We start from the raw sequence: 56,048 nt of genomic DNA on the forward strand, positions 1-56,048 counted from the left end.
TCGCCGTCCAGGGTGTGCACGCGGTGACGCAGGTCGTCCAGGCGGTGAAGGAGCTGGACGCCTTGGACGAGGTCGACGTGATCATCGTCGCGCGGGGCGGTGGCAGCGTGGAGGATCTGCTGCCGTTCTCCGACGAGCAGCTGGTCCGGGCGGTCGCGGCCTGCCGTACGCCGGTCGTGTCGGCGATCGGGCACGAGCCGGACAATCCGCTGCTCGACCATGTGGCCGACCTGCGCGCCTCCACGCCGACCGACGCCGCGAAGAAGGTCGTACCGGACGTCGGCGAGGAACTGGAACGGGTGCGGATGCTGCGCGGGCGGGCGCGGCGTTGCGCCCAGGCGTTCCTGGAGCGGGAGGAGCGCGGGCTCGCCCACGCCCTCGCTCGGCCCGCGATACAGGATCCGCATCGGATGATCGACGAGCGGGCGGAGCACGTCTCCTCGCTCGTCGACCGCTCACGGCGCACACTCGGGCACCTCCTGGACCGTGCCGACTCGGAACTGACGCACACGCACGCGCGCGTGGTGGCGCTCTCGCCGGCCGCGACGCTGAAGCGGGGGTACGCGGTGCTCCAGAAGGCCGACGGGCATGTGATCCGGGACCCGGCCGAGGTGACGGCGGACGAGATGTTGCGCGCACGGGTCGCCGAGGGTGAGTTCACCGTTCGGGCGGGCGGCGCCGGCGGACAGGACGGCGCCGACGCGTAGCACGCGTCGGCAACCAGACAACGACGGGACGAGACCACCGGGAATGGACGCATGACGAGCAAGACGGACGAGACCCTCGGGTACGAGCAGGCCCGCGACGAGCTGATCGAGGTCGTACGGCGCCTGGAGGCGGGGGGCACGACGCTGGAGGAGTCCCTCGCCCTCTGGGAGCGCGGCGAGGAGCTGGCCAAGGTGTGCCGGCGCTGGCTGGAGGGAGCACGGGCGCGGCTGGACGCGGCGCTGGCCGAGGAGGAGGAAGCGGACGGCGAGGAGTGACCCCGGCCGGGGTCGCGGTGGAGGGCGTCGCCCGGCCGGGGTCGCGGTGGAGGGCGTCGCCCGGCCGGGGCGGCGGTGAAGGTGGCCGGTCGGCTCCGCCGGTGTGAAGCGGATCACCCACCCCGGATTATTGTTGAACTTTGAACCTTCCATCGCGTACCGTCGGCGTCGTCAGCCGATCCGGACCGCGGTCCGGTACCGGAACCGGACGCCACCCCGAGGAAGATCACGCATGTCTCTCGCTCTTGACCCCACCGCCCAGGACCTGCTGTTCCGCGAGGCCCACACCGCGAACACCTTCACCGACGAGCCGGTGACCGACGAGCAGGTCCAGGCGATCTACGACCTGGTCAAGTACGGGCCGACGGCGTTCAACCAGACCCCGCTGCGCATCACCCTGGTCCGTTCCGCCGAGGCCCGCGAGCGCCTGGTGCAGCACATGGCCGAGGGCAACCAGGCCAAGACCGCCACTGCCCCGCTCGTCGCGATCCTCTCCGCGGACAACGAGTTCCACGAGGAGCTGCCGACCCTGTTCCCGGCCTTCCCGCAGGCCAAGGACCTCTTCTTCGGCGAGCGCCCGGCCCGCGAGGGCGCCGCCGCGCTGAACGCCGCCCTCCAGGCCGCCTACTTCATCATCGGCGTCCGCGCCGCCGGTCTGGCCGCCGGACCGATGACGGGTGTGGACCTCGAGGGTGTCCGCAAGGAGTTCCTGGACGACGACCACACCCCCCTCATGATCGTCAACATCGGCAGGCCGGGCGAGGGCGCCTCCTACCCGCGCTCCCCGCGCCTGGCGTACGACGAGGTCGTCACCACCGTCTGAGGATGCTGAACGCGAAGGGGCCCCGGCACATGTGCCGGGGCCCCTTCGCACGATCAGAGGGGGTCGCCCTCCGCAGGGCTCTGGGCGCCCCCTCCAGAGGGCTCAGGTCGCCCTCAGCGGGCGCTCACGCCAGCTCAAGCGCCCCGGCCATCATCGACAACTGGGCGAAGCCGCCCGTGCCCGCCACCACGGTGGTGGAACCCGCCGCGCCCTTGAGGACGAGCGCGTCGTAGCGGCCGCCCGTGTAGCGGACCCAGGTACGGCCGGCGATCTGCTCGGTGACCTTGGTCGCCGTCGAGCCCTGACTGGCCTCCTCGACGAACTTCGAGGGCTGCTGAGTGGACTGCTCGATGGTCACGTACTCCCCGTCGGGAGCGTGGAACCCGAGGTGCCAGGCGTCGAAGTCGTCGCCCTTGAAGCGCACCGAGGTCGCCTTCCAGGTGTCGGGCAGGCCCTCGGGCGCGGCCACCGGGTACGTGGCGGCGCGCCGCGCCGTGAGGAGCTCCACGCGGTAGTCGACCTGCCGGACGTCCGGCGGGCGGTCGTCGTGCGGGACGAAGAGGTATATGACCCACGCCGCGATCATGATCACCCCGAGCGAGAGGATCATGTCCCGGGCCGTCTTCTGCTTGCCGTTCGAACCTGCCACGCCCCCTATCGTCGCAGGTGCCCGAGGCGCTCATCCGTGGGGTCCCCTGCTCATTTTGTCGGACTGACGATAGAGTCGGGTTCGAACCCTCATCCGGCCGTCGTCGTATCAGTCAGAAAGGTGCGCTCCGATGACCGAGCATCATCACTTGCCGTCCGAACTCGATGTGCCCTCCGAGGCCCCCGACCGCAACCTCGCCCTGGAACTCGTCCGGGTGACCGAAGCCGCCGCCATGGCCGCGGGCCGCTGGGTGGGTCGCGGCGACAAGAACGGCGCCGACGGCGCCGCGGTGCGCGCCATGCGGACCCTCGTCTCCACCGTGTCGATGAACGGTGTGGTCGTCATCGGCGAGGGCGAGAAGGACGAGGCCCCGATGCTCTTCAACGGCGAGCGCGTCGGTGACGGGACCGGGCCCGAGGTCGACATCGCCGTCGACCCCATCGACGGCACCACGCTGACGGCCAAGGGCATGCCGAACGCGATCGCCGTCCTCGCGGCCACCGAGCGGGGCGCGATGTTCGACCCGTCCGCCGTGTTCTACATGGACAAACTGGTCACCGGCCCCGAGGCCGCCGACTTCGTCGACATCGACGCGCCCGTGGCCGTGAACATCCGGCGGGTCGCCAAGGCCAAGCGGGCCACGCCCGAGGACGTCACGGTCGTCATCCTGGACCGCCCGCGGCACGAGGGCATCATCGAGGAGATCCGGGAGACCGGGGCGCGCATCAAGCTGATCTCCGACGGCGATGTGGCCGGCTCGATCCTGGCCCTGCGCGAGGGCACCGGCGTCGACCTGCTGCTCGGCATCGGCGGCACCCCGGAGGGCATCATCTCGGCCTGCGCCGTGAAGTGCCTGGGCGGGGTCATCCAGGGCAAGCTGTGGCCGAAGGACGCCGAGGAGCGGCAGCGCGCCCTGGACGCGGGGCACGACCTCGACCGCGTGCTGACCACCGAGGACCTGGTGACCGGCGAGAACGTCTTCTTCGTCGCGACCGGCATCACCGACGGCGAGCTGCTGCGGGGCGTCCGGTACCGGTCGGAGACCGCGACCACCGACTCGATCGTCATGCGGTCCAAGTCCGGGACGGTCCGGCGGATCGACTCCGAGCACCGCCTGAGCAAGCTGCGGGCCTACAGCGCGGTCGACTTCGACCGGGCCAAGTAGGGCGCGGGACGCACGGCGTGAGAGGGGCACCCCCGGTGCGGTGGGGGTGCCCCTTTCACGTGCCCGGGGGCTTTCGGGTGCCCCGAGGGTCTTCCGTACGTGCTCAGCCGGCCGCCGCTATGCGTCCTGTCGTCTGCGCCTTCTTCAGTTCCACGTCACGGCGACGGCGCCGGGCCAGGGCCACTCGGCGCTCGGCGGCCGTGAGACCGCCCCAGACGCCGTAGGGCTCGGGTTGCAGGAGCGCGTGCTCGCGGCACTCCACCATGACGGGACAGCGCGCACAGACCCGTTTCGCGGCTTCCTCGCGGGAGAGCCGGGCGGCCGTGGGCTCCTTGGAAGGGGCGAAGAACAGGCCCGCCTCGTCGCGCCGGCACACCGCCTCGGTATGCCAGGGGGCGTCTTGGTCCCTGTCGCGCGCTGGTACCCGCTGGGCCGGAACAGCGGCGACCTGCAGGGACGAATGCGGCGGTTGCAGCACGGGTCTACTCCTGACGACGGCTTCGCGAGCGAGAGACGATGCAGCAGGCCTACCCGCTGTGCGCGCGCCTATGCACTGAGTCCCCGACCCGCCGCGCCCCCGCGCGGCCTCCCGGCCGGTTCGGCACCCCCGGCGGCGAACCCGCGGCCGTCAGCGGTCCAGGTGTTTGCGCAGACTCCTGTCGACCTTGTGCTGCACCCGGTCGAGAATGTCCGCGACGAGCTTGCCCCGCTTCGGCCGGCCCTCGATGTTGCCCAGCACCGCCCAGCCGTCGACGTAGACCACCGGGGCGTCGGGCTGCGGGGAGTCCAGCGAGTCCACCTCGAAGTTGCCGAGGACCGCGCCGCCGGTGCCGCGCAGCGAGACGTTCTCCGGGACGCGGACCTCGACGTTGCCGAAGACCGAGATCGCCTTGATCACCACCTGCTGGTACTCGAAGAGGGCCTCGGTGAGGTCGATCTCGACGGTGCCGAAGACCGCGTAGGCGTGGATACGGCGGCCCGCGCGCCAGCGCCCCCGGCGGACCGCGCTGCTGAAGACCGCCACCACGTTGTCGTCGGGGTCGGCGGGAATCGCACCGGCGGTGGGCCGGCTGGGGGCGGAGGCCGGGGCCGCGCGGCGCTCGTGCGCGGCGGGCAGGTCCCGGACGAACGTCTCCAGCTCGCCGACCGTCTTGGCGGCCAGGACGCCCTCGACGCGCTCGGCGTGCTCGTCGGCGGTCAGCCGGCCCTCCGCGAGGGCCTCGCGGAGCATGTCGGCGATACGGTCACGATCGGCGTCCGAGGCGCGCAACTCGGCGGCCGGCGCGGGTGCGGCGCTCTGCTTGTGAAGGTCCACAGGAGCAGCGTACCCACACACGATAGATCGCGATACCCCCGGCCGGGCGAGGACGGCCGCGGTCGGGCCGGGCGAGGCCGCCGCGCTCCGGGCGGCGAACTGAGCCTTACCTCACAAGCTCGCCGTCGGCGGCAGGTTCTACGCTGGTGGGCGCCCGCCAACGGAGGCGGTCGCCGTCTGTCGAGTGAGGAATGGGCACCGATGCCTGAGTTCGCGTACACCGATCTGCTCCCCATGGGAGAGGACACCACCCCCTACCGGCTGGTGACCGCCGAGGGTGTCTCCACCTTCGAGGCCGACGGGCGGACGTTCCTCAAGGTGGAGCCGGAGGCGCTGCGCACGCTCGCCGCCGAGGCGATCCACGACATCCAGCACTACCTGCGTCCCGCCCATCTCGCGCAGCTGCGACGCATCATCGACGACCCCGAGGCGTCGGCCAACGACAAGTTCGTCGCGCTGGACCTGCTGAAGAACGCCAACATCGCGGCAGCCGGCGTCCTCCCCATGTGCCAGGACACCGGCACGGCGATCGTCATGGGCAAGCGCGGACAGAACGTGCTCACCGAGGGCGGCGACGAGGCGGCCCTGAGCCGCGGCATCTACGACGCGTACCTCAACCTCAACCTGCGCTACTCGCAGATGGCCCCGCTGACCATGTGGGACGAGAAGAACACCGGCTCCAACCTCCCGGCCCAGATCGAGCTGTACGCGGCCGACGGCGGCGCCTACAAGTTCCTGTTCATGGCCAAGGGCGGCGGCTCGGCCAACAAGAGCTTCCTCTACCAGGAGACGAAGGCCGTCCTGAACGAGGCCTCCATGATGAAGTTCCTGGAGGAGAAGATCCGCTCGCTCGGCACGGCCGCCTGCCCGCCGTACCACCTGGCGATCGTCGTCGGCGGCACGTCTGCCGAGTACGCGCTGAAGACCGCGAAGTACGCCTCCGCGCACTACCTCGACGAGATCCCGGCCGAGGGATCCGAACTGGGCCACGGCTTCCGGGACAAGGAGCTGGAGGAGAAGGTCTTCGAGCTGACGCAGAAGATCGGCATCGGCGCGCAGTTCGGCGGCAAGTACTTCTGCCACGACGTGCGCGTGGTGCGTCTCCCGCGGCACGGCGCGTCCTGCCCCGTCGCCATCGCCGTCTCCTGCTCCGCCGACCGGCAGGCCGTCGCGAAGATCACCGCCGAGGGCGTGTTCCTGGAGCAGCTCGAGACCGACCCGGCGCGCTTCCTGCCGGAGACCACGGACGAGCACCTCGACGAGTCGTCCGACGTCGTCCGGATCGACCTGAACCAGCCGATGGACGAGATCCTCGCCGAGCTGACGAAGTACCCGGTCAAGACCCGGCTGTCGCTCACCGGCCCGCTGGTCGTGGCCCGTGACATCGCCCACGCCAAGATCAAGGAACGCCTCGACGCGGGCGAGGAGATGCCGCAGTACCTGAAGGACCACCCGGTGTACTACGCGGGCCCGGCCAAGACGCCCGAGGGCTACGCGTCCGGCTCCTTCGGCCCGACGACGGCCGGTCGCATGGACTCCTACGTCGAGCAGTTCCAGGCCGCCGGCGGCTCCAGGGTCATGCTCGCCAAGGGCAACCGCAGCAAGCAGGTCACGGACGCGTGCGGCACGCACGGCGGTTTCTACCTCGGCTCGATCGGCGGTCCGGCCGCGCGGCTCGCGCAGGACTGCATCAAGAAGGTCGAGGTCGTCGAGTACGAGGAGCTCGGCATGGAGGCCGTCTGGAAGATCGAGGTCGAGGACTTCCCGGCGTTCGTCGTCGTCGACGACAAGGGCAACGACTTCTTCCAGGATCCGGCGCCCGCACCGACGTTCACGTCGATCCCGGTACGGGGACCCGGGCTGGTCTAGGGCCTGCGGGCGGCGGGGGTGCGGTTCTCGCCCCCGCCGCCCCGCCCGTCCCCTCCCGCCGGGGCTCCGCCCCTGCGAGCCCGCCACCGCCCCTCCGCCGGACGGGTCGGCGCGCGGAACATCCGGGCCGTCCCGATCGCTGTACGGGACATGAGCGAATACCGGATCGAGCACGACTCCATGGGCGAGGTACGCGTCCCGGCGGATGCCAAGTGGCGGGCGCAGACGCAGCGGGCCGTCGAGAACTTCCCCGTCTCGGGGCAGCGCATCGAGCGTGCGCACATCGAGGCGCTGGCGCGGATCAAGGGCGCCGCCGCGAAGGTGAACGCGCGGCTCGGGGTGGTCGACAAGGACATCGCCGACGCCATCCAGGAAGCGGCCGCAGAGGTCGCCGAGGGCCGGTGGGACGAGCACTTCCCCGTCGACGTGTTCCAGACCGGGTCCGGGACCTCGTCGAACATGAACACCAACGAAGTGGTCGCCACCCTCGCCTCCGAGCGCCTGGGCCGGGCCGTGCACCCCAACGACCACGTCAACGCCTCCCAGTCCTCCAACGACGTCTTCCCCTCGTCCCTGCACATCGCGGCCACCGCCGCCGTCACCCGCGATCTGATCCCGGCCCTGGAGCATCTGGCGGCGGCGCTGGAGCGCAAGTCCGAGGAGTTCGCCGACGTGGTGAAGGCGGGGCGGACGCATCTGATGGACGCCACGCCCGTGACGCTCGGCCAGGAGTTCGGCGGGTACGCCGCCCAGGTGCGGTACGGCGTGGAGCGGCTCAACTCCTCGCTCCCCCGGCTCGCCGAGCTGCCGCTGGGCGGCACCGCGGTCGGTACCGGCATCAACACTCCCCCCGGCTTCTCCGCCGCCGTCATCGAGGAGGTCGCCCGGGCCACCGGGCTGCCGCTGACCGAGGCGCGCGACCACTTCGAGGCGCAGGGCGCGCGGGACGGGGTCGTCGAGACCAGCGGTCAGCTGCGGACCATCGCCGTGGGGCTCACGAAGATCGCCAACGATCTGCGGTGGATGGCCTCGGGGCCGCGTACGGGCCTCGCCGAGATCAGCCTCCCCGACCTCCAGCCCGGGTCGTCGATCATGCCGGGCAAGGTCAACCCGGTGATCCCGGAGGCCGTGCTGATGGTCGCGGCGCAGGTCGTGGGGAACGACGCGACCGTCGCCACGGCGGGCGCCGCGGGCAACTTCGAGCTCAACGTCATGCTGCCGGTGATCGCCAAGAACGTGCTGGAGTCGGTGCGGCTGCTCGCCAACGTGTCCCGGCTGCTCGCCGACCGGACCGTCGACGGGATCGTCGCGCACCGGGAGCGCGCCCGTGAGTACGCCGAGTCCTCCCCGTCCGTGGTCACGCCGCTGAACAAGTACATCGGGTACGAGGAGGCCGCGAAGGTCGCCAAGAAGGCGCTGGCGCAGCGGAGCACGATCCGTCAGGTGGTGCTGGACGGCGGGTACGTGGAGCGGGGCGATCTGACGGTCGAACAGCTCGACGAGGCCCTGGATGTCCTGAGGATGACGCACCCGTAAACCCTTGCCCCGATTCACGCCCCCGGCGCGAGAACCGTGACGCGCGCCGCAGCGTCGTATGGCCATGGCACCTAATATCTGTGCATGGCAGACGGTGAAGTGGTGAGACGCGTGGGAACCGGTGGTGCGGCGGCCTTCTGGGAGCCGGGGAGCCGGATCCTGTGGCGCTACCGGGAGAACGGCGGGGCGCGTTTCCACATCGCCCGGCCGGTCACCGTCGTGCGGGACGACGAGGAACTGCTCGCCGTGTGGCTGGCCCCGGGCACGGAGTGCGTCAAGCCGGTGCTCGCGGACGGCACCCCGTTGCACCAGGAGCCGCTGCGCACCCGGTACACCAAGCCGCGTACCGTTCAGCTCGGCCGCTGGCTCGGCGCCGGTGTGCTGAAGGTGGTCCGGCCCGGCGAGCCGTGGTCGGTGTGGCTGTTCTGGGACCAGGGCTGGCAGTTCAAGAACTGGTACGTCAACCTGGAGCAGCCGCTGGCCCGTTGGGACGGCGGGGTGGACTCCGAGGACCACTTTCTTGACCTCTGCGTCTACCCGGACCGCAGTTGGGACGTGCGCGACGAGGACGAGTTCGCGCAGGCCCAGCAGGACGGGCTGATGGACGCGGCGGTCGCCGAGCAGGTGCGGGAGGCGGGTCGCAGGGCGGTGGAGGTGATCCGGGCGTGGGGGCCTCCGTTCAACGAGGGCTGGCAGCACTGGCGCCCGGATCCGTCCTGGGCCGTACCGTTGCTGCCGGAGGACTGGGACCGTACGCCCGCGCACATGTCCACATGAGACCCTTGATGCGCCCCCGGGCAACAAACGTAGGATCGTCCTCCGCAAGGCACGCTGGCAGTAACTCCCGGAGCGGATGCCGGGTCTGACCGAACGTCACCGAGGGGCGGCAGGACGTGAGCGAGGGGTACGACGGCACGACCAGCGGGGCGCTCGACGTCGGCCCCCAGGGCCGCTTGCGGTCCACCGGTGACACAGGAACAACCTCTGACCACGCGGGAATTCCGTTCCGGGGGCATGTATTCCGGGTATCGGGTTTCCTGCGGGACCAACTGCGCGCGCGGCGTGCAGCCCCGGACGGACGGATTCGACACGCGTGACGGAGCAGCCCACCTCCTACGAACGCCCCCAGGGCGTCGACCCCACGGACCCCCGTGGGGCACTGCTGCATACCCAGGCGCCGGCGCCGGGCCCGTCCGCCCCACCGCCCGATGCCTCGGGTACGACGACGTGCGGCAAGGGCGGAAAGGGTGGCATGGGCGGCCAGGGAGCCACGGGAATGGACGCGGCCGGTTCGGAGGCGGGTTCGGACACCGAGCACTCCCAGCCGTCGGCGTCCGACGAGGCGCTGGGGACACCTCCGGCGCGGGCGAAGCCGGACGACGCGGATCACCGGCCGCGCCCCGCACCCGAGTCCATCCCGGCCCAGCCGGGCACCGACACGCGTGCGGAGCGGGGGCCCGACGGGCAGGACCGGCGCGGTGCGGGGGTGGTGACGCCCGGCAGGCCCACGCCTATGCGGCGCGACGGCGACCGGTTGCGCTTCGTCGGGGCCGCGACCCGGCGGATCGCCCGCGGGCTGGACCTCGACGAGATCGTGATGGGGCTGTGCCGGGCCACCGTGCCGACCTTCTCCGACGCGATCCTCGTCTATCTGCGCGATCCGCTGCCCGTGGGCGACGAGAGGCCGGCGGCGGACCGCATCATGCTGCGGCTGCGGCGCACCGACCGCATCCCGGAGGAACGGGACACCGAGACCGGCTTCGCGGCGCTGGCGCTGCCGCCCCCGGAGCCGGCGGAGCTGACCGCCGAGTTGTCGGCGTCGGTCGGGGACATGTGCGAGGTGCGGCCGGGCGGGGCGCTCGCCGAGGTGCTGCGCGGGGTGCGTCCGGTGTTCGCCGACCATCCGGCCGCTCGGGCCGCGCTGCCCGAACTGCTGGGCGAGGACAGCACGTTGGCCATTCCGGGCGGCCAGCGGGCCGTCCTGGCCCCGTTGCGCGGCCGACGCCGGGTGATCGGCGCGGCGGTGTTCCTGCGCCGTCCGGAACGCATCCCGTTCGAGAACGACGATCTGCTGGTGGCCGCCCAGCTCGCCACGCACAGCGCCCTGGGCATCGACAAGGCGGTGCTGTACGACCGCGAGGCGTACATCGCCGACGAGTTGCAGCGGACCATGCTGCCGGAGACCCTGCCCCGTCCCACGGGCGTGCGGCTGGCGTCGCGGTATCTGCCCGCGGCCGAGACGGCGCGGGTGGGCGGCGACTGGTACGACGCCATCCCGCTGCCGGGCAGCCGGGTGGCGCTGGTGGTGGGCGATGTCATGGGGCACTCCATGACTTCCGCGGCCATCATGGGGCAGCTGCGGACTACGGCGCAGACCCTGGCCGGGCTCGACCTGCCCCCGCAGGAGGTCCTGCACCATCTCGACGAGCAGGCGCAGCGGCTGGGCACCGACCGGATGGCCACCTGCCTGTACGCGGTCTACGACCCGGTTGCGCACCGCATCACCATCGCCAACGCGGGTCATCCGCCGCCGGTGCTGCTGCATCTGGGCGGCCGGGCCGAGGTGCTGCGGGTGCCGCCGGGTGCGCCGATCGGCGTCGGCGGGGTCGACTTCGAGGCGGTGGAGCTCGACGCTCCGGCGGGCGCGACGCTGCTGCTGTACACCGACGGTCTGGTCGAGTCCCGGCTGCGTGACGTGGCGACGGGGATAGAGCAGCTGCGGGAGAAGCTGGCGGCGACCGCCCAGCTGACCGGGCCCGATCATCCGCCGCCGCTGGAAGCCCTGTGCGACGAGGTGCTCGACATGCTCGGTCCGGGCGACCGGGACGACGACATCGCGCTGCTGGCGGCCCGGTTCGACGGGATCGCGCCGAGCGACGTGGCCTACTGGCTGCTGGAGCCCGAGGACGCGGCTCCCGGCCGGGCCCGTAGGCTGGCCCGCCAGGCGTTGTCGCGCTGGGGGATGGAGGATCTGACCGACTCCGTGGAGTTGCTGGTCAGTGAGGTCGTCACCAACGCGGTGCGGTATGCCACGCGTCCGGTGAGTCTGCGGTTGCTGCGGACCGACGTGCTGCGCTGCGAGGTCGGGGACGACGTGCCGCAGCTGCCCCGGCTGCGGCAGGCCCGGGCGACCGACGAGGGTGGCCGTGGGCTGTATCTGGTCAACCGGCTGGCCCGGCGGTGGGGGGCGACCCGGCTGAGCACCGGCAAGGTGGTGTGGTTCGAGCTGAACCGGGGCTGAGCGGAGCGGACGAGCACGAGGAGAGGGCGCCCGGAGATCTCCGGGCGCCCTCTCCTGTGTGCGGTTGTCCGTCCCGGCCGGCGGCCGGTTACGGCCGCCGGCCCGGCCGTTTCCGGCTACTGGCCGAAGATCGGATTCCCCGGATCCTCCGTTCCGGTCGACGTGCCCCCCGTCGGTGTGGCGGACGGGGAGGAACTGGGCTTCGGCGACGAGGACGGGGAGGAACTCGGCTTCGGCGACGAGGACGGGGAGGAACTCGTCGAGGGCGAGGAGGACGGGGAGGAACTCGTCGACGGGGACGAGGAGGGGGACGAACTGGCCGACGGCGAGGAGGACGGGGACGGCGACGCGGTCTGTACCGCCGCGCCCTGGTCGGTCTCCAGGTCGAACTTGGTGACCTTGGTGGAGACGCCGAAGGTGTACGTCGCCCAGATCTGCGCCGGGAAGCCACCACCGTTGACCCGGCCCGCGTCCGAGGTCAGGCCGTTCGTCGCACCGGTGAGTGGAACCTGGGGGTGCGGGGCCTTCGCGGACTCGCCGAACAGGCCGACCGAGGTGACCAGGTCGGGGGTGTAGCCGGTGAACCAGGCCGACTTGTTGTTGTCGGAGGTACCCGTCTTGCCCGCGACCTTCTGGCCCTTGCGCAGCGGGTTGTCCCGCACGGACTTCTTCGCCGTACCGTCGTCGACCACGCCGGTGAGCACCGAGGTGACCGAGTCGGCGGCCTCCCGGTCGATGACCTGCTCCCCGATGGGGTCGGTGTGCTTGAACGACGGGTGGGCGCTGTTCTCCGCCGACTTGATGAGCGCCGGGGTGACCTGCTTGCCGTGGTTGTCGAGGGTGGCGTAGACGCCGGCCATCTGCAAGGGGCTCGCGCCCATGGTGCCGAGGGTCTGCGCGGGCACCGCCTTCAGGTCCTTGGTGTCCATGCCGAGGTTGGCCGCGACCTTCAGCACTTCGGGCATGCCGACGTCGACGCCCATCTGCGCGAAGACGGAGTTGATGGACTTGTTCAGCGCCGTCTGCACGGTGACGTCGCCGTAGTCCTGGTCGTCCTCGTTCTCCGGGGCGAAGCCGATGTCGCTGCCGACGACCGGGCGCTTGCTGGTGCCGTCGTAGATCGTGTTGGCGGTGATCGGGTCGCCGTCCTGCGTCTTCGCGTCCTCGTCGAAGGCCGCGGCGAGGATGACCGGCTTGAAGGTGGAGGCGGGCTGGTAGTCGGTGCGGGTGGCGTTGTTGAGGTAGTGGTCCGTGTAGCTCGTACCGCCGTACATCGCCTCGACGGCGCCCGTCTTGGGGTTCACCGACACCGCGCCGGCCTGGACGTCGCCGTCGACCGGGCGCTTCTTCTTGTCGAGCTTGCTGGTCAGCTGTTCCTTGACGGCTGTCTCCAGCGCCTTCTGCTTCTTCTTGTCGATGTTGAGCTCGATGTTCCAGCCGCCCTTGCTGACCAGGGCGGCAGCCGCCTCGTAGTCGTCGGCGACCTTGGTGGCGACGAGCTGCCTGGCGAGTTCGGCGTTGGCCGCGTCGACCAGATAGCCGATCTGGCCCTCCTTGCCGGGCGCGGCCTTGGGCTCCAGCGGCTCCCGGAACGTCATGCCCTGCCGCTTGGTCTTGTCCAGCCAGTCCTGCTCGACCATGTTGTCGAGGACGTAGTTCCAGCGGGCCTTGACCAGACGCTTGCCGGTGTCCGAGGCGACGGCCCAGTCGTACTGGCTGGGCGCCTGGAGCAGTGCGGCGAGGTAGGCGCCCTGCTCGACGCTGAGCTTGTCGGCGTCGACGCGGTAGTAGGCCTGGGCGGCGGCCTGGATGCCGTAGGCGCCGCGGCCGTAGTAACTGGTGTTGATGTAACCGGCCAGGATGTAGTCCTTGGACTCCTCCCGGTCCAGCTTCAGGGAGATGACCAGTTCCTTCAGCTTGCGCGTGACGGTCTGTTCCTGGGTCAGGTAGTAGTTCTTCACGTACTGCTGGGTGATCGTGGAGCCACCCTGCGCGCCCTTGCCCATGAGCGTGTTGAGGACACCGCGGGCGGTGCCCTTGAGGTCGACGCCGGCGTCGTTGTAGAAGGTCTTGTTCTCGGCGGCGACGAAGGTGTGCTGGACCGCCTTGGGGATCTTCGCGAGGTCGACGTTCTCCCGGTTGACCTCGCCGTCGCGGGCGAGGATCGCGCCGTCGCCGTACTTGTAGACGTTGCTCTGGAGGGCGGCGTCCGGATTGCCCTTGGGGATCGGGGTGCTGACGTACAGCCAGACGAAGGCGCCGATGACGACCACGACCACGCCGAGGAAGGTGCCGAGGATCTTCTTCCAGGTGAAGAGGCGGCGTATGAAGCTCTTGTCCTTCTTGCCGGCCTTGCCCTTGGTGTTCTTGCCGCCCTTCTTCGCGCCCCTGCGCGCGGCCGCGCGACCGCCGGTCGCGGGAGCGGTCTCGGCGGGTGCCACGGACTCGGACCTCGAGGTTTCCGGCCTCGGCGGGGCCGTCCTCGTGGGGGCCGACTCCGTCTCCGTCGGACGGCCTCTGGGCGCGGCGCGGCGCCCACCGCGCTGTCGAGCTCGTCTGTCGTCCGCTCGTCCCATGAGTCCGCTCGCTCCGCTTCCTACTCGGCAGTCACACCAGTGCCCGGGGGCAGGGGCAGGTCAGCTCAGAAAGCTAACACCGCTGTCCATGACGAAAGGGTCTCGGTCCGGCCTTCGCGGGGGGTGAGAATCAGCACCCCGCACGGCGGAACCGTCCGAACGTCCCACCGGATCCGACGTACGAGAGTGGCACAGGGTTGCCATGACGCGCTAAAGTGATATCACTTAGCTAGAAGGCTGATAGATACAGCCGCCACGAGAACGGGGATCCGACATGTCCGCACCCGACCCCTCGGCCACCGCCGAAGCCGCCGCCGAAGCCGCCGTCGACACCATCGACGCACCCGACATGCCCGCGCCGCGCGTGCAGGAGTTCCCCGCGCACAGCGTGGCCGGGGGACTCGCGCTCCTGCTGGGCCTGGCCGGGCTGCTGGCCGGCGCCGGGATGATCGCCGCGGCCACCGCGGTGACGGCCACCGGCCTCAAGGCAGCGCTGATCACCCTCGGCATCCTCGTCGCCCTCGCCGCGTTCCTCGCGATGTGCGGGCTGAACACGGTGTCGCCGGGCGAGGCCCGCGTGGTGCAGCTGTTCGGCCGCTACCGGGGCACGATCCGCGAGGACGGACTGCGCTGGGTGAACCCCTTCACCTCGCGCGAGAAGATCTCCACCCGGGTGCGCAACCACGAGACGGCCGTACTGAAGGTCAACGACGCCTACGGCAACCCGATCGAGCTCGCCGCGGTCGTGGTGTGGAACGTGCAGGACACCGCCCAGGCCAGCTTCGAGGTGGACGACTTCCTTGAGTTCGTCGCCACCCAGACCGAGGCGGCCGTCCGGCACATCGCCATCGAATACCCCTACGACTCGCACGACGAGGACGGCCTCTCCCTGCGGGGCAACGCCGAGGAGATCACCGAGAAGCTCGCCATAGAGCTGCACGCGCGCGTGGAGGCGGCCGGCGTCCGGATCATCGAGTCCCGGTTCACCCACCTCGCGTACGCTCCCGAGATCGCCTCGGCGATGCTCCAGCGGCAGCAGGCGGGCGCCGTGGTCGCGGCACGCCGGGAGATCGTGGACGGGGCCGTGGGGATGGTCGAGGCGGCGCTCCAGCGCATCGCCGAGCAGGGCATCGTGGAACTGGACGAGGAGCGGAAGGCGGCCATGGTGTCCAACCTGATGGTGGTGCTGTGCGGGGACCGGGCGCCCCAGCCGGTGCTGAACACCGGAACCCTCTACCAGTGACCTCGCCCGAAGAGGGCCAGGCCCCTCGGCGTCGGCCGCAGCAGCGCAAGCAGGTGCTGTTGCGGCTGGATCCGCTGGTGCACGACGCGTTGGCCCGCTGGGCCTCGGACGAACTGCGCTCGGCGAACGCGCAGATCGAGTTCCTGCTGCGCAAGGCCCTCAAGGACGCGGGGCGGCTGCCGGGAGAGGCGGGACCGCTCCCCCGACGCGGGCGCCCCCCGGGGGGCTCCACGCCCGGCCCCCCGTCGGCCTGATCGGCCGCGCCCTCGACCGGCCCCGGGAGGGGCAGCCCGGACCGGCCGGAACACCCTCGGTCCCGCCTGTAGCAGAACGGTGACAATCCACTCCCACCTGCGTACTCCCACCGCCTGCGGCCACCCGTGCACGCGCCGTATACACATCGGGTATACACCGCACGTACAGTCCTCCCCATGTCCATCGGTCACACCCTCCTGGGTCTCCTCGAGTCCGGGCCCCGCCACGGTTACGACCTCAAGCGGGCCTTCGACGAGAAGTTCGGTCACGACCGGCCGCTGCACTACGGCCAGGTCTACTCCACGATGTCGCGGCTGCTGAAGAACGGGCTCGTCGAGGTCGACGGCATCGAGGCCGGCGGCGGTCCCGAGCGCAAGCGGTACGCGATCACCGACGCCGGGATCACCGACGTCGTGCAGTGGCTCGCGACGCCGGAGAAGCCCGAGCCGTACCTCCAGTCGACGCTGTACACCAAGGTCGTCCTCGCGCTGCTGACCCACCGGGACGCGGCCGACATCCTCGACACCCAGCGGGCCGAGCACCTGCGCAGCATGCGCATCCTCACCGACCGCAAGCGGAGCGGCGACTTCGCCGACCAGCTGATCTGCGACCACGCTCTGTTCCACCTCGAGGCCGACCTGCGCTGGCTGGAGCTCGCCGCCGCGCGCCTCGACAAACTGAAGGCCGCGGTGATCGCGTGAACGCCCCCGGGGGATCCCTGCTCGCCGCCGAGAACCTGCACAAGGCCTACGGGCCGACGATGGCGCTGGCCGGCGCCGAGTTCTCCATCCACCCCGGCGAGGTCGTCGCGGTGATGGGCCCGTCCGGGTCCGGCAAGTCGACGCTGTTGCACTGCCTCGCCGGGATCGTGACGCCCGACTCGGGTTCGATTCTGTACGACGGCCGTGAACTCGCCACGATGAGCGACGCCCAGCGCAGTCAGCTTCGGCGCTCCGAGTTCGGGTTCGTGTTCCAGTTCGGCCAGCTCGTGCCGGAACTGACCTGCGTGGAGAACGTGGCGCTGCCGCTGCGGCTGAACGGCACCCCGCGCAAGCAGGCCGAGCGCACCGCCCTGGCGTGGATGGAACGGCTGGAGGTCGACGACCTCGGCAGGAAGCGGCCCGGCGAGGTGTCGGGCGGTCAGGGGCAGCGGGTGGCCGTGGCGCGCTCCCTCGTCACCGGCCCGCGCGTGGTGTTCGCCGACGAACCGACCGGCGCGCTGGACTCGCTCAACGGCGAGCGCGTGATGGAACTGCTCACCGAGGCCGCCCGGTCGGCCAGCACGGCCGTCGTCCTCGTCACGCACGAGGCGCGGGTGGCCGCCTACTCCGACCGCGAGATAGTCGTACGGGACGGCAGGTCGCGGGACATGGAGCGGGTCATATGAGCCTGCGTCAGTGGTCCAGGGACCTGGGCCTGGGTGTCCGGTTCGCCTTCAGCGGCGGGCGGGAGGGGTGGATCCGGGCCGTCCTGACGGCCGTGGGCGTCGGGCTCGGCGTGGCCGTCCTGCTGCTGACGACGGCGGCGCCGAACGCGCTCCAGGTACGGCACGACCGTGAACAGTCCCGACTGGACTGGCCGTTCGGGGATCCCCCGGCGAAGGGTGACGACACCCTGCTGGTCGCGCAGGCCGACACCACGTTCCGCGACAAGGACGTACGGGGCCGGATGGTGGAGCCGGAAGGGGCCCGCGCGCCGCTGCCGCCCGGCGTGAGCCGGTTCCCGGCCGAGGGCGACATGGTGGTCTCGCCCGCGCTGAAGAAGCTGCTCGCCGGGGACGGCTCGGCGCTGCTGAGGGAACGGCTGCCGTACCGCGTCGTCGGGACCATCGGGGAGAGCGGGCTGATCGGCTCCCAGGAACTCGCCTACTACTCGGGCGCCACCGGCCTGGACCCGGGCGTGGACGGCCCGGGGGCGGTGACCCGCCTGAAGGAGTTCGGGAACCCGAACCCGTCGAAGGAGGCGACCGACCCGGTGCTGCTCCTGCTGATCCTCGTGGTCATCGTGGTGCTGCTGATGCCGGTCGCCGTGTTCATCGCCGCGGCCGTGCGGTTCGGCGGCGAGCGGCGCGACCGCAGGCTCGCGGCCCTCAGGCTGATCGGCTCCGACGGACGGATGACCCGGCGCATCGCGGCGGGCGAGGCGATGGCAGGCGCTCTCCTCGGCCTGGTGCTCGGCACCGTGTTCTTCCTGGTGGGCCGCCAGGTCGCGGGTTCGGTCGAGGTGGTGGGCGTCAGTGTATGGCCCAGCTATCTCGACCCCTCCCCCGCGCTGGCCGCGCTGGTCGTCCTGGCGGTGCCGACTGCCGCCGTGCTGGTGACGCTCTTCGCGTTGCGCGGTGTGGTGATCGAACCGCTCGGCGTGGTGCGCACGGCCAGGCCCGCCCGCAGGCGGCTGTGGTGGCGGCTGCTGCTGCCCGTGGGCGGCCTCGCGATGCTCTACCCGATGATCGGGCAGGGCCGCGCCGACGGCGACTTCAACCAGTACCTGGTGACCGGCGGAGTCGTCCTGATCCTCGTCGGCGTCACCGCGTTGCTCCCGTGGCTGGTGGAGACGGTCGTCAGCCGGCTCGGCTCCGGTGGCGTGGCCTGGCAACTGGCCGTACGGCGCCTACAGTTGAGCAGCGGTACGGCGGCCCGGATGGTCAACGGAATCGCGGTGGCGGTGGCCGGGGCGATCGCGCTCCAGATGCTGTTCGCGGGCGTGGACAGCGAGTACACCAAGGCCACCGGCCAGGACGTCAGCCGGGCGCAGATGCAGGTGGGGGTACCGGACGGCGCTCCGCTCGCCCCGACCGCCCAGAAGTTCGCCGGCACCAAGGCCGTCCGCAAGGTCACCGCCCTGTGGGAGGGCTACCTCGGCAACGGCTCCTGGAAGACCGCGGACGGCCCGGACCTGCTCAGCGAGCTGGCCGTGGGCGACTGCTCCGCCCTGCGCGAGCTGGCCGAGCTGCCCAGCTGCAAGGACGGCGACACGTTCGTCCTCGAGGGCGGCGAGAACCCCTCCGACGGTCCCAAGCTGAACACGGCCGGCAACAAGCTGTACTTCGAGCAGTCCTCCGAGGATGCCAGTGCGGAAGCCGTCTGGACCGTCCCCGCGGGCGTGAAGAAGGCGCGGCCCGTGAAGGGACTGACCGACTGGGAACGCGGCGGCTTCCTGATGACGCCGAGCGTGCTGCCGGAGGCGGCCGAGAAGCGGGTCAGCGGTCAGGTCTACCTGTCGATCGACGAGTCCGTGCCCGACGCCTACGAGTACGCCCGCAACACGGCGTACCGGGTGGACCCGCTGTCCCAGCCGATGAACTGGTCGTCCACCCGGCAGGACACGAAGTACACGTCCATCCGCACCGGGCTGCTGGTCGGTGCGGCCGCCGTGCTGGCGCTGATCGGGGCGAGCCTGCTGGTCTCCCAGCTGGAGCAGTTGCGCGAGCGCCGCAAGCTGCTGTCGTCCCTGGTCGCCTTCGGCACCCGGCGCCGCACGCTCGGGATGTCGGTGCTGTGGCAGACGGCGATCCCGATCGCGCTGGGGCTGCTGCTGGCCTCGGCGGTGGGGATCACGCTGGGCGCGGTGCTGCTGCGGATGACGGACACACCGGTGGGCGTGGACTGGGCGAGCGTGCTGGCGATGACCGGCTTCGGCGCGGCGGTCGTCGCGGCGGTGACGCTGCTGAGTCTGCCGCCGCTGCTCAGACTGCTCCGGCCGGACGGCCTGCGCACCGAGTGACGGCGCGCTGAGCCCGGCCACGGGCCCACGGTCCCTCCCCGCTCGGGGAGGGACCGTCGCGCCTTCACAGCTGGTACTCCCGCACCACCCTTCGGACCTGCGCGAACAGCATGCCGACGTTGACGGACTTGCGGCAGACGACCACCGCGACGACGTCCTGCTGCTCGGTCATCCTCACGAACAGGTGAGTGAGGTTCTCACTGTTGACGAGGATCTCCTGGAAGAAGTGGTTGTCGCTCTGGCTCCCGCGCCGTTCCTTGAAGACGTCCTCGATCATCACGACCGTACGGCCCTGGAACAGGTCGAGCGTCGCGCCCGCCAGCAGATCCAGGACCTCGGGCGGATGGTTGTCGACGGTCTCGTAGGAGAGCAGCATGCCGGTGGACATGTCGACGACGCCGGAGGCGACGCAGTCCGGGGCATCCGTACGCAGTGACTTGACCAGGCCCATCACCTGATCGGAGAAACCGGGGGTCATACGCTTCGTCGCCATCCCTTCAGACTCCTTCGGCGGTCTTCACGGTCGTCTCGACCCAGCCGGTACTGCCGGCGCCCGCCGTCCTGTCGGCCCAGTCGGCCCTGTCGTCCCTCTCGGCCCGCTCGGTTCTGCCGGTGAGGATCAGGTCGATGCGGCGCAGGGCGGGCTGGGTCGCCCAGTGCAGGCGCTCCACGTCCATGCCCTCGTCGCCGAGGACGACCATCAGCGCGGTGTCGCCGACCGCGTAGAACGCGGCGCAGCCGTGGCTGCCGTAGGCCACCGTGCGGTGCAGGGCTCCGCGGGCGGTCGCCTCGGCGGTGCGGCGGGCGAGTCCCAGGCCGGCCGCGGCGAGGGCGGCGAGGCCTTCCGGGTCGATGGAGTCGGCGGTGTCGGCGGCGATGAGCAGTCCGTCCGCCGCCGCCAGCGCCGTGTCGGTGATGCCCGTCACCTGCTCCCGCAGGCCGCGCATCTCCCGCGCGAGGGCTGTGTGATCCATGAGTGCAACTCCCCTGATTCTGATCGCATATGACCGTCTTGTTCCGTGGGGGCCTACGTGGGGTGCTACGTGGGGGTTCACGTCGGGATTCCTGCTGAACCTGTCTCCTGCGCGGGCTGTCATCTCGCCGTCGGATTCCGCAGGCGGAAGAACTCCTTCCAGCCGGTGCCGTTCCGTTCCGGGGTGAGGGTCTCGTTGATGCCGCTGGCTCCGGGACGGCGACGGGGCAGGGCCGTCGCGTCCGGCGCCGGCGGCTGCCTGGGCGGGGGCGGCGCCGGTTCGCGGGGGCGTACGCCGGACCCGTCGGGCGGCAGCCGGACGGGGATGGGATGCGGGGTGTCACCGCACTCCAGGAGCCCCTCGCCCAGCATCCGGGCCACCTCGACGGTGACCGTGTAGACCCCGCGCCCGGTACGGAAGGCGAGGTCGCGGGCGGTGCGCCGGCCGTCGGCGTGGGCGAGCAGCTCGCGTTGCAGCACACCGAGCCGGGCGGCCGAGTACGACAGGGAAGCCGGCACGGGCCGCTCCCGGTCCGGGCGCACGGGGTACGGCAGTTCGAGAAGCGCGCCGAGCTTGCGGGACGCCGTCTGGAGCAGCCGGGTGGGCGGTTCACCCACGGCGACCGGGGCGGGCGGCGGGCCGGCCACCGGACCGCGTTCGCAGTCGTCGACGCTGCCCGCGACGACCGCGAACGCGGCGTCCTGGAGAGCCATCGCGCAGACCACCCGGAGCTGGGCGGCCCCCGCGTAGCCGTGGGCGATCAGCCCGGCGGCCGGCCAGCGCGCGCCGCCCGACTCCCGCACCAGCCCGGCCCACTCCTCGCCGCCGATCCGCCCGGAGCGCAGCAGCAGTGCCTCGGGCGCGGGCGCGCCCGGCGACTCGACCGCGACGACCAGCCCGCCGTGCAGATGGAAGGTCCCGCCGGGCGAACCGAGGACGCGCACTTCCCCGGTGAAGCCGTCCCGGCCGCACGCGGCAAGGTCGCGTGCCAGCAGTTGGTAGCCCGACATCACTCCCCCAGGACCTCTCGCACATACGCCTGACGCGTAGCGCTGAGGAGGGAATGTGTATCAGTCCGGGCGCATATTCCCTGGAGGGATTCCCGACCTGCCCCCAGCTGACGGAAGTTGTTCCACCCGAGGGCTCAATTCGCTTGTTACAGAGCCCATTTGACCGGTTGGAGGACGGCGCCCGTCCTCACCGGACCTCGTCCTCCGACGCCGCGGAAGGGGCCGCGGAGGGCACCGGGGAGCCCTCCGGGGAAAGGGCCCCGGAGACCGTCGGCGCATCCGCCGGGGAGGCCACGGGCGCCGTCACGGGCGCCACGCCCACCGCCGTCGCGCCCCTCGGCCGGGGCGCGTTGCGCAGTGCCTGTTCACGGGAGTAGGCGTGCAGATAGCCCACGACCGTGTTCGTCACGGCCACCAGGGGCACCGCCACGACCGCGCCGCCGATTCCCGCCACCATGCCGCCTGCGGCGACCGTCAGGACCACCGCCAGCGGGTGGACCCGTACCGCGCGGCCCAGGATGAACGGCTGGAGGATGTGGCCCTCGATCTGTTGGACGGCGAGGACGACCGCCAGCGTCATCACCGCCGTGAACACGCCCTGCGTGACCAGCGCGACCACGACCGCCAGCGCGCCGGAGGCGACCGCGCCGACGAGCGGGATGAAGGAGAACAGGAAGATGAACACGGCCAGCGGGACGGCCATCGGCACGTCGAGGAAGTAGATGCCGAGGCCGATGAAGATGGCGTCGATCAACGCGACGATCACCGTGCCGCGCACATACGCGGTGAGCGTCGCCCAGGCCCGCGGGCCCGCGCCGGCCACGCCGGGCCGGGCGGCGGCCGGGACCAGCTTGAGCGTCCACTGCCAGATCCGTCGGCCGTCGTAGAGCAGGAAGATGGTCGAGAAGAACGCCAGGAGGATGCCGGTCAGCCCCTCGACGACGACGGTGACGCCCTCCAGGCCCGCCGAGGTGATCGAGTCGGTGTTGTCGCCGATGGCGTCGCGCAGGTTCTTGGCGATGCCGTTGATCTGTTTGTCGGTGACGTGGAAGGGGCTGTTCAGCAGCCAGCGGCGCAGGTCGTCGATGCCGTCCTGGACCTGGTCGGAGAGGTTGTCGATGTTCGCCATGACCTGCCACGTCACGAACCAGCCCATCAGGCCGATCACGACGAACCCGAGGATCGCCGTCAGCGCGGTGGCGGCGCCGCCGGGAACCCCGGCCCGCTTCAGCCGCGCCACGGTGGGCTCCAGGAGCGCGGTGAGGAGCAGCGCGACCACGAAGGCCATGACGACCAGTTGGACCGCGGTGATGACCTTCATCAGGACCCAGACGGTCCCCGCGAGCACCAGCAGTCGCCAGCCCGCCTCGGCGGCGACCCTGACCCCCCACGGCACGGCCTGCGCGGGATCGGGACGCGGGACGAAGGGCGGGTGCTCCTCCGGGTGGGCCTCGGAGGGCGGCGCGGTGACGTCGGGAGGCGTCGGTTCCGGCGCGTCGGCGCCCTCCCGCCCCTCCCGCTCGACCTCGGCGCGCCGTTCGTCGAGCCGCTCACCCATCTCGCTCAGACCGGCACCGAGCCGGCCGAGCCACCCTGGCACTCGCGACATGATCGGTCCTCTTCCCCCGTCTTCCCCCACCACTCCCCCTGGAGTCGTCCCGGCCGTACCGACCGTACAGGGCGAAAGCCCCTCCCCCTAGGACGGGGAGGGGCTGTGCGGGGTTGAGCGGCAGTGACGGCGGGGGCTCAGTACGAGCCGTTGGCCAGCCAGTAGTCCCAGGCGTCGCAGGGGCTGCCGTAGCGGACGTTCATGTAGTTCAGGCCCCACTTGATCTGGGTGGCCGGGTTGGTCCGCCAGTCGGCGCCGGCGGACGACATCTTCGACCCGGGATAGGCCTGGACGAGACCGTAGGCGCCCGAGGAGGGGTTGACCGCCCGGTAGTTCCAGGTGGACTCGTGGTCCACGATGTTGCTGAAGCACTGGAACTGGCCGCTGGGCACCATCTGACGGGCGATCGCCTGCACCTCGGACACGCTGTACGACGCCTGCTGCGGGAAGTCACCGGCCGAGGAGGTCGAGGCGATCTCGGTTGCCGCCTTGGTCTGCGCGGCCGCCTTGTCCTTGGCTTCCTTGGCTTCCTTGGCGGCCTTCTCCTTGGCCACGGCGGCCTTCTGCTTGGCCACCGCGTCCTTCGCCGCCTGCTTGCGGGCGGATTCCTCCGCCGCCTTCCTGGCGGTGGTGTCCGCCGAGATGGCCTGGACGTCGGCCTGCTGGGTCAGCGAGGCCGTCTGTACCCGGGCCTGCTGTCCTACCGGTAAGTCGGCGAGGAGGGTCGATTCGCCCGCCGACGCCTCGGCGTCGTCGTTGGGCTGGGCCACGCTGCCCTGGGCGACTCCCATGACAGCGCCCACAGTGGTGACCGCGGTGGCCGAGGCCACGGCGAATCCCCGGGCCGATATCCGGCTCACGCGGTTTCCTTCTGTTGTGCCGTCGGATGAAGGGTTGAACGACCAGGGCCGCACGGTCTCAGTACCAGTGGTTGGCCTGCCAGAACGACCACGCCTCACAGGGGCTGCCGTACCGGCTGTCCATGTAGTTGAGGCCCCACTTGATCTGGGTGGCCGGGTTGGTCTGCCAGTCGGAGCCGGCCGACGCGTACTTGCCGGCGGGCAGGGCCTGGAAGAGTCCGTAGGCGCCGGACGAGGCGTTCACGGCGTGGTAGTTCCAGCTGGACTCGTGGTCCACGATGTTGCTGAAGCACTGGAACTGACCGCTGGGCACCATCTGCGCCGCCATCGCCTGGATCTGCGCGATGGAGTAGGAGCCCTGGATCGGGAAGTCGCCCGCGCTGCGGCTGGCCTTGGTCTTGGCCTCCGCGCGCTCCTTGGCGGCCTTCTCGGCGGCCTTCTTCTTCGCGACGGCCGACTTGGCGGCGGCCATGCGGGCCGCTTCCTCGGCGTCCTTCTTCGCGCCCTCGTCCGCGGCAATGGCCTGTACGTTGGCCTGCTGCGTCAGGGACGCCGTCTGCACCTGGGCCTGCTGGCCGGCAGGTATGTCAGCGAGGAGCGTCGCGTCGCTTGCCGTCGCTTCTGCGTCGTTGGCCTGCGCGACACTTCCCGAGGCAACGCCGACGACGCTTCCGACAGCGGTGACCGCCGTGGCCGAAGCCACTGCGAATCCCCGGACCGAGATCCGGCTCACACGGTTTTCCTTCCAGCATCGCCCGCTTCGGTGACCCTGGCGGACGCAATCGTGCCCTTGACGCTGGTCTCCGAACTGCGGGGTCACAGGAGACACGGGCCCGGTGGGCAACTCCCGGGAGGGGAGCGCCGCGTGGTGCACGGGCGGCATACGACGGTCGGTATGGAGTTGACGGTGATGCTCAAGCGGTGCCGGACTGCTGGGGGCACAGATGTGTCGCATGCGGGGCCTGACAGGACTGAGACTTTGCCGTAACCAGACTGTGCAAGGCAATTCCGAGTTGCGTGTGAAAGCTCACACCTCTGGGGACCCTGGGGATTTCGCGAAACCCCCACACACGTCGGCGCCGCCCGACTAGGCTCACAGCCTTTGTCGGACGGCGCCAATCACCGCACGTGTCCCATCAATTGGGGCGGGTCATTCAGATCTGTCCATCCTCCAGCATTTCGGTCACAAGCGCCGCGATCTGGGACCTCTCGGACCGGTTCAGCGTGACGTGTGCGAAGAGCGGATGCCCCTTCAGTTTCTCGACGACGGCGACCACACCGTCGTACCGGCCCACTCGCAGATTGTCCCTTTGCGCGACATCGTGGGTCAGAACCACCCGGGAATTCGCGCCGATCCGGGACAGAACGGTGAGAAGCACATTCCGTTCCAGGGATTGCGCCTCGTCGACGATCACGAAGGCGTCGTGGAGGGAGCGGCCCCGGATGTGCGTCAGGGGCAGGACCTCCAGCATCCCGCGCGCGGTGACCTCTTCGATGACCTCGCGGCTGGTGACCGCGGACAGCGTGTCGAAGACGGCCTGCGCCCAGGGGCCCATCTTGTCGGCCTCGGAACCGGGCAGATAGCCCAGTTCCTGCCCGCCCACCGCGTACAGCGGCCGGAAGACCATCACCTTCTGGTGCTGGCGGCGCTCCAGGACCGCCTCCAGACCCGCGCAGAGCGCGAGCGCGGACTTGCCGGTGCCGGCCCGGCCGCCCATCGACAGGATCCCGACGTCCGGGTCGAGCAGCAGGTCGAGCGCGATGCGCTGCTCGGCGCTGCGTCCCTTGATGCCGAACGCCTCGCGGTCGCCGCGCACCAGACGGACGTTCCCGTCGGCCGTGACCCGGCCCAGGGCCTTGCCCCGCTCCGACTGGATGGTCAGACCGGTGTGCACGGGAAGGTCGGCGGCCTCGGGCACATGGATGTGCCCCTCCTCGAAGAGGATGTCCACCTGCTCACCGGACAGGGTCAGTTCGGACATTCCGGTCCACCCGGAGGAGCCCGTGATGGCGAGTTCGGCGCGGTACTCCTCGGCGAGGAGTCCGACCGACGACGCCTTGATCCTGAGCGGGAGGTCCTTCGACACGACCGTGACGTCGAAGCCCTCGGCCTGGAGATTGCGGGCGACCGCGAGGATGCGGGAGTCGTTGTCGCCCAGGCGGTAGCCGGAAGGCAGCACGCTGGGGTCCGAGTGGTTGAGCTCGACACGGACGGTGCCGCCGAGTTCCCCGATCGGGATGGGGGCGTCGAGGCGACCGAACTTCACCCGGTAGTCGTCCAGCAGACGCAGGGCCTGCCGGGCGAAGTAGCCGAGTTCCGGATGGTGCCGCTTGGCCTCCAGTTCCGTGACCACGACGATGGGGAGCACGACCTCGTGCTCGTCGAAGCGGGTCAGGGCGTTCGGGTCGGCCAGCAGAACGCTGGTGTCGAGAACATAGGTGCGCCGGTCTGGCATACGGCGCTTTGTGCTGGTCACCACGGAAGGACGTACCCCCTCGGATGAGGTCGGGGAGCGACGGAGTGGAGCTGGACCGGTACGCGGCCGCTTCGCACGGGCCGAGAACCGGCCCCCCGCTGCTTCTTCCGTGCCGTGACCGCACGGTCGGGCTGGTGCAAAGGGCCTCCCGGGCGGACGGCCCCGTGCCGTCCGCTGAGATCCGACACCCGTGGTTCGGGCGTCGACCTGCTTGGCTTATGCCCTCGAACATGCGCCGCCATGCCACGGCATATGACGGCGCGCCGGTGAACTCCGTGTTACTTCCACCCGTGACGGGGGTATACGAGGCGCCCTCGAAGGGCGCCCGCCGGTCTGCGCTCAGCCGCCGTAGCGGCGGTGACGGGCGGCGTAGTCGCGCAGCGCGCGCAGGAAGTCCACCTTGCGGAAGGCCGGCCAGAAGACCTCGCAGAAGTAGTACTCCGCATGGGCCGTCTGCCACAGCATGAATCCGGACAACCGCTGCTCACCGCTGGTCCGGATGACCAGATCGGGGTCGGGCTGGGCGCCGGTGTACAGGTGGCGGCCGATCAGGTCGACGCTGACGGAGTCCGCGAGGGCCTCCATCGAGGTGCCCCTGTCGGCCGCGTCCACGATCATCGAGCGCACGGCGTCGGCGATCTCCTGGCGGCCGCCGTAGCCGATGGCGACGTTGACCAGTATCCCGTCGACGTGCGCGGTGGACTCCTCGGCGACCTTCAGCGCGGTCTGCACATGGGAGGGGAGGATGTCGGGGGTGCCCACGTGGTGGACGCGCCAGCGGCCGTCGGCGGCCAGGGTGCGGACGACGTCCTCGATGATGCCGAGGAGGGGGACGAGTTCGTCGTCGGGCCGGTCGAGGTTGTCCGTCGACAGCAGCCAGAGGGTGACGACCTCGACGTCCGTCTCGGTGCACCAGCCGAGGAACTCCTCGATCTTCTCCGCACCGGCGCGGTGGCCGTGCTCGGTGGTGGAACCCGCGGCCTTCGCCCAGCGTCGGTTGCCGTCCATGATGACGCCGATGTGCTTGGGCACCTGAGCGTGGTCCAGGTGACCTTCCACCCGGCGTGCGTACAGCCTGACCAGAAGGCCGCGCAGCTTGTCGCGCAGGTTCACGTGATTGTCAGCCCCTCCGTACGGTGCGGTCCCCGCGGGGCGCAGCCTACCCCTGTGAGGCTCTCGCCGGTGACGCGGGTGGGAGGCGCGACCTCCGCGCCGGGGGCTCCGGACAAAAAAACGGGCCGGTCCGTGGGGGGGAGACGGACCGGCCCGAGGGGGGGTTTCCACCATAACCCTTCGTAAGTGATGCTGCGCGCATCGGCACGCCACAACTACTCTCCGAAGTCGCCCGACAACACGACGGTGGCCGTCTGAGGCGTTGTTCCTGAGTGGTTCATGGCCGGAACACGGCGGATTCTCAGGAGAATGGGCACGTTTGCCGGGCAAAGTAGAGGTTGCGGGGCGGTTTGAGCCTCCCTGGGCCGCTCGTCCCCTCGTCCCTCTGACGGGCTACCCGGCCACGAACGTCCCCTTGACGCGGTCGGCGCCGCTCGCCCCTCTCGGCGCCGGGCCTGCGGGAGCGGATGCAGGAGTGCGGCGAGGCCGGGGGCGGTTCCCGGCCAATCCTCGGCTAGGCGCGGCGGGCCTCGAAGAGGTGGCGGGTGCTGTGCGCGACGAACGGGCCCTCGGCCTCGATCTGTTCGTGCAGTGCGCGCAGTCGGGGCCGATAGGTCTCCACCGTGAAGCCGGGGACCATCCACACCACCTTGCGCAGGAAGTGGACCACCGCGGCGATGTCGTGGAACTCGACGCGGAGCCGTTCGGTCCGCAGATCGACGACCTCGAGCCCCGCCGCCTCCGCCCCGGCCCGCTCGCGCTCGGGATGCCGGGCACTGCTCACCGTCTCCGGCTGCGGCCCCAGGAAGTACTCGACCAGCTCGAAGACGCTGCGCGGGCCCACATGCTGGGCGAAATAGGTCCCGCCGGGCCGGAGCACACGGGCGATCTCGCCCCACAGGGGCCGTACCGGATGCCTGCTGGCGACCAGGTCGAAGGCGGCGTCCGCGAAGGGCAGCGGGGCGTCCTCCGGGGACGCGACGACCGCGATACCACGCGGGCGCAGCAGGGCGGTGGCCTTGGCGACGTTCGCGGGCCAGCCCTCCGTGGCGACGGTGAGCACGGGGGCCCGGGGGGCCACCCGGCCGAGCGCGAAGTCCAGGACCTCACCGCCCCCGGTCTGCACGTCGAGCGCGGTGCTCGCGTCCGCCAGCCGCCCGGCCAGCGACATCGCGTACCCCCACGAGGGCCGCGCCTCGGTGGCCCGCCCCTCGAACCAGGAGAAGTCCCACCCTTCGGTGGGGACGGCCGCCCCTTCGGCGAGAAGGTCTTCGAAGGCGGGGCGTGTGTCGTGGTCGTCGTCCTTCATCGGATACCTCCGAGGAAACCCCGGCCTTCGGGCCGGGGAGGAATCGGACTCCTGCGGAGCAGGGCAGGGAGCTGGGGTTCGCCGCCAGGGCGGCCTTTGCCGGAGGGGGCGCAGCCGTCCACGGTGACCGTGTCCCAGGACGCGGCGGGGCGCTGGTTCGTGTCGCTGCTCTGCGACGACACGATCCCACCCGCCCCGGCCACCACGAACGCGGTCGGTGTCGACGCGGGGATCACGTCCCTGCTGACGCTCTCCACCGGAGAGAAGATCACCAACCCCCGGCATGAGCGCAAGGACCGCACCCGGCTGGCCAAAGCCCAGCGGGAGCTGTCCCGCAAGGCCAGGGGCGACGGGGCCAACCGCGCCAAGGCGCGCCGGAAGGTCGCCCGTATCCATGCCCGGATCGCCGACCGGCGCCGGGACATCCTGCACAAGCTGACCACCCGGCTCGTCCGTGAGAACCAAACGGTCGTGATCGAGGACCTCACCGTCCGCAACATGGTCAGGAACCACCGCCTCGCGCGCGCGATCTCCGACGCCTCGTGGAGAGAGCTGCGGACGATGCTGGAGTACAAGACCGCCTGGTACGGGCGGGAACTCGTGGTCGTCGACCGCTTCTTCCCCAGCTCGAAACTGTGCGGTGCCTGCGGCACGGTCCGGGCGAAGCTGCCGCTGAACGTCCGTACCTGGACGTGCGAGTGCGGTGCGGTCCACGACCGGGACGTGAACGCGGCGAACAACCTTCTGGCCGCCGGGCTGGCGGTGTCTGTCTGTGGAGCTGGTGTAAGACCTCAACGGGAGTCCTCCCGGACGGGGCGGTCGGTGATGAAGCAGAAACCCCCACGGCGCGAGCCGTAGGAATCCCCCTCGTTCACGAGGGGGAGGAAGTCAAGAGGGGATCGTCGCAGGCGGGGGGCGGCGGGGGGCGAGGCCAGGGGGGCGGACGCCGGTGTTTTTTATGCGGGGGCGCGGTCGTCGGCGGGCCTGGCGTCCGGACCCGCTCAGCCCGACGCTTCCGGATCCGCCGGCGGCCCCGTCTCGACCGTGACGCGCGCCCCCGCCTTCATCCCCCAGCCCGCCATGGCCCCCGCCTCCGCCTCCAGGACGTGTCGGGCCCGCAGACGCGGTCGGCCCAGGAGGCCGGGGCGCATGGTGCGGACGGCCAGGACGGTGAGGTCGCGGGTCAGGTAGGCGACGTCGATGGGGATGCGCATGCGGAAGGTGTGGATACCGGACGCGGGGGACAGCAGCAGCGCGCCGTCGACGGAGTCCCGGCCCAGGAGCCCCTTGGTGCGGGCCCGGTAGGAGGTGGCGACCTCCAGCGGGACGGTCACGACCGCCCCGCCTTCCCCGTCCCCGGCCCTGTGCACCGTCATCCGGCCCCGCCCGTCACGCCAGCGCCTCATGTCCCACCCTTCGCGTCGTCCACGGCCTACCCTTCCCACCGTCCGGTGACTCCGCCCGCACGCCGAGCCGACGAGGTGCGTGATGCGTGATGCGCGCCGGTCTCGCCGCGTCCTTCCTCCGCCAGGGCCGCGTCCACGAGATCCACCTGTGCGTCCACCCCGTCCTCATCGGCCGCGGCACACCCCTGTTCCCCCGCACCGACGCCATGGCCGCCCTCGGCCTCGTGCGGTCCCGGACCTTCGCCAACGGGCTCGTACTGCTCCACTACCGGCGGGCGCGCGGCGAAGAAATGACGGCGGACACGGAAGCCGGGGGCCGGCAGGCGAGGGTCAGCCGGTCGTGCGCGGGAACGTGACCTCCACCCGGCGGTTCTTCTTACGGCCGGCCTCGGTCGAGTTGTCGGAGATGGGGTACTGCTCGCCGTAACCGCGGACCTCGAAGGTGATGTCCGGGTCGTTCAGATCGCCCGCCAGTTCCGCCTGCACGGCGTCCGCCCGCTGCTTCGACAGGACGTCGCCGTGTGCGGACGAGCCCAGGTTGTCCGTGAAGCCGAACACCCGCACCACGGTGGTGTTGTTCTGCTTCTTGATCTCCGCGGCGATCGTGGCGATACGGGACTTCGCCTCCGCACCCAGCTTCGCGCTGTCCTTGCCGAAGAGGACCTCGGCCTGGAGCGCGAAGGTCACGTCCGCGTTGGTGTCCTCCCGGCGCTCGTCACCGGACTCGTCCTCGACGACCTGCTTGATGTCCAGCACCTTGGGCTTCGCGAGAGTGCCGCCCTCGGGGAGTTTGAGGTCGGGGTCGTTGGGGTCGACCTCGACGGGCGCGGTGGCGGTGGGTTCGGTGCCGGGCGGGACGCTGGGGGTCGTGTCGGCTTCGGCGGCCGGGGCCATCCCGATGATCACGAGGGTGGCCACGGCCACCGCGAGAGCGAGACGCGGGGTCATGGTCGGCCTCACCCGGAGATCTGGATGACCCCGCTGGGGAACAGCGGGAGTTGGAAGGAGACGTCCGCCGAGCCCGCGGGGGGCGCGGGGAACTGGAGGAAGACGTCGATGGATTCGCCGGCCTTGAGGGTCGAGAAACCGGTCGTCGTGAGGGGCCGGCCTTCGGTGTCGCGGAGGACGTAATAGCGCTTCTTGCTCTTGGAATCGACGAGGGTGGCGCCGCCGAGGGACAGTCCGTTGTTGATGATCTCGGTCTCGTTGCCGCTCAAAGCGGAGGGGATCACTGCCTCCGCGCCGCTGTCGTTCTTCAGGGCACCGTTGACTGTGACGAAACCGCCCGAATCGCGCACGGCGGAAGTGATCTGGAGCAGCAGACCGCTCGGGCCCTTCAGCTCGGCGATCGGTTCCGCCGAGTCCCCTTCCTGCGGGTTGGGCTTTGATCCACCGGTTTTGGAGGCGGACGGCGAACCCTGCGGTTTCTTGTCGTCGTCTCCTCCGCCCCCACCGCAGGCGGTGGCGCCGAGAGCCAGCCCGGCCACGACGGCCAGCGCGACCATCCCCCTGCGGGCTTTCGCCGTGAACCGCATGCTCATCACTCCGCTTCTTTCTGCACTCGTCGATCGCACATCAGTCGGTGGCCAGGTGGACGTCGAAGAGATCCTCGGGGCCGGGGAGCTCGGTGAGGTCTCTCGGATCCAGCTTCCAGTCCACGCCACCCTCGCAGTTGAGCGTCGGCAGCACGTCGTTCCCGGCATCTTCGTCCGGCGGTTCACCCGATGGCCGGCCAGACGGCTCGACCGGTGGCTCGGTCGACGGCTCGGGTGACGGCTCGGGGGGCGGATCGAACGTGCACAGCGACTCGATCACCGCGGTAGCCGAGGCGTGCGCCTTCGTGGTGCTCGTCACCGGGATCACGGAGTCACCCGCAGACTTGTTCGCCCGGACGGTGACGCGGTACCCCAGGGGGCCGTCCGGCACGCAGTCGACGTCGCCCGCGTCGTTCAGCGCCGCCAACTGGCCCGCCCGCCAGCATGCGTTCTCGCCGCCCTCCCCCTCGAAGATGCCCAGCCACTTCGACGGGTCCAGCACATCGGCCACCCACAGGTCGGCGAGACCGTCCCTGGTCTCCTGGGCGGCCGCCAACGCCGCAGCGTCGGCGGCCGTCTGCGCGCCGTTGCGGTTCACCGCCGCCTGGCCGACCGCGAAGTACGCGAACGCGAGAAAGAGCAGGCCCGCCACCACCGTGATGTAGATGGGGAAGACCTGCCCTGCGTCGCCGTGCCCGCGCGGTCGGATCAGGGAGCCACCTTGGCGATCTGGGCCCTGAGTTTGTCCACGATCGTCTGGCCCAGGTTGGTGTTGGCGATGAGGACCACGATCGCCACCACCACCGCGATGATGCCCAGGTACTCGACGGCGGTCTGTCCCCGATCGCCCTCCGCGCGGCGGCGTACGGCCCGTGCTGTCGTGTTCGTCCAGCCGCTCACCCGGACCTTGGCCGCGACGGCGGTCTTCAGCAGCAGGTCGCTCATGGCGTTCCCCTCCGTTGGTGGCGTGACCGGCACCGTACGGCCGTTGGTCCGCCGCGGAGAAGGGTCCCTGGGCCCAATCCCGGGCCCAGGGGTGAGTCCGTCGGAGTCTCATGAGGTCACCGCCGTGCCCAGCCACTTGGCCGCGGCCTCGGAGCGGCTGCTGCTGTGCAGCTTGGCGAAGATGCGGTTGATGTGGTTCTTGACCGTCTTCTCGCTGATGAAGCAGGTGGCGGCGATCTGCTGGTTGTTCATGCCCGACACGATGAGATCCATGATCTCCGCCTCCCTCGCGCTGAGTCGGAACCTCGCCCTGGATACCGGGGAAGAATGTCTCACAGTTGGTTGCAACTGCGAAAGCGCTTCCGCAGAAGTCAAGGAAAATAGGGGGGATGAGTCCACTTCTGCGTGTGCAGTCGCATCGCTCCGTAGATGTGCCAGCACCGCTGTCGCCGCAGTCGGGGTGAAGTGGGCCCGGCCCCGGGTCACGTCCCGCACCGCCGACACCAGTTCCTCCACGGTGAACTCCCCGTGGACCAGGTAGCCTCCGGCCCCGCCGCGCAGAGCCGCCCGGACGATCTCGGGCTCATGGCTGTACGTCAGCATCACGACGCGGGCGAGGGCCGCCAGGTGGGGCAGCGCGGAGAGGCCGTCCACGCCCGGCATGCGGACGTCCAGGAGGACGACGTCGGGGCGGTGGCGGAGAGCGGCCTCGCAGGCCTCGCGGCCGTCCGCCGCCTCCGCGACGACCGTGATGTCGTCCCGGCCCGAGAGGAGGGCGGTCAGGCCCGCGCGGACCACCGGGTTGTCGTCGGCCACGATCACGCGCACGGGGGAAGGACGGGGCGCCGGGGGGAAGACCGGCTGTTCGGCGCCGGGGCGGTGGGGCGGTCGGTCCGGCATCAGACGACCTCCTCTCCGAAGGGCCGGGTCAGGGGCAGTTCGAGGCGCACCTCGGTGCCCCGGGAGTCCTGGCCGTGTCCGATGCGGATACGGGCGCCGACCGCGGCGGCCCGCTCGGCCATGCCCACCAGGCCGAAGTGGCCGCTGCGGCGCAGCTGTTCGAGGGTGGCGCCGGGTGGGAGGCCGGGACCGTCGTCGCGGACGCTCAGGGTGAGGAGTTCGCCGTTCACGGCCGCTCGGACCTCCACGTGGGACGGGGCCGCGTGGCGGTGGGCGTTCTCCATCGCCTCCGAGGTGATCGTGAGGAGCTGACGGGCCACCGCGGGCGGGACGGGGAGCGTGGCGCGGTCACCGGAGACGCGATAGCTGACCGGCAGGCCGGTCCGCCCCTCGAAACCACGGGCGTTCGCGGCGAGTTCGGGCAGGAGGTCGACGACCTGCGCCGGGTCGGACTCACGCCGCAGGTCGGTGAGGAGTTCGCGGGACTCGGCGGCGGCCCGGCGCGCGGCCCGGGCGACCAGTTCGGCGTGTTGCCGCACGATGACCGGGTCCATGCCCGGCGAGCCCGCCGAGTGGGCCAGGGCGTCCGCCGCGAGGGCCACCCCGTGCAGTGTCTTGGCCACGGAGTCGTGCATCTCCCGGGCCAGCCGGGCGCGTTCGGCGGCGACCGCCTCGGTGCCGGCCAGCCGGGCCTTGACGGAGGTCAGAGCCTGCGTGGCCGCGCCGAAGCGGAGCATGAGATGGCGCAGCGAGGAGCCCATCGCGCCGGTGACGACGCACAGGCCCGGCAGCAGCAGTCGCTCGGCGGGGCTGACGCCGATCTCCCGCACGAGGGTCGCGTGGACCAGCAGCAGGATCAGCGACTGAAGGGACGCGAAGCAGGCGGCGCCCCGCCAGCCGTAGACGATGCCGGCCAGCAGCGGGGTGCAGACGCTGACGTAGGCGAGCGTGGTGTCCGGCCCCGCCGAGATCAGCAGGAGGGTGCCGAACAGCGTGTCCACGGCCAGGAGGGAGGGGTGGCGCAGGAGGAGGGGGCCGAAGCGTTCCCAGTCGCGGAAGAGGACGTAGGAGCCCATGAAGGTGACGACCACGGCGGCGCCGACCAGACGGGTGCCCAGGCCCGGGGCGGCGTTGAGGAGCGCGGCGGGGGTGGCGAGCGCGATCATGGCCAGACGGAACCCGAACACCTGCCGGCACATCGCCTGAAGCGCGTTGACCTGGAGGGAGACGTCCTCCTGGATCGGCACCCCGGTGACTGCGCCACCCGCCAGGACCGAGGCTTCCACCGGGACCGGGGCGGGGGCCCCCACCGGAACAGTCACCTCGGGACCCGTGGGCCCGGCACCTGTGGACTCGGAACTGGCAGACCCGGGGCGGCTGAACCCGGAACCCGCGGACCCGGAACCGGCAGACCCGGAACCCGCGGACCCGGAACCGGCAGACCCGGAACCGGTGGACCCGGAACCGGTGGCCGTCGGGGCGGGGCCGGCCGGTGTCACCGGTTGCTGCTGTTCCCGGCGGCGGCGCCTCAGTACCGCTCCGCGCGCCCGTGTCGTCGCCGTGGTCATGGCTGTCATGTCGTCCGCCTAGTCGCCCGTGATCGAGCTGAAGTCCGTGCCGGAGCCGAGCAGCATCCCTGCGCCGAGGAGAAGCATCGTCGCCGGGACCATGAACGTCGTGATCATCAGCGTGGCCTTGGGGACCGCCCGGGCCGCCTTGCGGCGCGCGTTCTGCGCGTCGGTGCGGCGCATGTCCTTGGCGATCGAGACGAGCGTGTCGACGATCGGCGCGCCGAGCTCCTCGCCCTGCTGGAGTGCCGTGACGAACATGGCGACCTGCTCGGAGTCGTTGCGCCGGCGCAGCTCCTGGAAGGCCTCGCGGCGGCTCACGCCCAGGTCCATCTGACGCAGGGTGATGCGGATCTCGTCCGCCCAGGGCCCCTCGTACCTGGACGCCACCCGGTCGAGGGCCTGCCGGAAGCCGAGGCCCGCGCTCACGACCACCGCGAGCACGTCGAGGAAGTCGGGCAGGGTCCGTTCGATGGCGTCCTTGCGGACCCGGATCGCGGACCAGATGCCGACCTCGGACCAGAACACGCCGAAGGCCAGCATGAGCAGCGCGACGAAGAAGCTGCCCTGGAGCAGCGCGGCGAACGCGCCGAGGGCGCCGATGGCGCCGTAGACCGCCCGCCGGGCCGCGTAGCGGTCGATCGTCAGACCGCCGGGGTTGCCCGCGAGGTCGATCCTGCGCCGGTAGCGGGTGACCTGCCTGGGGCCCATCAGGCGCAGGACGGCGGGGGCGTACCGCATGCCCATGCGGTCGATGAGCGAGCCGACGGCACTCGTACGGGTCGAGCCGACCTCCAGGGCCAGCGCGAGGTCGGTGGGCAGCTTCACCTCGGCCCGGTACATGCGGATGCCGGCGAACATGCCCCAGACACTGAGACCCACGGCGAGTGCGAGCAGAAGTTCCATCCCCTGTGCCACCTCCTGCTCAGACGTCGATACGGGACATGCGGCGGATGAGGACGAAGCCGACCGCGTAGAGACCGAACGCGATGATCACGCACGCCTGGCCGACCGCCGATCCGGTCATGCGGTCCAGCGTTCCGTCCTCGACGCTGTTCATGAGGAACAACGCCCCCACCCCGAGCGCCGGCACCGCGTAGGACGTCATGTTCACCTGCGACAGCTGGGTCCGCACCTCACGCCGGGTCTCCTTGCGCTCCTCCAGCGTCTCGGTCAGGTTCCGCAGGGCCCCGACGACCTGGCCGCCCGCGCGGTTGGAGAGGACGAGGGTGGTGACGAGGACGACCAGTTCACGGGAGGGAAGGCGGTCGGCGAGTTCACCGAGGGCGTCGTCCATGGAGTGGCCCACCGCCAACTGGTTGGCCACCTTGGCCAGTTCCTCGCCCGCCGGGGCCTCCAGCTCCTCCGCCGCCATGCCGATCGCGGTGCGCAGCGCGAGGCCGGCGTGGGTGGCGTTGGCCAGGATGCGGGCGAGTTCCGGGAGTTGGTTGATGAACCTCTCGATGCGTTTCTGGCGCTGCCAGTTGAGGAACTGCCAGGCCGCCCAGACGCCCAGGAGGCCGGCGATCGGGCCGAAGAAGGGGGCCAGGGTGGCCTGGCCGATCAGCCACAGGCCGGTCACCGCCGCCAGCATGTAGACGAAGAACTCGCCGGGTGTCACGTCCAGGCCGGTCGCCGCCAGTTTCCGTTCCAGCTTGCGGCCCGTTTCCGTGCGGCGCAGCCGGCGGTCCAGGGTGCGGAACCGGCGTCCGCGGCCGGTGTCGGGGAGCCCGCCGGTGCGGGTGAGCCGTTCCACCAGCTCCGCCCGTCGGGCCCGGCCCTGTCCGTAGGCGTGCAGGCCAGCGACGGCCAGGGCGCAGGTCAGCGCGGTCACGCCGGTGGTGAGGGCGATCAGGGTGTCGAGGTCCATCGGCGTCACCGGGCTTCCCTTGTCGTCAGTTCGTGTGCCGCGTGCGCCACCCCGAACGCCTGGGGGATCGGCTGGCCGGCCATGTACAGCCGGTCCGCGGTGCGGCGCGTGAGGGGGAAGTACTCGAAGACGCCGTGGACGCGGCCGTCGGCGGACATCGGCCGGGCGTCGAAGCGGGCGATCGTCGCCAGCCGGTAGGGCTCTCCGCCGTGGCTGTCGAGGAGGGCTATCTCGGTGATGCGGCGGGCGCCGTCGGCGAAGCGGGTGAGCTGGACGACGACGTCCACCGCGCTGTTGATCTGGTCGTGCAGCGCGACGAAGGGGATCTCCACGTCCGACATCGAGGCGAGGGTCTGGAGGCGCATCAGGGCGTCCTCCGCGCTGTTGGCGTGGACCGTGGCCAGGGAGCCGTCATGGCCGGTCGACATCGCCTGGAGCATGTCGAGGGACTCGCCGCCGCGGACCTCGCCGACCACGATCCGGTCCGGCCGCATCCGCAGGGAGTTGCGGACCAGGTCGCGGATGGTGATGCGGCCGTTGCCCTCGACGTTCGGGGGCCGGGACTCCAGGCGGATGACGTGCGACTGCTGGAGCTGGAGTTCCGCCGAGTCCTCGATGGTGATGATGCGTTCGCCGTCCGGGATCAGACCGGAGAGGGCGTTCAGCAGGGTCGTCTTGCCGGTGCCCGTGGCGCCCGAGACGATCACGTTGAACTTGGCCTGCACCAGGCCGGCCAGCAGGTACAGCATCTGCTCGTCCAGCGAGCCGAAGCCGATCAGCTCGTGCAGGGTGAAGGAGCGCGGGAAGCGGCGGATGGTGAGGGTGGGGCCGGTCAGCGACAGGGGCGGGATGATGACGTTGACCCGTTCGCCCGACGGCAGCCGTGCGTCGACCATCGGGTTCGTCTCGTCGACCCGGCGGTTGACGGTGGAGACGATGCGCTCGATGGTCTGCATCAGCTGGTCGTTCGAGGCGAAGCGGAGGGGGAGCTGCTCCACCCGGCCACCCCGTTCGACGAAGATCGCGTCGGGGCCGTTCACCATGATCTCGGTGATCGAGGCGTCCTCGAGGAGCGGCTCCAGGATGCCCAGGCCGAGTGCCTCGTCGACGACGCGGCGGATCAGCTGGGAGCGCTCCGTCGTCGACAGGACGGGCCCCTCGCGGCTGATGATGTGCCCGAGCACCCGCTCCAGCCGCGCCCGGCGCTCGGCCGCCGCCAGCGAACTCATCTCGGCGAGGTCGATCTCCTCCAGCAGCTTGGCGCGGTAGGAGGAGACCAGGTGGCCGTCCTCGCCCCGGCCGCCGTTCTCCTCGGGTGAGGTGATGCGTGCCCGCAGGCTCATCGGATACCTCCGAGGAAACCCCGGCCTTCGGGCCGGGGAGGAATCGGACTCCTGCGGAGCAGGGCAGGGAGCTGGGGTTCGCCGCCAGGGCGGATCCGAGTGCTCTGACCCGCAGATTTGAGGGTAACCAGCAAGGGCGCTAGTTTGTGAGCGTGACCACGAAGCAGGTGAAGCGGGCGTTCAAGTACCGCTTCCGTCCGACGGACGCGCAGGCGGCTGAGCTGTCGCGCACCTTCGGATGCGTGCGGAAGGTCTACAACCTGGCGCTCGACGCCCGTACGCAGGCGTGGGTGCGGCAGGAGCGGGTCAACTACAACCAGACGTCCGCGATGCTCACCGCGTGGAAGAGGACGCAGGAGCTGGCCTACCTGGGTGAGGTGTCGTCGGTTCCGCTCCAGCAGGCGTTGCGGCACCTTCAGGTGGCGTTCACGAACTTCTTCGGCAAGCAGGCGCGGTACCCGCGTTTCAAGTCGAGGAAGAAGTCCCGCAGGAGCGCGGAGTACACCACCAGTGGTTTCCGCTTCCGTGAAGGGCGGCTGACTCTCGCGAAGATGGCTGAGCCGCTGGACATCGTGTGGTCGCGGCCTTTGCCGGAGGGGGCGCAGCCGTCCACGGTGACCGTGTCCCAGGACGCGGCGGGGCGCTGGTTCGTGTCGCTGCTCTGCGACGACACGATCCCACCCGCCCCGGCCACCACGAACGCGGTCGGTGTCGACGCGGGGATCACGTCCCTGCTGACGCTCTCCACCGGAGAGAAGATCACCAACCCCCGGCATGAGCGCAAGGACCGCACCCGGCTGGCCAAAGCCCAGCGGGAGCTGTCCCGCAAGGCCAGGGGCGACGGGGCCAACCGCGCCAAGGCGCGCCGGAAGGTCGCCCGTATCCATGCCCGGATCGCCGACCGGCGCCGGGACATCCTGCACAAGCTGACCACCCGGCTCGTCCGTGAGAACCAAACGGTCGTGATCGAGGACCTCACCGTCCGCAACATGGTCAGGAACCACCGCCTCGCGCGCGCGATCTCCGACGCCTCGTGGAGAGAGCTGCGGACGATGCTGGAGTACAAGACCGCCTGGTACGGGCGGGAACTCGTGGTCGTCGACCGCTTCTTCCCCAGCTCGAAACTGTGCGGTGCCTGCGGCACGGTCCGGGCGAAGCTGCCGCTGAACGTCCGTACCTGGACGTGCGAGTGCGGTGCGGTCCACGACCGGGACGTGAACGCGGCGAACAATCTTCTGGCCGCCGGGCTGGCGGTGTCTGTCTGTGGAGCTGGTGTAAGACCTCAACGGGAGTCCTCCCGGACGGGGCGGTCGGTGATGAAGCAGAAACCCCCACGGCGCGAGCCGTAGGAATCCCCCTCGTTCACGAGGGGGAGGAAGTCAAGTCGGATGCCCTTCCCTCCTAGTGGTGGTCGACCGGCATCGTGGCCGTCTTGTGCGCCTCGGACTCCCCGAAGCCGGGGATGACGGACGGGATGGTGACGGTGGAGGTGACGCGGACCTCGTCGCCGAGGTACGCGGCCGAGCAGGTCGCGTGCAGCCAACTGCTGGCCGCCTGCGCGCAGTCCCCGGTGTAGTCCTCGCGCAGCGACGCGCTGCGCGCCCCCGCGCGTGCCGCCGTGCCCGCCTGCTGCGCCGCGTACGCGATCAGGCCGAGCTGTACGGCCGCCAGGGCGACCAGGAGGAGGAGCGGCAGGAACCCGAGGTACTCCAGGGCCACCTGGCCCCGGTCGCCGCCGCCCGCGGGGCTGCGCTCGCGCCTGCCCCGTCTTCCGCCCATGCCCCTGCTCCGGCGCCTGCGCCACGGCATCTCAGTCGTCCTCCTCCTCGACCGCGCCCGCGTGGGCGTGCACGGTGAACGGGAAGTTGACGGTGCCGGGGAAGAGGACCGGGACCTCGAGCGAGACGTCCGCCGTCACATAGCCCGAGGACGAGCAGGTCACCGTCGCCCCGGACGCCCACGCGTCCGACAGCTTCGCCCTGCCCGCCTGTTCGCACACTGCCTGCCGCTCCCCCCGGTGCGCCGCCGCGCCGGCCCGCACCGCCTCGTCGGCAGCATTCCCCGCGAGCGTGAACGTGTACCCCACGAGGACGAACTGCCACACCACCACCAGGGTCACGATGATCAGCGGTGTCATGCCGAGGAACTCGATGGTGACCTGGCCCCGGTCCCCTGTCCGTTGCCGCCGCACGCCGCTCACTCCCTCCGCCGCCGGAACCCGGCCGCGCCCCGGTCCCCGCCGCGGGCCCGTCCGCCCGCCCTGCGCACGAGGGCGGTCTCCGGCGCCTTGACCAGTCCCAGCTCTCCCGCGAGCGCCCAGAGGGCCTGCCGGACGGCTCCCCTGGCGTCGAGGTCGTGCACGCGGCCGGCGTCCACCGCGGCCTGGAGTTCCCGGAAGTTGGCGGGGACCGTGGTCGCGGCGATCGCCGTGCCGGTGATCTTCTGGATGAGCGGCGGCTGGATCTCCGTACTGCGGGTGTGGCGGTTGACGACGACGGTCGTCTCCTCGGCCTTGCGGATCTGGAGCCGGTCCCACATGCGCACGGTGCGTTTGGCGCCGCGGACGGCGACGACGTCGGGAGTGGTCACCAGCAGGGCCCGCTCGGCCAGTTCGACGGCGGCCGCGCCCGCGCCGCTCAGCTGGGCGCCGCAGTCGACGACGACGACCTCGTAGCGGGAGCGCAGGGCGCCGATGATCTGACGGGCGGCCCGGTCGGTGACCTCCTCGCCGCGTTCGCCCTCGCCGGGGGCGAGGAGGAGGGCCACTCCGCTGTCGTGGCGGAAGACGGCCTCGGCGAGGATGCGGGGCGAGAGGTCGGTGATGGCCGCCAGGTCGACGACCGAGCGGCGGAACTGGACGTCCAGGTAGGAGGCGACGTCGCCGGACTGGAGGTCGAGGTCGACGAGGGCGGTGGTGCGGCCGGACGCCTGGGCGGCCAGCGCGAGCTGGACGGCCGTGAGGGTGGCGCCCACGCCTCCCTTGGCGCCGCTGACCGTGACGACGGTGCCGCCGACTCCGGTGAACACGTCGGCACCGTGGCCGAGATGGCGGCGTACGCCGACCGACCACTGGGCGACGGCCTGGACGCGGGTCGCGAGATCCTCGTAGCTCAGCGGGAGGGTGACCAGGCCGCGGGCGCCGGAGTCCATGGCGGCGGCGAAGAGACCGGGTCCGACGTCGGTGGTGACCAGGATGACGCCGACCGCGGGAAAGCGCAGGGCGACCTCCCGGACCAGCTCCAGCGCCGGGACGGGGCCGATGCGTTCGTGGACGACGACGACCTCGGGCAGTTCGTCGACCGACTCGGCGGCCAGCCGGGCGAGGGTGTCCACGAGCTGGGTGGAGTCGGACACCGGGGTGACCGGTTCGGCGTCCGGGAGCTGGCTGAGCAGGGTGGTGAGGGAACGGACCGCGTCCGCGTCGCCGACGGCCGGGAGGATCCTCGTGGGCATGGGCGGCGGCCTCTCACTTGTCCGTGACGAGTTCGTAGGTACGGTCCTTGTCGGGGACCGTGGTGTCGCCGCCGGGTGCGACGAGGGCGAGGCGGACCCGCTTGGCGAAGGACTCGGCGTACGTGATGCGCTGGGCGTCCAGGGTGGACAGCGCGAAGGTGATGGGGACCGCGTCGGTGACCGAGCGGTTCCGGTCCTTCTCGTCGGGCTCGAGGGCGGTGATCCGGCCGACGTCGAGGACCCTGGCGTTGATCACGATGATCTTCGACTGGTCGGGGTCGCTGTCGCGGGCGCCCTCGAAGGTGGCGTAGACGTTGACCGAGGACCCCGGGGTGATCTTGCCGGCCACGCCGGTGGCCGCGTCGATCATGATGGCGACCTCCTGCTGGCCCGGCTGGAGCGCGGGCTGTTCGACGATCATGTCGCTCTGGAGCAGGGAGCCCTTCTTCAGCGTCGTCACGGCGATCTTTCCGCGTATGGCGGCGAGGTCCGTGACGGCGTTCTGCGACAGCCAGCGCTCGGGCATCCGGATCTTCTTGAACTGGCCCGCGTTCAGGGTGGTGTAGGGCAGCACGTCGGAACGCAGCTCGTACGCGGTGACCTCGGGGCCGACCTTGGACTTCACGTCGTCGACGACGGAGAGGACGCCTGCGAACGCGCCGAGGGCGCACAGGACCGACAGGAGCAGGAGAATCACGCCGCGGCGCTGACGGGAGTTCATGAACCGTGCAACCTCGTTGGGGGTCGGGTCGAGCGGACGGGAACGGGCGTACGGGTCGGGCTGTCTCAGCCGCCCGCGGTGAGCGCGCGGGCGGCGGGACGGGCGGTGAGGTCGGAGGCGGGCGGCGGGGTCGCGGAGCAGAAGACGCAGCGGTCGCCGATGACGTCGATGCCGCACCAGTGGCAGACGCTCTGCCGGACGGACGTGACCAGCTGGTAGAGGACGGACAGGTCGGGCAGGTAGGCGCAGAACTCGATCGCCTTGCCGGTGCCCCACCAGTGCGCGGACTCGGCGGGCAGTTGCGTCTCGCGCCGCCCCTGGACCTTCCAGGCGGGAGCGAGGACGTCGGTGACCCAGTCGGACTGGAACTGCCCGCGGGCGACGAGCAGCCAGGTGCCGAACTCCGGGCCGGGCAGGGCCGTCTGCGGGGTGGCCCTGACGAGTTCCGGCTGGGGGTGGGCGAGCACACCGAACTGACTGCCCGGGACCCACGACCTGGCATGCGACTTCAGGCCGACCACGGGCACCCGGTCGAGGCGGGCGACCGAGCCGAGGAGCGCGCCCGCGTGGAGGTAGTGGGTGAGCAGCCGGCCCGCGGAGGCGAGAACGCCGGGGCCGAGGTCGCAGGAGGCCAGCTGGCGCAGCTGGCGGGCGAGGACGGCCACCGCGAGCGGGGGGAGATCGGGCCGGAACAGCGCGATGCGGTCGCTCTCCAGGAGGGAGCGGATGGTGTGCAGTCGCCGCTCCACGGCGGTGGGCACGGCCCGCGAGTACAGGACGATCACATGGCCGTACTGGTCGAGCAGCGCCTGGACGGCGGCGAGGGCCTGCTCCAGCGGCTGCTGGTCGAGGCCCGCCAGAACGGCGGCGGGCAGGGTGCGCTCGTCCTGCGGCGGCAGCGCCAGGTCGGCTCCGGTCACGGCAATGGCTGTTGGCACGCGCAGCTCCCCGATTCCCGCGGTCCGGCCCACCGGCGTTACTCCGGCGCGCCGGGGTGACTTCATTGCGTGACTACCTCAGCACTGTATCCACGCCCCTGTGGCCGGAGAACAGCTTTCCGTGACTGGCAAGCAACTCTTCCTCCCGCAAGTCACGTCAAATCGGGGCAGGTCAGGCGCACTTCACTTCCACCGCCCCTCCACAACCGAACCTCTTGACAACAGAATTGGTCTGGACCAACTTACTGTCATGTCCCCACTCAAACGAACGACACGACTCTGGTCGGGAGCCGCGGGCGTCATGGCCGCCGCCCTCGCCCTGTCCATGACGGGCGCGGCTCAGGCGTCCGCCGCGGACCTGAACAACGCCAAGAACGCCGGCTTCGAGTCCGGCCTCGCCGCCTGGACCTGTTCGGCGGGCAGCGGTACGACCGTCCCGTCACCGGCGCACACCGGCGCGGCGGCGCTGAAGGCGACGCCCGCCGGCCAGGACAACGCCCGGTGCGCCCAGACCGTGGCCGTGAAGCCCAACTCGACGTACACGCTGAGCGCGTGGGTCCAGGGCGGCTACACCTACCTGGGCGTGACCGGCACGGGCACCACGGACGTCTCGACCTGGACCCCGGACTCGCCGGCCTGGAAGCAGCTGTCGACCACCTTCACCACGGGCGCCTCGACCACTTCGGTGACGGTGTACACGCATGGCTGGTACGGCCAGGCGGCGTACTACGCGGACGACGTGTCGGTGTACGGCCCCGACGGCGGCGGAGGCGGCGACCCGGCCCCGACGGTCCCCGGCGCGCCGGGCGGCCTGACCGTCTCCGGCACGACGTCGTCGTCCGTGTCCCTCTCCTGGAACGCGGTGTCCGGCGCGACGGGCTACGCCGTCTACCGCGGCGGCACGAAGGTGACGGCGGTGACGGGGACTTCGGCGACCGTGACCGGACTCGCCGCGTCGACCGCGTACAGCTTCCAGGTCACGGCGACCAACGCGGCGGGCGAGTCGGTGAAGTCGACGGCGGTGACCGCGACGACGACCACGGGCGGCACCGGGGGCGGGACACTGCCCAAGCACGCGGTGACGGGCTACTGGCAGAACTTCAACAACGGCGCGACCGTCCAGCGGATCTCCGGCGTCTCCTCCCAGTACGACATCATCGCCGTGGCCTTCGCCGACGCGACGACGACCCCGGGCGCCGTGACCTTCAACCTGGACTCGGCGGGCCTGGGCGGCTACACGGTCGACCAGTTCAAGGCGGACATCAGGGCGAAGCAGGCGGCCGGCAAGAAGGTCATCGTCTCGGTGGGCGGCCAGAACGGCACCGTGTCGGTGAGCGACCCGACGTCCGCGGCCAACTTCGCGAACTCGGTGTACGCCCTCATGCAGACGTACGGCTTCGACGGCGTCGACATCGACCTGGAGAACGGCCTGAACGCGACGTACATGTCGCAGGCGCTGCGGTCCCTGTCGTCGAAGGCGGGATCGGGGCTGGTCCTCACGATGGCCCCGCAGACGATCGACATGCAGTCCACGTCGAACGGGTACTTCCAGACGGCACTGAACGTGAAGGACATCCTCACGGTCGTCAACATGCAGTACTACAACAGCGGTTCGATGCTGGGCTGCGACGGCAAGGTGTACTCGCAGGGCTCGGTGGACTTCCTGACGGCGCTGGCCTGCATCCAGTTGCAGGGCGGCCTCTCCCCCTCCCAGGTGGGACTGGGCCTGCCGGCCTCCACGAGCGGCGCGGGCAGCGGATACGTGTCGCCCGCGGTGGTCAACAACGCCCTGGACTGCCTCACCAAGGGCACCGGCTGCGGCTCCTTCAAACCGTCGAAGACCTACCCCGATCTGCGGGGCGCGATGACCTGGTCGACGAACTGGGACGCGGCGGCGGGCAACGCCTGGTCGAACGCGGTGGGCCCGCATGTGCACGGACTGCCGTAACCCGGCGGCCGTGCCGGGTCACGCGTGACGGGTGACGGGTGACGGAGGGCGTCGCTCCACGGCACGACCGTGGGCGGCGCCCTTCCACGCGTCCACGCATCCGTGCGCCGTGCGCCACGCACCGTGCGCCCAGGCGTCCGTGCGTCCGCCGTCCCTTACCCCGTCGGCCGGTAGTACCCGAGCACCCAGGCCAACTGGGCGAACCAGCCCCGCATCCGCTCCCTCGGCTTCGCCGTCACCACGCATTCGTAGACCCTGCCGTCCACATGCACGACGGCGACCATGAGCGCCTTGCCGTCGGGGCTCGCCTTGTAGTGGACGCTCCGGATCTCGGGCCAGGGGAAGTCGACCGTGATGTCGTACATCTCGAAGGCGACGCCCGACGCGTCGACCACGACCGAGTTGCGCTTGTCGACCGCGAGGAACTCCGGGCCGGACGGCGGCGGGGCCGCCTGCGGGGCGTACTGCGGGGCGAACTGCGGCGGGGGCGGGCCGAAGCCCTGCGGAGGGTACGGCGGCGGCTGGTCTGTCACAGCGGAAACGTACCCCCGCGGCCCCTGTGCGCCCACTTCCGGTTTTCCCTGAAACATTTCCCGCCCCTCACCGCATTAGTGAGGTGAGGACGACAGCGGAACCGACGCAGGGGGAACACTCATGAGGCAGGCCGCCCGCGCGGACCAGTACGCCGAGTTCGCGGCGGCGCGGGCCGGGCATCTGTACCGGTCGGCGTGTCTGCTCACCGCCGGGGACACACACCTCGCCGAGGATCTGGTTCAGGAGACCCTCGGCAGGCTGTACGTCCGCTGGGGGCGGGTGTCCAGGGTCGAGAACCCGGCCGGGTACGCGCAGACCGTCCTCACCCGCACCTTCCTCACCCATCAAAGACGGCGCAGCAGCAGGGAGCGGGCGGTCGACACGCTTCCCGACCTGGCCGACGGCGCGGCCACCGACACCCCGCTCCGGCTGACGCTGCTCCAGGCGCTCGGGCGGCTGCCCGCCAAAGACCGGGCGGTCGTCATCCTGCGGTACTGGGAGGACCGCTCGATCGAGGAGACCGCCGACGCGCTGAACGCCACCTCGGCGGCGGTGCGGACGCGGTGCTCGCGGGCGCTGGGGCGCCTGCGGGACCTGCTGGGCGAGGACATCGGCACCTACGCACGCCCCTGAGACGGACCCTGATCCAGCCCCCGACCGGCACGGACCGGCCCCGGGACACTCCGTCCGGCCGTCCGGCCCCCTCACTTCGACTTCCCTCCAAGCTCGTGGAAACGGTGGTTCACCATGCCCGCAGACCAGCACGGCGATCCCTTCGAGGCCCGCCTCTCCGCCGCCCTGCATCAGGCGGGCGGCGCCTTCGACTCCCCCCGTACCGGCCTGTCCACCGCCGGGGCGGCGCGTGGCCGGCGGATGCAGTTGCAGCGCCGCGCAACGATCGCGGGGGGAGCGGCGGGGATCGCCCTCGTCGGGGTGAGCGGGGCACTGCTCGTGCCGTGGGACGGTACGCCCGCCCCACGGCCCTCCTCCGTCGCCGCGACCGGATCCAGTTCCGGGGCCAAGGCGTCCTACTCCGCCGACGACGTGGTCCGCACCCTGAAGAAGCTGCTTCCCGAGGGGAAGTTCAGCCGGACGGAGGCGCGCGGCACGGACGGGAAGCTGCCGCCGCTCGCCGTGGGCGTGTTCGACGACGGCAAGGGCGAGGGATCCATCTCGGTGGGGCTGGACCGGATGCCGGCGAACGAGGGCGAGCTGGATCCGTCCGCCCGGGTGATGCCCTGCGCGGACGGCGCGCAGTCGGGCCTCGACAGCTGCCGGACCGAGGTCCTGCCCGACGGGTCGGCGATCACCGTCTACCAGGGCTACGAGTATCCCGACCGCCGTGAGGACACCAAGGCGTGGGGGGCGGACCTGGTCACCCGGGCCGGGCAGCACGTGAGCGTCATCGAGTGGAACGCCGCGGCGGAGAAGGGCAAGCCGGTCACCCGTCCCGAACCGCCCCTGACCACAGCTCAGTTGAAGAAACTCGCCACGGCCTCCGAGTGGCGCCGGATCATCGCCGCCATGCCCGTGGAGAAGAGGCCGACCGCCCCGGCCGCCTCGTCCGCACGGCCCGCGGGGATGGCCGGCTGGCTGATCCTGCGCAAGCTCGCTCTGCTGCTGCCCAAGAACCTCGATCGCGTCTCGAACGGCAGCCAGGAGACCGAGTACGGCTACTTCGTCGTCGACGACGGCAAGGGCCGGAGCCTGGTCCAGGTCAACGTGCAGCCCGACATGTCCGACGTCGCCGACCAGCTGTACGGCTCCGGCTCCGAGACCCTGGACGACGGCACGCGGGTCGCCGTGAAGCAGGGGCCGGGCGAGAAAGGCGGGGCAGGAGTCGTGCAGTGGTCGGTCGACACCATGCGCAAGAACGGCATGCGCGTGCTCGTCACGGCCTTCAACACCCCCGAGCAGCACAAGGCGGCGACCCGCGCCGAGCCCGCGCTCACGATCGAGCAGCTGCGGACGATCGCGCTCAGCCCCCGCTGGGTGAGCCAAGAGGACTGACGGGGAACGCGGATGGACTGGCCCTCGGGCTCGGGTTCGGACGCCGGTACCGCTGCGGGGGAACCGGCGTCCGGGGGACCGGCCTCCGGAGACACGGCCTGCGGAAACCCTGCGGCCGAGGAGTGGCGCGGTCGGGACGCTCGCGCGGCGTGAGGCCGCCTGCCGTGTTCGACCGACCGGGTCGCGCGAGTGCGGATCGCCGTGGAGGGCTGCTCAGAAGAACTCCGACCACGGCTGGTCCCAGACCTGCTTCACGCACAGCACCAGGAACAGCAGCCCGGCCAGTGCCAGCATGGCGTTGCTCAGCGGTCCGTTGCGCCATCGGGTGGGCGTGCGGGAGGAGTTGAGCAGCCACAGCAGCGTCCCCGCGAGGAACGGCAGGAAGGCAGCGCCCAGCACGCCGTACAGGATGACCAGACGGAACGGCTGGCCCTGGAAGAGCAGCACGATCGGCGGGAAGGTCAGCCACAGCAGGTACGCGCGGAAGGGCCAGGAGCGCTCGCGCGCGCCCGAGGCGACCTCCGTCCCGGTGGCGTCGTCGTGACCCCGGTAGCGGGCCACGAAGTCGGCGAACATCAGACTGACGCCGTGCCAGACGCCGATCAGGGAGGTGAAGGAGGTGGCGAAGAAGCCGATCAGGAAGAACTTGGCCGTCGCCGTGCCGTACTCGGCCTCCAGGATGTCGGCCAGCTGGACGAGCCCCTTGTCACCGCTCGCGATCGCCACGTTCGCCGAGTGCAGCAGTTCCGCGCCGACGAAGAGCATGGCGACGACGAAGATGCCCGTCGTCACGTAGGCGACCCGGTTGTCGAGCCGCATCACCTTCATCCAGCCGGTGTTCGTCCAGCCCTTGGCGTTGACCCAGTAGCCGTACGCGGCGAGGGTGATCGTGCCGCCGACGCCGCCGATCAGGCCGAGGGTGTTGAGGACGGAGTCCTTCTCGTCCGGCAGGACCGGGAGGAGGCCCGCGAAGGCGTCGCCCAGGTTGGGGGTGACCCGGATCGCCAGGTACACCGTCACCACGAACATGACGCCCACGAGGACCGTCATGACCTTCTCGAAGACGGCGTATTTGTTGAACCAGACGAAGACCAGGCCCACCAGCCCGCACGCGACCGCCCAGGCCTTGAGGTCCATCACGTCCGGGAACAGCGCCTGGAGGGGCAGCGCGCTCGACGACATCGCCGCCGCGCCGTAGACGAAGCCCCAGACGACCACGTAGACGACGAAGAACCACGTCGTCCACCGGCCGAGGCTCGCCCAGCCGTCGAACAGGGTGCGGCCGGTGGAGAGGTGCCAGCGGCCTGCCGCCTCGGCCAGGGAGATCTTGACCAGGCAGCCGACGACCGCCGCCCAGAGCAGGGTGTAGCCGAAGTTGCTGCCGGCGATGAGGGTGGCCACCAGGTCGCCGGCGCCGACGCCGGTCGCCGCGACCACGATGCCGGGGCCGATGTACTTCCAACTGGACTTGCGGGGGGAGGTGTCGCTGTCGATGCCGGGTGGAGCCTCGGATTGTGTGGTGTTTCCCGTGGGGGGTCCCGTGGTGTCCGCCATGAAGGTCAAGAAAGCTCAAAGGGGCCGGTCCGGCAAGAGGGCGTACGTCATCTCCACCCGATGGGCTCACATCCGCACCGAACGGTCAATACCGGGCGACCGGCGCGTCCGTGGATACACTGCGCGGCCAGGTCGCCGGTCGATTTCCGCACGATTCCGGCCAACGGCCTTTTGTCGCGTCTTGACCTGCTCATGCCACACCTCGACGATGAGCGGCACCGCACCGCCGCACACAGCAAGCGCACAGCCCCCCACAACCCGGCTCCCCACGAGGAGAGTTCATGCGACTTCGCGTACGCGGCTCAGGCACCGGCGCCACGAGCGCCCGTAGCGGCAGACGGAGCACCGTCCTCGCCGCACTGCTCGCCCTCGCTCTCGCCGGACCGGTCTCGGCGACGGTCACCGACGCGGCGGCGGGCAGCGCCCCCAAGGCGGCTCCCTCCGCCGACGACATCCACCAGTACGAGATCCACATCCGCCACAGCACCCCCGAGACGCGCACCGCGATCGCCCGGTCCGGGGTGAGCGTCGACGAGGCCGACGAGGAGACCGTCGTCGTGTCCGGCCGCGCGGACCAGGTGCGCAAGCTGCGCTCACAGGGGTACGAGGTGTCCCTGCTGGGCTCGGCGCCGGACCGGGTCGCCGAGGGCGAGGTGCGGCTCTACGACTTCCCGTCCGCCGACTCCAAGTACCACAACTACGCCGAGATGACGGCGGAGATCGACCAGCGCATCGCCGCCTACCCGGGCATCATGAGCAAACGGGTCATCGGCAAGTCCTACCAGGGCCGCGACATCGTGGCCGTCAAGATCAGCGACAACGTCGCCACCGACGAGGCCGAGCCGGAGGTGCTGTTCACCCACCACCAGCACGCCCGCGAGCACCTCACCGTGGAGATGGCGCTGTACCTCATCCGCGAGCTGGGCGCCGGCTACGGCTCCGACCCGCGCGTCACCAACATGGTCAACGGCCGCGAGATCTGGATCGTCCCCGACCTGAACCCGGACGGCGGCGAGTACGACGTGGCGACCGGCTCCTACCGCTCCTGGCGCAAGAACCGGCAGCCCAACTCCGGTTCCTCGTACGTCGGTACGGACCTCAACCGGAACTGGAACTACAAGTTCGGCTGCTGCGGCGGATCTTCGGGGTCGACGTCCTCCGAGACCTACCGGGGCGCGTCCGCCGAGTCCGCGCCCGAGGTGAAGGTCGTCGCCGACTTCGTGCGCAGCCGGATCGTGGGCGGGAAGCAGCAGATCACCGCCGGGATCGACTTCCACACGTACAGCCAGCTGGTGCTGTGGCCCTTCGGCTGGACCACCGCGGACACCGCGACGGGGATGACCGCGGACGACAACGCCGCGTTCAAGGCCGTCGGGCAGAAGATGGCCGCGAGCAACGGGTACACCCCGGAGCAGTCGAGCGACCTGTACATCACCGACGGGTCGATCGACGACTATCTCTGGGGTACGCAGAAGATCTTCTCGTACACCTTCGAGATGTATCCGTCGTCCGCCTCGGGAGGCGGGTTCTACCCGCCCGACGAGATCATCGAGCGGGAGACCTCCCGTAACCGCGACGCGGTGCTCCAGCTTCTCGAGAACGCGGACTGCATGTACCGGTCCATCGGGAAGCAGAGCCAGTACTGCGCCTAGTCGGCGTCCTTGACGTCGGCGTCCTTGGACTCGGCGTCCTTGGACCCGGCGTCCTTGGACCCGGCGTCCTTGGACCCGGCGTCCTTGACGTCCGCGTCCTCGAGCTCGGCGATCCCGTCGGCCTCGACGGCCGTGTCCTCGGCGTCCGCTTCCCCTTCTTCGAAGTAGGCGTCGAGGACCGCGTCCAGCTGTTCCTCCCACTCCTTGAAGCGGGCCCTGGCCGTCGCCTCGATCTCGATCGGGTACCAGCGGCGGTCAGGGGTGTGCACCGTGATGGTGAACCGCTTGCCGAACCGCGGCGACTCGGTCTCTATCGCGCCGATCTCGTCCCAGCGGAACTCGCACGCCTCCTCGTCGAGGCGGAGCCGAACGCCCTTGGCGTCGGCGGCGATCCGGGCCCGGCGGTCGGCGGCCTCGAAGACCGGCCCCTCGGCGGGCTCGTCCGACGCGTCCTGCTCCTCGTCCGACGCGTCCGGTTCCTGCGGCGCCGCTGACTCCCCCTTCCGCTCCTCGGGCTCGACGGCGCCGACGCCGTCGTCCTCGGCCGGACTCGCGTCCTCCGGCTCCGCGGTCACGGGCGACGTGAGCCCGGGGATGAATGCCGGGTCGAACCCGGCGCCCTCCAGGGGCTGGCTGCTCGAACCTATGCGCTGCTCCACAGCGGGCAGTATGGTCGAAGATCCTGTGCCGGACACAGTCAGCCCCTGACTTCGTTACCGGAGACCTACACGAAGAGGCTCAATCCGGCCGCCATCACGAACCCGGCCACCGACAGCACCGTCTCCAGCACGGTCCACGTCCTCAGGGTGTCGCGCTCGCTGATGCCGAAGTACTTGGCCACCATCCAGAAACCGCCGTCGTTGACGTGCGAGGCGAAGATCGAACCCGCCGAGACGGCCATGATGACGAGGGCCACGAAGGCCTGCGAGTGGTCGCCCTCGGCGAGCAGCGGCGCCACGATGCCCGCCGTGGTCACGATCGCCACCGTCGCGGAGCCCTGGGCGACCCGCAGCACCACCGAGATGAGGTAGGACAGCACGATCACCGGCAGACCCACGTCGTTGAAGGTGTCGGACAGCGCCTGGGCCACCCCGCTCGCCTTCAGGACGGCGCCGAAGATCCCGCCCGCGCCGACCACCAGGAGGATGTTGCCGACCGGCTTCAACGAGGCCGTCGAGACCGTCTCCAGCGACTTGCGGGACCAGCCGCGCCGGATGCCGAGCAGGTAGTAGGCGAGGAGCAGGGCGATGGTCAGCGCCACGAACGGGCTGCCGAAGAACTCGATCACCGAGCGGCCCGTGGAGGGGTCCAGGGCGATCGAGGAGAAGGTGGCGGCGAGGATCAGCACCAGGGGTGTGCCGATGATCCCCACGACCGTGCCCAGCGGCACCGGGTCCTCGCGCGGGACCACACCCTGCGCCCGCTGCTCCTCGACGACGGCCTGCTTCGCCTCTGCGGCGGCCTCGACCATGTCCTGCGGTACGGCGACGAAGATGCGGCGGCCGATCCACGCCGAGTACGCCCAGGCCGCCAGCACCGCCGGGACGCCGCAGACGACGCCCATCAGGATGACCCAGCCGAGGTCGACGTGGAGCAGTCCCGCGGCCGCGACCGGGCCGGGGTGCGGGGGCAGGAACGCGTGGGTCATCGACAGGCCCGCGAGCAGGGGGAGGCAGTACAGCAGGATCGACTTGCCGCCCCGCTTGGCGGCCGCGTAGACGATCGGGGCCAGCACGAAGATGCCGACGTCGAAGAAGACCGGGATGCCGAAGATCAGGCCGGTCAGACCCATCGCGAGGGGCGCTCGCCGCTCGCCGAACACACCGAGCAGCCGGGACGCCAACACCTCGGCCCCGCCGCTGACTTCGAGGATCGCGCCGAGCATCGTGCCCAGGCCGATGATGATCGCGACATGCCCGAGGATGCCGCCCATCCCGGACTCGATGGTGGAGACGGCGTCCGAACGCTGCACGGTGCCGAAGAGTTCGGTCACGGACAGGCCGGCCAGCAGGCCGACGGTTATGGAGACCGCCAGGAGGGCCACGAAGGGCTGGAGTCTGACCCTGATGATCAGGAAGAGGAGGAGGGCGATGCCGAGGGCGGCGACGGTCAGGAGACCCGCGGTGCCGTCGATCAGGAGCAGCAGTCCACCGGTGTGGGGCGGCGCCTCGGTGGGGGTGGATGCCGCGAGGGAGTAGGACAATTGGGGGTCCTCTGGTGGGGTTCACGGAGCATGCGGGCAGGGGGGATCGCGGCACGGCGCCCCCTGCGAACGGGGGCACCGTGCCGTGAGGCGTCACGGTGTGGGTGAAGCGGTACTGCGGGCGTGAGCGTGAGCGTGAGGCGGTACGACGGGCGTCAGGCGCGGCGGCTTGTTTCAGGCGGTACCGCGCGTGCCGGGCGGACCTGTGTGCGCCGAGCCGACGGAGTGTCAGCCGAGGACGGCGAGCGCGTCGATCTCGACCAGGAGTCCGGCGGGAAGGCCGACGTAGACCGTCGTGCGGGCCGCGGGCGGAGCGGTGAGCGGCTGTTCCTCGAAGTACGCGTTGTACAGCTCGTTGAACTCGGCGAAGTGTCCGGTGTCGGTCAGGTAGACGCGGATCATCATCACGTCGTCCCAGCTCGCGCCGCCCTCCTCCAGGATCGCCCTGACGTTGGCGAGGGTCTGGAGGGTCTGCTCGCGCAGGGTGGGTCCGGCGGGCGTCGGCGGCCGGCCCTCCTCGGCGGGCAGGAAGCCGACCTGGCCCGCGACCTGGAGGATGTTGCCCTTCCTCACACCGTGCGAGAACTTCGCGGGCGGGGTGGTGTGGGTCGTGGGGGTGAGGGCGGTCTTCTCGGTCATGCGGTGTCCCTGTCTGGAGCTGGTGCTGATACGGGCGTCCTGCCGGAGTACTCGCCGCTGATGGCGTCCGCCGCGCGGCGCACCGACGGGAGCAGGGTGAGGAGTTCGTCGGCGGTGACGACGACGTTCGGCGCGGAGACCGACATCGCGGCGACCACCCGGCCGTCCGCGCCCCGGATCGGCGCGGCGACACAGTTGATGGACTCCTCGTGACCACCGAGGTCGGTGGCCCAGCCCTGTTCGCGCACCTTCTCCAGCTCGCGCAGGAAAGCAGGGGCGTTGGGGGTCGAACGGGCCGTGTAGAGGGGGTAGTCGAGCTTCTCCGCGATCACTCGCCGCTCGGGCTCGGGCAGGTCGGCGAGGAGCAGCTTGGCGACCGCCGCGACCGTGATGGCGACGGGCTTGCCGATCCGGGAGTACATGCGCACCGGGTAGCGGCTCTCCACCTTGTCGATGTAGAGGACCTCGCCCTCCTCGTACACGGCGAGGTGCACGGTGTGCCCGCAGGTCTCGTTCAGGCGGGCGAGGTGCGGGTGGGCGATCTCGCGGATGTCGAGGTTCTCCATCGCCTCCTGGGCGAGGGCGAAGAGGCGGGCGCCCAGGCGGTAGCGCTGGTCGGACTGGCGGTAGACGAGGCCGTGCTCGTGCAGGGTGCGCAGCAGCCGCAGGGCCGTCGATTTGTGCACGCCGAGGCGGCCGGCGACCTGTCCGAGGTCGGCGGGGCCCTCGGCGAGCAGCGGCAGGATGCTCAGGGCTCGGTCGACGGTCTGGCTCATGGGGTGCGTACCTCCTCCGGTGCGGCCGGGGCTTGCGTCCAGCCCGGGCCGAGTCGAAGTCTCCCCCACGCGGTGTCGTCGAGGGCGGCGAGCCGGTCGGCGTGGTCGCGGGAAGGAGGGACGGCGAGGTCGCCGGGGACGGTGAGGGCGGCGGCGGCCATGAGGTGTCCGTGCCGCAGGCGGTCGCGCACGGGCAGGCCCCGCAGGGTGGCGGAGAGGAATCCGGCGGCGAAGGCGTCCCCGGCGCCGACGGCGGCGACGACGTCGACCCGCGGGGCGGGGACGTGCAGGACGCTCCCGCCGTCGAAGACGGTCGCCCCGAGCGCCCCCTGTTTGACGACGAGGACCACGGGCTCGGGGAACGCGGTCCGTACGGCGTCGGCGCCCTCCAGTCCCCACACCTCGGCCGCCTCGTCCTCGCCGACGAACACCAGGTCGGCGCCGCGGGCCAGTTCCAGGAGCACCTGGGGGCTGTTGCCGTCCGTCCACAGCCGGGGCCGGTGGTTGACGTCGAAGGAGACGAGGGGCCGGGCCGGCCGGGGCGCCGTCAGTTCCCGCAGCAGGCCGAGGCAGTCCGCGGACAGGGCCGCGGTGATCCCGGTGAGGTGCAGCACCCGGCCGGCCCGTACGGCGTCCAGGCCGACGGTGTCCACGGACATCGCGGAGGCCGCCGATCCGGCCCGGTAGTAGGCCACCTCGTGCGCCTCGGTGGCCCGGTCGCCGGCGGTGCGGAAGTAGACGCCGGTGGGGCGGGCGGGGTCGCGTCGTACGGAGGTCACGTCGACGCCGTAGGAACGGACGGTCTCCACGAGATGGTCGCCGAACCCGTCCGTCCCCACCCGGCTGACCCAGCGCGCCGCGTGTCCGGCCGCCGCCAGCGCGCACGCCACGTTGGACTCGGCGCCGCCGATGCCCCGGTCGAAGGACGGTACGTCGGCGAGGCGGCCCGGCCGGGAGGGCAGGAGGGCGACCATGGACTCGCCGAGCGCGACGACGTCCACGACGTCGGGGGCGTTGCGGGGTCCGGTGGCGGTCACGATCGTCGTGGCTCCCGTGCTGGTGCGGGTGAGTGAAGCGAGATGGAGGGTCCCCCGGCCGAAGGCTGGGGGAGGCTCCGTTGACCCCGCGTTGGCCGAGATGTTAGACAGCAGTAAGCGATATACGCAATGGTCGTTGCAGCATCTGCAACGCCCCTGATGGGGAGGTTCCATGGGTACCGAGGCACTCGACGCGCTCGCCGGACTCGCCGGGGAACGGGTCGACCACCGCTTCAAGGGCCTCCCGCCGGACGCCGACGTCCTCACTGTCGGCGAGCTGGCCGCC

At 70.9% G+C, this 56,048-nt stretch carries 55 protein-coding genes and 1 pseudogene (2 of these 56 only partly in view); 21 read left to right on the top strand and 35 right to left on the bottom strand.

Features of this window, described 5'->3' with window-relative positions; all coding sequences use genetic code 11:
* The 3 genes from xseA to OHS71_RS15340 all read left to right on the top strand — a co-directional run.
* On the top strand, positions 1-707 hold the 3' portion of the coding sequence (xseA, locus tag OHS71_RS15330; protein ID WP_328479938.1) for an exodeoxyribonuclease VII large subunit. 529 nt of this gene lie to the left of the window's left edge; 707 of the gene's 1,236 nt are visible here — the last part of the coding sequence; its start codon lies off the left edge, out of view; the stop codon is at positions 705-707.
* A 51-nt stretch (positions 708-758) separates the two neighbouring features.
* Positions 759-983 (top strand): exodeoxyribonuclease VII small subunit, encoded by a 225-nt coding sequence (locus OHS71_RS15335; RefSeq protein ID WP_328479939.1) that lies wholly within the window; start codon positions 759-761, stop codon positions 981-983.
* A gap of 232 nt (positions 984-1,215) precedes the next feature.
* A complete protein-coding gene (locus OHS71_RS15340) occupies positions 1,216-1,806 on the top strand; it encodes a malonic semialdehyde reductase (RefSeq protein WP_328479940.1) in 591 nt (196 codons plus the stop codon).
* A 124-nt stretch (positions 1,807-1,930) separates the two neighbouring features.
* Here OHS71_RS15340 and OHS71_RS15345 read toward each other — a convergent pair whose 3' ends face one another.
* The gene (locus OHS71_RS15345) at positions 1,931-2,455 is read right to left on the bottom strand and encodes a DUF4245 domain-containing protein (protein WP_328479941.1); all 525 of its coding nucleotides are present in this window, start codon (positions 2,453-2,455) and stop codon (positions 1,931-1,933) included.
* A 130-nt stretch (positions 2,456-2,585) separates the two neighbouring features.
* On the opposite strand from OHS71_RS15345, the gene glpX reads away from it, so the two are divergent.
* Positions 2,586-3,620, top strand: a complete 1,035-nt coding sequence (glpX, locus tag OHS71_RS15350; protein WP_314221292.1) for a class II fructose-bisphosphatase — start codon at positions 2,586-2,588, stop codon at positions 3,618-3,620.
* A gap of 103 nt (positions 3,621-3,723) precedes the next feature.
* On the opposite strand, the gene OHS71_RS15355 is transcribed toward glpX, so the two are convergent.
* Positions 3,724-4,098: a WhiB family transcriptional regulator gene (locus OHS71_RS15355; RefSeq protein ID WP_328479942.1), complete on the bottom strand. Its 375-nt coding sequence runs from the start codon at positions 4,096-4,098 to the stop codon at positions 3,724-3,726.
* Between the two features lie 150 nt (positions 4,099-4,248).
* A complete protein-coding gene (locus OHS71_RS15360) occupies positions 4,249-4,935 on the bottom strand; it encodes a DUF1707 SHOCT-like domain-containing protein (RefSeq protein ID WP_328479943.1) in 687 nt (228 codons plus the stop codon).
* Between the two features lie 201 nt (positions 4,936-5,136).
* Here OHS71_RS15360 and OHS71_RS15365 point away from each other — a divergent pair, with 201 nt between their 5' ends.
* The 4 genes from OHS71_RS15365 to OHS71_RS15380 all read left to right on the top strand — a co-directional run bounded on the left by OHS71_RS15365 (position 5,137) and on the right by OHS71_RS15380 (position 11,581).
* The gene (locus OHS71_RS15365) at positions 5,137-6,804 is read left to right on the top strand and encodes a fumarate hydratase (RefSeq protein ID WP_328479944.1); all 1,668 of its coding nucleotides are present in this window, start codon (positions 5,137-5,139) and stop codon (positions 6,802-6,804) included.
* Positions 6,805-6,954: 150 nt separating this feature from the next.
* Positions 6,955-8,340, top strand: a complete 1,386-nt coding sequence (locus tag OHS71_RS15370) for a class II fumarate hydratase (RefSeq protein WP_328479945.1) — start codon at positions 6,955-6,957, stop codon at positions 8,338-8,340.
* A gap of 84 nt (positions 8,341-8,424) precedes the next feature.
* Positions 8,425-9,117, top strand: coding sequence for a cytidylyl-2-hydroxypropylphosphonate hydrolase (gene fomD, locus OHS71_RS15375; RefSeq protein WP_328479946.1), 693 nt, complete (start codon positions 8,425-8,427; stop codon positions 9,115-9,117).
* A 316-nt stretch (positions 9,118-9,433) separates the two neighbouring features.
* Positions 9,434-11,581, top strand: coding sequence for an ATP-binding SpoIIE family protein phosphatase (locus tag OHS71_RS15380; RefSeq protein ID WP_328479947.1), 2,148 nt, complete (start codon positions 9,434-9,436; stop codon positions 11,579-11,581).
* Positions 11,582-11,697: 116 nt separating this feature from the next.
* On the opposite strand, the gene OHS71_RS15385 is transcribed toward OHS71_RS15380, so the two are convergent.
* Entirely contained in the window at positions 11,698-14,157 is a 2,460-nt protein-coding gene (locus tag OHS71_RS15385) for a transglycosylase domain-containing protein (RefSeq protein WP_328479948.1), read from the bottom strand.
* Positions 14,158-14,431: 274 nt separating this feature from the next.
* On the opposite strand from OHS71_RS15385, the gene OHS71_RS15390 reads away from it, so the two are divergent.
* The 5 genes from OHS71_RS15390 (at position 14,432) to OHS71_RS15410 (ending at position 19,378) form a co-directional block, all read left to right on the top strand.
* Entirely contained in the window at positions 14,432-15,400 is a 969-nt protein-coding gene (locus OHS71_RS15390; RefSeq protein ID WP_328479949.1) for an SPFH domain-containing protein, read from the top strand.
* The gene (locus tag OHS71_RS15395; RefSeq protein ID WP_328479950.1) at positions 15,397-15,654 is read left to right on the top strand and encodes a hypothetical protein; all 258 of its coding nucleotides are present in this window, start codon (positions 15,397-15,399) and stop codon (positions 15,652-15,654) included. The genes OHS71_RS15390 and OHS71_RS15395 overlap by 4 nt, the downstream gene beginning before the upstream one ends.
* Positions 15,655-15,831: 177 nt before the next feature.
* Positions 15,832-16,356, top strand: a complete 525-nt coding sequence (locus tag OHS71_RS15400; protein ID WP_328479951.1) for a PadR family transcriptional regulator — start codon at positions 15,832-15,834, stop codon at positions 16,354-16,356.
* 59 nt (positions 16,357-16,415) lie between these two features.
* Positions 16,416-17,042: an ABC transporter ATP-binding protein gene (locus tag OHS71_RS15405; protein ID WP_398148223.1), complete on the top strand. Its 627-nt coding sequence runs from the start codon at positions 16,416-16,418 to the stop codon at positions 17,040-17,042.
* Complete coding sequence (locus OHS71_RS15410; protein WP_328479953.1) at positions 17,039-19,378, top strand: ABC transporter permease; 2,340 nt, start codon at positions 17,039-17,041, stop codon at positions 19,376-19,378. The genes OHS71_RS15405 and OHS71_RS15410 overlap by 4 nt, the downstream gene beginning before the upstream one ends.
* Positions 19,379-19,442: 64 nt before the next feature.
* Here the strand turns inward: OHS71_RS15410 and OHS71_RS15415 are convergent, their stop codons facing one another.
* The 9 genes from OHS71_RS15415 to OHS71_RS15455 form a co-directional block, all read right to left on the bottom strand.
* On the bottom strand, positions 19,443-19,871 hold the full coding sequence (locus OHS71_RS15415) for a hypothetical protein (protein WP_328479954.1): 429 nt from the start codon (positions 19,869-19,871) through the stop codon (positions 19,443-19,445).
* Positions 19,872-19,875: 4 nt separating this feature from the next.
* Complete coding sequence (locus OHS71_RS15420) at positions 19,876-20,352, bottom strand: roadblock/LC7 domain-containing protein (RefSeq protein ID WP_328479955.1); 477 nt, start codon at positions 20,350-20,352, stop codon at positions 19,876-19,878.
* A 119-nt stretch (positions 20,353-20,471) separates the two neighbouring features.
* The gene (locus tag OHS71_RS15425; protein ID WP_328479956.1) at positions 20,472-21,362 is read right to left on the bottom strand and encodes a MarR family transcriptional regulator; all 891 of its coding nucleotides are present in this window, start codon (positions 21,360-21,362) and stop codon (positions 20,472-20,474) included.
* A 187-nt stretch (positions 21,363-21,549) separates the two neighbouring features.
* Positions 21,550-22,971, bottom strand: a complete 1,422-nt coding sequence (locus OHS71_RS15430) for an AI-2E family transporter (RefSeq protein WP_328479957.1) — start codon at positions 22,969-22,971, stop codon at positions 21,550-21,552.
* 137 nt (positions 22,972-23,108) lie between these two features.
* Positions 23,109-23,831 (bottom strand): transglycosylase SLT domain-containing protein, encoded by a 723-nt coding sequence (locus tag OHS71_RS15435; protein WP_328479958.1) that lies wholly within the window; start codon positions 23,829-23,831, stop codon positions 23,109-23,111.
* Positions 23,832-23,889: 58 nt separating this feature from the next.
* Entirely contained in the window at positions 23,890-24,564 is a 675-nt protein-coding gene (locus tag OHS71_RS15440; protein ID WP_328479959.1) for a transglycosylase SLT domain-containing protein, read from the bottom strand.
* 421 nt (positions 24,565-24,985) lie between these two features.
* Entirely contained in the window at positions 24,986-26,311 is a 1,326-nt protein-coding gene (locus OHS71_RS15445; RefSeq protein ID WP_328479960.1) for a PhoH family protein, read from the bottom strand.
* Between the two features lie 336 nt (positions 26,312-26,647).
* Positions 26,648-27,421 carry an isoprenyl transferase gene (locus OHS71_RS15450; protein ID WP_328479961.1) on the bottom strand — a complete coding sequence of 258 codons (774 nt, stop codon included), beginning with the start codon at positions 27,419-27,421 and terminating at the stop codon, positions 26,648-26,650.
* A 514-nt stretch (positions 27,422-27,935) separates the two neighbouring features.
* Positions 27,936-28,730, bottom strand: coding sequence for a class I SAM-dependent methyltransferase (locus OHS71_RS15455; RefSeq protein WP_328479962.1), 795 nt, complete (start codon positions 28,728-28,730; stop codon positions 27,936-27,938).
* 87 nt (positions 28,731-28,817) lie between these two features.
* On the opposite strand from OHS71_RS15455, the pseudogene OHS71_RS15460 reads away from it, so the two are divergent.
* A pseudogene (locus OHS71_RS15460) lies at positions 28,818-29,588 on the top strand (RNA-guided endonuclease TnpB family protein); the annotation flags it as partial.
* Positions 29,589-29,731: 143 nt separating this feature from the next.
* Here OHS71_RS15460 and OHS71_RS15465 read toward each other — a convergent pair.
* Positions 29,732-30,136, bottom strand: coding sequence for a DUF192 domain-containing protein (locus OHS71_RS15465; RefSeq protein WP_328479963.1), 405 nt, complete (start codon positions 30,134-30,136; stop codon positions 29,732-29,734).
* Between the two features lie 89 nt (positions 30,137-30,225).
* On the opposite strand from OHS71_RS15465, the gene OHS71_RS15470 reads away from it, so the two are divergent.
* Positions 30,226-30,492, top strand: coding sequence for a dihydrofolate reductase family protein (locus OHS71_RS15470; RefSeq protein WP_328484523.1), 267 nt, complete (start codon positions 30,226-30,228; stop codon positions 30,490-30,492).
* Here OHS71_RS15470 and OHS71_RS15475 read toward each other — a convergent pair.
* The 9 genes from OHS71_RS15475 to OHS71_RS15515 form a co-directional block, all read right to left on the bottom strand.
* A complete protein-coding gene (locus OHS71_RS15475) occupies positions 30,467-31,084 on the bottom strand; it encodes an OmpA family protein (protein ID WP_328479964.1) in 618 nt (205 codons plus the stop codon). The genes OHS71_RS15470 and OHS71_RS15475 overlap by 26 nt on opposite strands.
* A gap of 8 nt (positions 31,085-31,092) precedes the next feature.
* Positions 31,093-31,677, bottom strand: a complete 585-nt coding sequence (locus OHS71_RS15480; protein ID WP_328479965.1) for a hypothetical protein — start codon at positions 31,675-31,677, stop codon at positions 31,093-31,095.
* A 34-nt stretch (positions 31,678-31,711) separates the two neighbouring features.
* Positions 31,712-32,380, bottom strand: a complete 669-nt coding sequence (locus OHS71_RS15485) for a pilus assembly protein TadG-related protein (protein WP_328484524.1) — start codon at positions 32,378-32,380, stop codon at positions 31,712-31,714.
* The gene (locus OHS71_RS15490; RefSeq protein ID WP_328479966.1) at positions 32,380-32,616 is read right to left on the bottom strand and encodes a Flp family type IVb pilin; all 237 of its coding nucleotides are present in this window, start codon (positions 32,614-32,616) and stop codon (positions 32,380-32,382) included. The genes OHS71_RS15485 and OHS71_RS15490 overlap by 1 nt, the downstream gene beginning before the upstream one ends.
* Positions 32,617-32,724: 108 nt before the next feature.
* Positions 32,725-33,516, bottom strand: coding sequence for a response regulator transcription factor (locus OHS71_RS15495; RefSeq protein ID WP_328479967.1), 792 nt, complete (start codon positions 33,514-33,516; stop codon positions 32,725-32,727).
* The gene (locus OHS71_RS15500) at positions 33,516-35,084 is read right to left on the bottom strand and encodes a sensor histidine kinase (RefSeq protein ID WP_443047165.1); all 1,569 of its coding nucleotides are present in this window, start codon (positions 35,082-35,084) and stop codon (positions 33,516-33,518) included. Before OHS71_RS15500 ends, OHS71_RS15495 begins: the two co-directional genes overlap by 1 nt.
* Before the next feature lie 18 nt (positions 35,085-35,102).
* A complete protein-coding gene (locus tag OHS71_RS15505) occupies positions 35,103-35,990 on the bottom strand; it encodes a DUF5936 domain-containing protein (RefSeq protein WP_328479969.1) in 888 nt (295 codons plus the stop codon).
* 19 nt (positions 35,991-36,009) lie between these two features.
* On the bottom strand, positions 36,010-36,954 hold the full coding sequence (locus tag OHS71_RS15510; protein WP_328484525.1) for a type II secretion system F family protein: 945 nt from the start codon (positions 36,952-36,954) through the stop codon (positions 36,010-36,012).
* A 5-nt stretch (positions 36,955-36,959) separates the two neighbouring features.
* Entirely contained in the window at positions 36,960-38,297 is a 1,338-nt protein-coding gene (locus OHS71_RS15515; RefSeq protein WP_328479970.1) for a CpaF family protein, read from the bottom strand.
* A 146-nt stretch (positions 38,298-38,443) separates the two neighbouring features.
* Here OHS71_RS15515 and OHS71_RS15520 point away from each other — a divergent pair, with 146 nt between their 5' ends.
* Entirely contained in the window at positions 38,444-39,646 is a 1,203-nt protein-coding gene (locus OHS71_RS15520) for an RNA-guided endonuclease InsQ/TnpB family protein (protein ID WP_328479971.1), read from the top strand.
* Between the two features lie 52 nt (positions 39,647-39,698).
* On the opposite strand, the gene OHS71_RS15525 is transcribed toward OHS71_RS15520, so the two are convergent.
* The 5 genes from OHS71_RS15525 to OHS71_RS15545 all read right to left on the bottom strand — a co-directional run bounded on the left by OHS71_RS15525 (position 39,699) and on the right by OHS71_RS15545 (position 43,409).
* Positions 39,699-40,076 carry a TadE/TadG family type IV pilus assembly protein gene (locus OHS71_RS15525; protein ID WP_328479972.1) on the bottom strand — a complete coding sequence of 126 codons (378 nt, stop codon included), beginning with the start codon at positions 40,074-40,076 and terminating at the stop codon, positions 39,699-39,701.
* Between the two features lie 31 nt (positions 40,077-40,107).
* Positions 40,108-40,497, bottom strand: coding sequence for a TadE/TadG family type IV pilus assembly protein (locus OHS71_RS15530; RefSeq protein ID WP_328479973.1), 390 nt, complete (start codon positions 40,495-40,497; stop codon positions 40,108-40,110).
* Positions 40,494-41,750: an AAA family ATPase gene (locus OHS71_RS15535; RefSeq protein ID WP_328479974.1), complete on the bottom strand. Its 1,257-nt coding sequence runs from the start codon at positions 41,748-41,750 to the stop codon at positions 40,494-40,496. The genes OHS71_RS15530 and OHS71_RS15535 overlap by 4 nt, the downstream gene beginning before the upstream one ends.
* Positions 41,751-41,763: 13 nt before the next feature.
* The gene (cpaB, locus tag OHS71_RS15540; protein ID WP_328479975.1) at positions 41,764-42,471 is read right to left on the bottom strand and encodes a Flp pilus assembly protein CpaB; all 708 of its coding nucleotides are present in this window, start codon (positions 42,469-42,471) and stop codon (positions 41,764-41,766) included.
* A 65-nt stretch (positions 42,472-42,536) separates the two neighbouring features.
* Positions 42,537-43,409 (bottom strand): hypothetical protein, encoded by an 873-nt coding sequence (locus tag OHS71_RS15545; RefSeq protein ID WP_328479976.1) that lies wholly within the window; start codon positions 43,407-43,409, stop codon positions 42,537-42,539.
* 250 nt (positions 43,410-43,659) lie between these two features.
* Between OHS71_RS15545 and OHS71_RS15550 the strand changes: the two genes are divergently transcribed.
* Positions 43,660-45,357 carry a chitinase gene (locus OHS71_RS15550; protein ID WP_328479977.1) on the top strand — a complete coding sequence of 566 codons (1,698 nt, stop codon included), beginning with the start codon at positions 43,660-43,662 and terminating at the stop codon, positions 45,355-45,357.
* A gap of 155 nt (positions 45,358-45,512) precedes the next feature.
* Here OHS71_RS15550 and OHS71_RS15555 read toward each other — a convergent pair whose 3' ends face one another.
* On the bottom strand, positions 45,513-45,890 hold the full coding sequence (locus OHS71_RS15555) for a hypothetical protein (RefSeq protein WP_328479978.1): 378 nt from the start codon (positions 45,888-45,890) through the stop codon (positions 45,513-45,515).
* 121 nt (positions 45,891-46,011) lie between these two features.
* On the opposite strand from OHS71_RS15555, the gene OHS71_RS15560 reads away from it, so the two are divergent.
* Both OHS71_RS15560 and OHS71_RS15565 read left to right on the top strand, forming a co-directional pair.
* Entirely contained in the window at positions 46,012-46,524 is a 513-nt protein-coding gene (locus tag OHS71_RS15560; protein ID WP_328479979.1) for a SigE family RNA polymerase sigma factor, read from the top strand.
* Between the two features lie 114 nt (positions 46,525-46,638).
* Complete coding sequence (locus OHS71_RS15565; RefSeq protein WP_328479980.1) at positions 46,639-47,901, top strand: hypothetical protein; 1,263 nt, start codon at positions 46,639-46,641, stop codon at positions 47,899-47,901.
* Between the two features lie 213 nt (positions 47,902-48,114).
* On the opposite strand, the gene OHS71_RS15570 is transcribed toward OHS71_RS15565, so the two are convergent.
* Complete coding sequence (locus tag OHS71_RS15570) at positions 48,115-49,455, bottom strand: Nramp family divalent metal transporter (RefSeq protein ID WP_328479981.1); 1,341 nt, start codon at positions 49,453-49,455, stop codon at positions 48,115-48,117.
* 281 nt (positions 49,456-49,736) lie between these two features.
* On the opposite strand from OHS71_RS15570, the gene OHS71_RS15575 reads away from it, so the two are divergent.
* A complete protein-coding gene (locus OHS71_RS15575) occupies positions 49,737-51,107 on the top strand; it encodes a M14 family metallopeptidase (RefSeq protein WP_328479982.1) in 1,371 nt (456 codons plus the stop codon).
* On the opposite strand, the gene OHS71_RS15580 is transcribed toward OHS71_RS15575, so the two are convergent.
* From OHS71_RS15580 to OHS71_RS15600, 5 genes are all read right to left on the bottom strand, one after another.
* Entirely contained in the window at positions 51,104-51,766 is a 663-nt protein-coding gene (locus tag OHS71_RS15580) for a hypothetical protein (protein ID WP_328479983.1), read from the bottom strand. The two genes, OHS71_RS15575 and OHS71_RS15580, sit on opposite strands and share 4 nt — an antisense overlap.
* A 65-nt stretch (positions 51,767-51,831) precedes the next feature.
* A complete protein-coding gene (locus OHS71_RS15585; RefSeq protein ID WP_328479984.1) occupies positions 51,832-53,310 on the bottom strand; it encodes a GntP family permease in 1,479 nt (492 codons plus the stop codon).
* Positions 53,311-53,538: 228 nt separating this feature from the next.
* Complete coding sequence (locus OHS71_RS15590) at positions 53,539-53,949, bottom strand: RidA family protein (protein ID WP_328479985.1); 411 nt, start codon at positions 53,947-53,949, stop codon at positions 53,539-53,541.
* Positions 53,946-54,725: an IclR family transcriptional regulator gene (locus OHS71_RS15595; RefSeq protein WP_328479986.1), complete on the bottom strand. Its 780-nt coding sequence runs from the start codon at positions 54,723-54,725 to the stop codon at positions 53,946-53,948. The genes OHS71_RS15590 and OHS71_RS15595 overlap by 4 nt, the downstream gene beginning before the upstream one ends.
* Positions 54,722-55,762, bottom strand: a complete 1,041-nt coding sequence (locus tag OHS71_RS15600; RefSeq protein WP_328479987.1) for a sugar kinase — start codon at positions 55,760-55,762, stop codon at positions 54,722-54,724. Before OHS71_RS15600 ends, OHS71_RS15595 begins: the two co-directional genes overlap by 4 nt.
* Before the next feature lie 172 nt (positions 55,763-55,934).
* Between OHS71_RS15600 and OHS71_RS15605 the strand changes: the two genes are divergently transcribed.
* A protein-coding gene (locus OHS71_RS15605; protein WP_328479988.1) for an amino acid deaminase crosses the window boundary here: on the top strand, positions 55,935-56,048 show its 5' portion. Its footprint extends 1,161 nt past the window's final position; 114 of the gene's 1,275 nt are visible here — the first part of the coding sequence; its start codon is at positions 55,935-55,937; its stop codon lies off the right edge, out of view.

This window comes from Streptomyces sp. NBC_00377, from assembly GCF_036075115.1.
Classification (GTDB): domain Bacteria; phylum Actinomycetota; class Actinomycetes; order Streptomycetales; family Streptomycetaceae; genus Streptomyces.

Excerpts from the sequence above, each read along its gene's own strand:
- OHS71_RS15400 (WP_328479951.1), top strand. The coding sequence starts at position 15,832 with ATGTCCATCGGTCACACCCTCCTGGGTCTCCTCGAGTCCGGGCCCCGC.
- OHS71_RS15575 (WP_328479982.1), top strand. The coding sequence starts at position 49,737 with ATGCGACTTCGCGTACGCGGCTCAGGCACCGGCGCCACGAGCGCCCGT.
- OHS71_RS15500 (WP_443047165.1), bottom strand. The coding sequence starts at position 35,084 with ATGACCACGGCGACGACACGGGCGCGCGGAGCGGTACTGAGGCGCCGC.
- OHS71_RS15590 (WP_328479985.1), bottom strand. The coding sequence starts at position 53,949 with ATGACCGAGAAGACCGCCCTCACCCCCACGACCCACACCACCCCGCCC.
- OHS71_RS15365 (WP_328479944.1), top strand. The coding sequence starts at position 5,137 with ATGCCTGAGTTCGCGTACACCGATCTGCTCCCCATGGGAGAGGACACC.
- OHS71_RS15550 (WP_328479977.1), top strand. The coding sequence starts at position 43,660 with ATGTCCCCACTCAAACGAACGACACGACTCTGGTCGGGAGCCGCGGGC.
- OHS71_RS15385 (WP_328479948.1), bottom strand. The coding sequence starts at position 14,157 with ATGGGACGAGCGGACGACAGACGAGCTCGACAGCGCGGTGGGCGCCGC.
- OHS71_RS15455 (WP_328479962.1), bottom strand. The coding sequence starts at position 28,730 with ATGAAGGACGACGACCACGACACACGCCCCGCCTTCGAAGACCTTCTC.
- OHS71_RS15560 (WP_328479979.1), top strand. The coding sequence starts at position 46,012 with ATGAGGCAGGCCGCCCGCGCGGACCAGTACGCCGAGTTCGCGGCGGCG.
- OHS71_RS15475 (WP_328479964.1), bottom strand. The coding sequence starts at position 31,084 with ATGACCCCGCGTCTCGCTCTCGCGGTGGCCGTGGCCACCCTCGTGATC.
- OHS71_RS15510 (WP_328484525.1), bottom strand. The coding sequence starts at position 36,954 with ATGGACCTCGACACCCTGATCGCCCTCACCACCGGCGTGACCGCGCTG.
- OHS71_RS15490 (WP_328479966.1), bottom strand. The coding sequence starts at position 32,616 with ATGAGCGACCTGCTGCTGAAGACCGCCGTCGCGGCCAAGGTCCGGGTG.
- OHS71_RS15595 (WP_328479986.1), bottom strand. The coding sequence starts at position 54,725 with ATGAGCCAGACCGTCGACCGAGCCCTGAGCATCCTGCCGCTGCTCGCC.
- OHS71_RS15505 (WP_328479969.1), bottom strand. The coding sequence starts at position 35,990 with ATGGAACTTCTGCTCGCACTCGCCGTGGGTCTCAGTGTCTGGGGCATG.
- OHS71_RS15525 (WP_328479972.1), bottom strand. The coding sequence starts at position 40,076 with ATGGGCGGAAGACGGGGCAGGCGCGAGCGCAGCCCCGCGGGCGGCGGC.
- OHS71_RS15535 (WP_328479974.1), bottom strand. The coding sequence starts at position 41,750 with ATGCCCACGAGGATCCTCCCGGCCGTCGGCGACGCGGACGCGGTCCGT.
- OHS71_RS15335 (WP_328479939.1), top strand. The coding sequence starts at position 759 with ATGACGAGCAAGACGGACGAGACCCTCGGGTACGAGCAGGCCCGCGAC.
- OHS71_RS15405 (WP_398148223.1), top strand. The coding sequence starts at position 16,416 with ATGGCGCTGGCCGGCGCCGAGTTCTCCATCCACCCCGGCGAGGTCGTC.
- OHS71_RS15470 (WP_328484523.1), top strand. The coding sequence starts at position 30,226 with ATGCGCGCCGGTCTCGCCGCGTCCTTCCTCCGCCAGGGCCGCGTCCAC.
- OHS71_RS15480 (WP_328479965.1), bottom strand. The coding sequence starts at position 31,677 with ATGAGCATGCGGTTCACGGCGAAAGCCCGCAGGGGGATGGTCGCGCTG.
- OHS71_RS15425 (WP_328479956.1), bottom strand. The coding sequence starts at position 21,362 with ATGTCGGGCTACCAACTGCTGGCACGCGACCTTGCCGCGTGCGGCCGG.
- OHS71_RS15515 (WP_328479970.1), bottom strand. The coding sequence starts at position 38,297 with ATGAGCCTGCGGGCACGCATCACCTCACCCGAGGAGAACGGCGGCCGG.
- OHS71_RS15465 (WP_328479963.1), bottom strand. The coding sequence starts at position 30,136 with ATGAGGCGCTGGCGTGACGGGCGGGGCCGGATGACGGTGCACAGGGCC.
- fomD (WP_328479946.1), top strand. The coding sequence starts at position 8,425 with ATGGCAGACGGTGAAGTGGTGAGACGCGTGGGAACCGGTGGTGCGGCG.
- glpX (WP_314221292.1), top strand. The coding sequence starts at position 2,586 with ATGACCGAGCATCATCACTTGCCGTCCGAACTCGATGTGCCCTCCGAG.
- OHS71_RS15570 (WP_328479981.1), bottom strand. The coding sequence starts at position 49,455 with ATGGCGGACACCACGGGACCCCCCACGGGAAACACCACACAATCCGAG.
- OHS71_RS15565 (WP_328479980.1), top strand. The coding sequence starts at position 46,639 with ATGCCCGCAGACCAGCACGGCGATCCCTTCGAGGCCCGCCTCTCCGCC.
- OHS71_RS15415 (WP_328479954.1), bottom strand. The coding sequence starts at position 19,871 with ATGGCGACGAAGCGTATGACCCCCGGTTTCTCCGATCAGGTGATGGGC.
- OHS71_RS15390 (WP_328479949.1), top strand. The coding sequence starts at position 14,432 with ATGTCCGCACCCGACCCCTCGGCCACCGCCGAAGCCGCCGCCGAAGCC.
- OHS71_RS15495 (WP_328479967.1), bottom strand. The coding sequence starts at position 33,516 with ATGCCGGACCGACCGCCCCACCGCCCCGGCGCCGAACAGCCGGTCTTC.
- OHS71_RS15340 (WP_328479940.1), top strand. The coding sequence starts at position 1,216 with ATGTCTCTCGCTCTTGACCCCACCGCCCAGGACCTGCTGTTCCGCGAG.
- OHS71_RS15430 (WP_328479957.1), bottom strand. The coding sequence starts at position 22,971 with ATGTCGCGAGTGCCAGGGTGGCTCGGCCGGCTCGGTGCCGGTCTGAGC.
- OHS71_RS15420 (WP_328479955.1), bottom strand. The coding sequence starts at position 20,352 with ATGGATCACACAGCCCTCGCGCGGGAGATGCGCGGCCTGCGGGAGCAG.
- OHS71_RS15410 (WP_328479953.1), top strand. The coding sequence starts at position 17,039 with ATGAGCCTGCGTCAGTGGTCCAGGGACCTGGGCCTGGGTGTCCGGTTC.
- cpaB (WP_328479975.1), bottom strand. The coding sequence starts at position 42,471 with ATGAACTCCCGTCAGCGCCGCGGCGTGATTCTCCTGCTCCTGTCGGTC.
- OHS71_RS15370 (WP_328479945.1), top strand. The coding sequence starts at position 6,955 with ATGAGCGAATACCGGATCGAGCACGACTCCATGGGCGAGGTACGCGTC.